Genomic DNA, 46,470 nt, shown 5'->3' with positions numbered 1-46,470 from the left:
GACTCCTGTTGCATTGGTTGCTCTATTATGTGCTTTTTAGCTGATTGTGCGTGTTGTTCCGGCTCTTGAACGGGTTCAGGGGCAGTTTTCGCTGGTGCTGGGACTGCTTTTACTGGCGCATTCTGGTAGGGGCCATGTTTAGCCCAGGTTTGAGAAGGAATAAAAAAAGCCTTACACGGGCAGGTTGAGCGACTATAAAGCGTACTTGCTGCCAGACAGCCATGAATAATTTCTCCAGGATGGCCTCCACTGACGCTGTATACACCAGGATGTTTACCGCATGACACTTTGTTGCCCTGAACCGCTTGCGGATTAAGGTTACTGCCAAATTTTTGCCCTTTTGGATGTCCTTCAAGAACACTCCCCCCGCAGGAAGTTCTGTCCCCCTTTATAATCCAGTAACCTAATGTCATAAGTCCCTCTACTTGTTATGGAAATAATCACATTGGTGATTTTACAAACAATAACCACATGCGCAACAAGTAGTAGGTTTAAGAGAAACAGCATTTCGTAACATTCGGTAAACAGAACACCGTAAGACAATTTTAGCGGGATCTGGTTTTGCGTCAGGGAGGGTAAAATGTGAATTCGGGAAGTTGTCAGGGTCAGAACTGCAGTCTTGAGGATATGGACCAGTTTTTATGCTCTTCGGTTAAGGGTGGAGAAAAGACTGGAAGGGTGAGTTTACAGCACAAAGTTCCTCTCATAATTTATTCATCACATGGCGTATTTTATCATAAAACCCCTAAAATGAGAGCGCTTATCATTTGTAGGTTTATAATATCGACATAAGTGTACATCTGACTGTACAACACTGAGGGTTACACGTAGGTGAAAACGATGTATAATGACATTGTCTATAAAGACTAAGTTATTGAAAATAAAATATATTTTATTTTCCCACAGACGCCTGTGAAGGCGACATTAGAGGTTGCTCAATGAGCGAAAAGTTACAGAAAGTTCTGGCGAGAGCCGGTCACGGTTCACGTCGTGAAATAGAAGGATTGATTCAGCAGGGACGGGTCAGTGTCGATGGCAAAATTGCCACCCTGGGCGATCGTGTTGACGTTGTTGCAGGCATGAAAATTCGTATGGATGGCCACGTAGTTTCGATCAAAGAAACTGAAGAGGACGTCTGTCGCGTACTGGCATACTATAAACCTGAAGGTGAACTGTGTACCCGCAGCGACCCTGAAGGGCGTCCTACCGTTTTTGACCGTCTGCCCAAGCTGCATGGTTCGCGCTGGGTGGCCGTAGGTCGACTGGACGTTAATACATCAGGCCTATTGTTATTCACAACGGATGGCGAACTGGCCAACCGTCTGATGCATCCAAGTCGTGAAGTTGAGCGTGAATATGCCGTGCGCGTATTTGGTAAGATTGACGACGAAAAAATCAAGCAACTGAGTAAAGGCGTTCAACTGGAAGACGGCCCAGCCGCGTTCCGCACCATCACCTATCAGGGTGGGGAAGGGATGAACCAATGGTACAACGTGACGCTGACCGAAGGACGCAACCGTGAAGTTCGTCGTTTGTGGGAAGCCATCGGCATCCAGGTCAGTCGTCTGATTCGTGTACGTTATGGTGACATCAACTTACCGAAAGGTCTGCCCCGCGGTGGCTGGACTGAGCTTGAGCTGACGGATATCAATTACCTGCGCGAACTGGTTGAGTTGAAACCAGAAACGGTCACCAAAGTTCCGGTTGAACGTGAGCGCCGTCGTGTTAAAGCCAATCAGATTCGCCGTGCGGTCAAACGTCATACGCAGGTTGCTTCTACCCGTCGCAGTGCACCGGGTAAGCGTGGCTAATCAGTAAAAATCGACAGTTATCAAATGAAACCGCGGCTCAGGCTGCGGTTTTTCGTTTTAACGAGGGGGTGTTGTGGTGAAAAGCGGCAAAATCCTAGGGCGCTGTCGCTGGGATGCAACCCACAAGTCGTACTGAGCCTGCATAGTTAGCCACATCTCGGCACCGGTACCCAATGCTTCATCAAGGCGGAGCGCCATATCAGCAGAAATTCCGGCCTTACCATTAAGAATGCGCGAAAGTGTGACCCGTGTGATGCCCAATGCGTCAGAGGCATGAGTAATTGACATCTCACCCAGAAATTCACGTAAGACCTCTCCGGGGTGAGCCGGATTATGCATTCTACTCATAAATCACCTCAGTGATAGTTTTGATAATCCACAAGAAATGCATCCTTTCCAATAAAGAAAAATGTCAGTCTCCAATGACCATTTACTGAGACTGACCAATGCTCTGCGAGATCACCTTTTAAAGGATGAAGTCGCCAGGAACAGACATTCATCCCTTCTGGGCCGGAGGCAGAATCAAGAGCAGTTAATTGCAACCGCAGTTTAGCAACGTGCTTATTCTGTATTCCTGATGTCGAGCCATAGTAGAAGAAATTCGCTAACCCTTTATGACGGAAACTTTTAATCATCGCTCATTACCGTATAGTGTATCGTTGCACTATACGTTCCGAAAGTGATTTCTCAAGTTTTTTTGTTTTTGGTGATAGAGATTTGCGGCGCGTGCTGCACATTACCAATCAATACCCTTCTGCGCCTTGATCCCGGCATCAAACGCGTGTTTGACCGGGCGCAGTTCGCTCACGGTATCCGCCAACTCAAGCAGATCGCGGTGACAGCCGCGCCCGGTGATGATTACCGTTTGGTGCGCCGGGCGGGCGTTCAAGGCTTCTATAACATCTTCAAGCGCCAGATAGCCGTAGCTCACCATGTAGGTCAACTCGTCCAGTACCACTAGATCAAGCGCGTCATCAGCCAACATCCGCTTTCCATGTTGCCAAACTTCCTGACAGGCGGCGGTATCGGTATCGCGGTTCTGCGTATCCCAGGTAAAGCCCGTGGCCATCACCTGAAATTCAACGCCGTGCTGCTGGAGCAGGTTTTTCTCACCATTGGGCCAATCGCCTTTGATGAATTGAATCACTGCGGCATTCATGCCATGGCCGACGGCGCGGGTTACGGTACCGAAAGCCGCAGTGGTTTTGCCTTTGCCATTCCCGGTAAAAACGATCACTATGCCGCGTGTTTCCTGGGCCGCCGCAATACGTGCATCGACTTTTTCTTTTATACGCTGCTGCCTCTGCTGGTGGCGTTCTTCGCTCATGGCTTCCTCTTTTGCTGTCTTTTTATTCTGCCGGACCCGGTTTGCGACCCGGTTGGGCATCGAAACTCATGCCTGTTTTACGGCGGCTGTCATCGCCCATTAAATAGAGGTAAAGCGGCATGATATCAGCCGGTGTTTTCAGTTTTTGTGCGTCTTCCTCCGGGAAGGCAGATGCGCGCATTTGGGTGCGTGTCCCCCCCGGGTTGATGCAATTCACCCGCAAATTCGTCTGTTTATACTCATCAGCCAGCACTTGCATCATGCCTTCTGTAGCGAACTTTGAAACCGAATACGCTCCCCAACCAGCACGTCCCTGACGGCCCACGCTGGAACTGGTAAAAATAAGCGATGCATGGGGGGATTTCAGAAGCAAAGGCAACAGGGCCTGCGTGAGAATGAATGTCCCGTTGACGTTCACCTGCATGACCTGATTCCAGACGCTAATCTTCTGCTCGGCCATGGGGGCGATATCCCCCAACAACCCCGCATTATGCAAAACCCCATCCAGTTGCGGCACATCCTGGGCAAGATGGTTCGCCAGATGTTCGCACTGTGCCGGTGTCGCAGTGAGCAGATCCAACGTCAGGATCTGCGCCGGGAGATATCCGGCTTTGGCGATCTCCTGCTGGACGGCGAGGAGTTTACTTTCTGTACGCCCCAACAGAATCAGACGCGCACCAAAGCGGGCATAAGTCAGCGCGGCCTCGCGACCGATTCCGTCACCCGCACCGGTGACCAGAATTATGCGTTGATCAAGTAAGTCATGTTTGGGATGGTAATGCATATCGATACCTCTCGCTCGGTCAGGGGTGTGTCAGGAATAGGCGCATAACACACCGGGAAAGGAACGCAATGGGAGCAGCGGCTCAACCTGAATGGCGTTCCTGTTGCGAATTTTGTCATATCTTTTCGATGGATAATCTGTGTTATATGCCTTAAATGGATCGCGTTTTCAATGATTAACCACCTTTAAGCGCATTCTTTTGTAACAAAAAAGAAACGGCAGGTACGGGCTTTTGCGGTAAATACCCGCATATTGTCAATATGGTGCAGATTTTCGCATTCTTGCAAGACGTGGGTGAGCGGATTGTCTAAAATGAGCGGTAATTTTCTAACAAACTGTAATTTAAGGCGGAATATGTGGAGTTAATGTCTCTTTATGGCCTGTTTCTGGCCAAAGTAGTGACCGTCGTGGTGGCTATCGCGGCGCTGGTGATACTTGCCGTCAGTCTCGGACAGCGTAAAGCAAAGCGCAAAGGTGAATTACAGCTGATCAATTTGAGTGAGGATTACCGCGAAATGCAGCGTGAAATGCGCCTGGCGCGCATGGATCAGGCTGAGCAGAAAATTCGCACCAAAGAGCTGAAAAAACAGCATAAAGTCGAAGCCAAGCAGAAAAAACAGCGTGCCAAAACTGGTGCAAGCAGTACCAAACCGTACCTGTACGTGCTTGATTTCAAAGGCAGCATGGATGCCCATGAAGTGACTTCTTTACGTGAAGAGATTTCCGCGGTGCTGGCTGTTGCCACCCCGCAGGACGAAGTGCTGTTGCGTCTGGAGAGTCCTGGTGGCGTCGTGCATGGTTACGGATTGGCCGCTTCACAATTGACGCGTTTGCGTCAGGGCGGCGTTCGACTGACCGTGGCCGTTGACAAAGTGGCTGCCAGCGGCGGTTACATGATGGCTTGCGTGGCAGATCGCATCATTGCCGCACCGTTCGCGATCATAGGTTCGATCGGCGTTGTGGCGCAGATCCCCAACTTCCATCGTCTGTTGAAGAAAAATGACATTGATATGGAACTGCACACGGCAGGGGAATATAAACGTACCCTGACACTGTTTGGTGAAAACACCGAACAGGGGCGGGAAAAATTCCGCGAAGATCTCAATGACACACACGTTCTGTTCAAGGATTTCGTCAAACAACAGCGCCCATCGCTGGATATCGACAGCGTGGCAACAGGTGAGCACTGGTTTGGTACCCAGGCGCGTGACAATGGCTTGATCGATGGTATTGGCACCAGTGATGATTTGTTGATCGCCGAAATGGAAAACCACGAGGTGATTGCTGTGCGTTACACCCGACGCAAACGCTTCATGGATCGCTTTACGGGCAGTGCAGCAGAGAGCGTGGATCGTCTCTTGCTGCGCTGGTGGCAACGTAGTGAAAAGCCGTTGTTATAGAAAGGCGAAGAGGGGCTGCGGCCCCTTTTTTACGCGTATTAATTTTCGAGATGGTATTTCTCGGAAAGCACGTGTGCAAGATGTTTAAACATATTAAATACGGCGGTTGTTTTTGCGGTCGGTAAACCGTCTGGATCCAGGAAAAATTCTCCGCGGAACACCAGAACTTCGCCTTTTTGATCAACCTCGGTGGCGATCATTCCGTGCAAATAATCTTCATGCTGGCGGATGATGTTATTAGCTTCCATGAGTAATGCTTCACGGGTGATTGGGGATGTATTTCCGCGCAAAATAGTAACTCCTAAAACAATAGCCATTACAAAATGTATTAGCCTTATTGTAATGCCCGTGGTGACTAAACCGCAAACAGGTTGTGGAAAGCGTTGATAGAGGGTTTCAGTGAGCGATTTTGGTAAGAAAGGTCACAATGGCGAAAAGACGGAATCCGTGCTAATTAAGTTGCGTGGCATTTTTTATCAGGTAGAGTGTGGGATTTTGCGGCTTCGGGTGGAATGTTTTCTTTACGCCTGCTGCGAGACAAATGTTGTTAAGCCTCTGTTATGTGAGCAGGTGCGTCGCCAAAACCGAGGTGTATCATGGTTTTGCATTTCCATTGAGCGGTTATTCGCTGAATTGAAAAAAATCTGTTGATCTCCTGACTCAGTGCCGCAATATAAAAAAGAGATTCACGATGCTGCGGCATAGCGAGATAAAAAACTTCTTTTTCGAAAGAATTAATTTAGGTAAAGGTAATTATGGGCAAAGCTCTCGTAATAGTTGAGTCCCCGGCAAAAGCCAAAACTATTAATAAATATTTAGGAAGTGACTACGTGGTTAAGTCCAGCGTCGGTCATATCCGTGATTTGCCGACCAGTGGCTCGGCAAGTAAAAAAAGCGCTGAATCCACCGAAGAAAAACCAAAGAAAAAAGTAAAAAAGGATGAGAAGGCGGCGCTGGTTAATCGCATGGGTGTCGATCCTTATCATGGCTGGCAGGCGCAATATGAAATTCTGCCGGGTAAAGAAAAAGTTGTCGCTGAGTTAAAAGCGTTGGCGCAAAACGCCGACCATATTTATCTCGCAACTGACCTTGACCGCGAAGGGGAAGCCATTGCCTGGCACCTGCGGGAAGTGATTGGTGGTGATGACAAGCGGTTCAGTCGGGTGGTGTTTAACGAAATCACCAAGAATGCCATTCAGCAGGCGTTCAAACAGCCGGGTGAACTGAATATTGATCGTGTAAATGCCCAGCAGGCCAGGCGTTTCATGGATCGCGTGGTGGGCTATATGGTCTCGCCACTGCTGTGGAAAAAGATTGCCCGAGGCCTGTCAGCCGGTCGTGTGCAATCTGTTGCCGTGCGACTGGTGGTTGAGCGTGAACGTGAAATCAAAGCGTTCGTGCCGGAAGAGTACTGGGAATTACATGCCGATCTGCTGGCGAAAGGCGATACGGCGTTGCAGATGCAAGTCACCCATGCGCTGGGCAAGCCGTTTAAACCGGTTAACCGTGAGCAGACCCACGCGGCACTCGCATTGTTGGAAAAGGCCCGTTACACGGTTGAAGATCGTGAAGACAAACCGACCAGCAGCAAACCTGGTGCGCCGTTCATCACCTCAACGTTGCAGCAGGCCGCCAGTACCCGTCTGGGCTTTGGCGTGAAGAAAACCATGATGATGGCGCAGCGCTTGTATGAAGCGGGCCACATTACGTACATGCGTACTGACTCCACCAACCTGAGCCAGGATGCGCTGACGGCGATTCGTGATTATATCTCCGGTAATTTTGGCAAGAAATACCTGCCGAAAGACCCGCTTCACTACAGCAGCAAAGAGAACTCCCAGGAAGCGCACGAAGCGATTCGCCCTTCCGATGTCAACGTTCTGGCTGAACAGTTGAAAGACATGGAAGCCGATGCGCAAAAGCTGTACCAACTGATCTGGCGTCAGGTTGTTGCCTGTCAGATGACCCCTGCGCAATACGATTCCACCACGCTGACCGTGAAGGCCGGTGATTACCAGTTGCGCGCCAAAGGCCGCACGCTGCGTTTTGACGGCTGGACGAAAGTCATGCCAGCGCTGCGTAAGGGTGACGAAGACCGCACCTTGCCGCTGGTAGAAGTCGGAACAGAACTCGATTTACAGAAGCTGTTGCCGAGCCAGCATTTCACCAAACCGCCTGCGCGTTTCAGCGATGCGTCGCTGGTGAAAGAGCTTGAGAAACGTGGCATTGGTCGTCCGTCCACTTATGCATCCATTATTTCGACTATCCAGGATCGCGGCTACGTTCGGGTTGAAAACCGCCGTTTCTACGCCGAGAAAATGGGTGAAATCGTTACCGATCGCCTGGAAGAAAATTTCCGCGAATTGATGAATTACGATTTCACTGCGCGGATGGAAGATGGCCTCGATCAGGTTGCCAACAACAAAGCTGAATGGAAGAAAGTGCTCGACGGTTTCTTCACCGAGTTCAGCCAGCAGCTTGAATTGGCTGAAAAGGATCCGGAAGAGGGTGGAATGCGCCCGAACCAGATGATTCAGACCAGCATCGACTGCCCGACCTGTGGCCGTAAAATGGGTATCCGCACTGCCAGCACCGGGGTTTTCCTCGGCTGTTCTGGTTATGCACTGCCACCGAAAGAGCGCTGCAAAACCACGATCAACCTGGTGCCGGAAAACGAAGTACTCAACGTGCTGGAAGGCGATGATGCCGAAACCAACGCCTTGCGTGCCCGCCATCGCTGCCAGAAGTGTGGCACCGCGATGGACAGCTACCTGATCGACAATCAGCGCAAATTGCACGTCTGCGGTAATAACCCCGCTTGCGATGGCTATGAGATCGAACAGGGTGAATTCCGCATCAAAGGCTATGACGGCCCGATCGTTGAATGCGAAAAATGTGGCTCCGAGATGCACCTGAAAATGGGGCGTTTTGGTAAATACATGGGTTGTACCAACGACGAATGTAAAAACACCCGAAAGATCTTGCGCAACGGCGAAGTTGCTCCGCCGAAAGAAGATCCGGTTCCGTTGCCAGAACTGCCGTGTGAAAAGTCTGACGCGTATTTTGTGTTGCGCGATGGCGCAGCCGGTGTGTTCCTGGCAGCCAATACTTTCCCTAAATCGCGTGAAACCCGCGCGCCGTTGGTGGAAGAGTTGGCCCGGTTCAAAGATCGCCTGCCAGAAAAATTGCGTTATTTAGCCGATGCGCCAGTCGTTGATGCCGATGGCAATAAAACGATGGTGCGTTTCAGCCGCAAGACCAAGCAGCAATACGTCTCGTCTGAGAAAGACGGTAAAGCGACCGGCTGGTCCGCGTTTTATGTGGACGGTAAGTGGGTGGTAGGTAAGAAGTAAACGTTACGCTGCCTGTACTACCGTAACGTAAAAAACCAGCGTTTGGACTGACCAGGAAAAATTGGTCAGTTTGACGCTGGTTTTTTTATACCCTAAAGATCTATTATGTTGATGGCTTTGCCTTCCTATTCGTCGGATGGTTATATAGAAACTGCAAAAAAAAAAACGCCACAAGATCCCAATCGCACGTCTATACATGAGCTTGGGAAATGATATAGTGGTTATATAAAAATATTTTTTATGATTAAAGGGCATTACCGCCTTATTGACCGGGGTAAACCGGTAAGGCGATAGCGGTTTTTTGACGATCATAAAAAGACGACACAGCAACTATCACGACATCAATATGCCTGGCTGCCTGAACGGCAGTGTTCAAACTAGGATGGTCTAAGCTATGAAATTGCAGCAGCTTCGTTATATCGTGGAAGTTGTTAATCACAATCTGAACGTCTCTTCCACTGCGGAAGGACTCTATACTTCGCAACCCGGCATCAGTAAGCAGGTGCGGATGCTCGAAGATGAACTGGGGATTCAGATTTTTGCCCGTAGCGGCAAGCACCTGACCCAGGTCACTCCTGCGGGTTTAGAGATCATTCGGATTGCACGCGAAGTATTGTCAAAAGTCGATGCGATTAAGGCTGTTGCCGGTGAACATACTTATCCAGACAAAGGCTCGCTGTATGTGGCTACCACCCATACCCAGGCGCGTTATGCGTTGCCCAACGTGATTAAAGGCTTTATCGAACGCTATCCGCGCGTCTCCCTGCATATGCATCAGGGCTCGCCAACGCAGATTGCAGAAGCCGTATCGAAAGGGTCGGCTGACTTCGCGATTGCGACGGAAGCGCTGCATTTGTACGATGATTTGATCATGTTGCCATGCTACCACTGGAATCGTGCTGTTGTGGTTCAGCCCGATCACCCTCTCGCAGGCAAAGATCATGTGGCGATTGAAGAGCTGGCCTCTTACCCCATCGTAACCTATACCTTTGGTTTTACTGGCCGTTCTGAACTGGATACCGCGTTTAACCGGGCAGGACTTACCCCGCGAATCGTCTTTACCGCGACCGATGCGGACGTGATTAAGACCTATGTACGCCTCGGTTTGGGGGTGGGTGTTATCGCCAGCATGGCGGTTGATCCGATTCAGGATCCGGATCTGGTGACGGTAGATGCAGGTGATATTTTCACTTACAGCACGACTAAAATCGGCTTTCGCCGCAGCACCTTCCTCCGTAGCTACATGTACGATTTTATCCAGCGCTTTGCCCCGCATCTGACGCGTGATGTCGTCGACAACGCCGTTGCCCTGCGCTCAAACGATGATATCGAAGCGATGTTCAAGGACATTAAACTGCCGGTGAAATGATCCTGCCAGACTAAACGCACCGCGACGCACCGCGCGATTTTTTCTGGTTGCCCACTGTACCTTCACGTAGTTTCTGGCGTGATGGTACAGTATCCATATTCTGCTTCAGCGCTATTCCCTTCTTTATCCTCGGTTTTCGGCTATCGTTATTATCAAATCGAGTTGTTATCAAAACGTTACAGCCTGTTTGTGTTATCTTTAATAGAATACGTACTATCTGGCAGGTTTTACCGCCTGACCCGCATCTCATGTCTTTTCGTATAATAAGAAATGGAGGAGTTATGTCGTCCGATCTTCGAGAAAAGAGTAAGGAGCAGCTGGAAGCACTGAACAAGACGTATCACTACTACAGCTTGCCGCATGCCGCTCAAACGCTGGGCAATATCGACCGACTGCCCAAATCATTGAAAGTGTTGCTGGAGAACCTTCTGCGTAATGTGGATGGCGATACTGTGACAGAGGATGACCTACAGGCCATTGTCGACTGGCAAAAAACCGGTCACGCCGATCGTGAAATTGCTTACCGTCCGGCCCGGGTGTTGATGCAGGATTTTACCGGTGTCCCCGCGGTGGTCGATTTGGCGGCTATGCGTGAAGCTGTGCAACGATTGGGCGGCAATGTCGCTCAGGTGAATCCGCTATCCCCGGTTGATCTGGTCATTGACCACTCGGTAACGGTGGATGAGTACGGTGACAGCAGAGCCTTTACCGAAAACGTCCGGCTGGAAATGGAGCGTAATCACGAGCGCTATACATTCTTGCGTTGGGGGCAGAAAGCCTTCAATCGTTTCCGCGTTGTCCCACCTGGAACCGGGATCTGCCATCAGGTCAATCTGGAGTATTTGGGGCAGACCGTCTGGCATGAAGATCAGGATGGCAAAAGAATCGCCTATCCAGATACGTTGGTTGGTACAGATTCACATACCACGATGATCAATGGCCTGGGCATTCTGGGCTGGGGCGTGGGTGGCATTGAAGCCGAGGCTGCCATGCTCGGCCAGCCAGTCTCCATGCTGATTCCAGACGTGGTGGGCTTTAAGCTGACGGGCAAATTGAGCGAAGGTATTACAGCAACGGATCTGGTATTGACCGTCACGCAGATGCTGCGTAAGCACGGTGTGGTCGGTAAGTTTGTTGAATTCTATGGTGATGGTCTGGCGGATCTGCCGTTGGCCGATCGCGCGACCATCGCCAATATGTCACCTGAATTTGGCGCGACCTGCGGCTTCTTCCCGGTGGATGAAGTGACGCTAAGCTATTTGATGCTCACGGGGCGCAGCAAAGAACAAATCGCACTGGTCGAAGCCTATAGCCAGGCGCAGGGATTGTGGCGTCATGCAGGCGACGAGCCTATTTTCACCAGTGCGCTTGAACTGGATATGGGGTCGGTGGAGTCAAGTCTGGCCGGGCCGAAACGTCCGCAGGATCGCGTGGCGTTGGCGAATGTCCCGCAAGCTTTCAATGCTGCCAACGATCTTGAATTGGGCACGCAGAAAGGGCGCACAGAATCTGAAAAATTCACGCTTAATGGAACGGAACATGAACTGCTCAATGGCGCAGTGGTTATCGCTGCGATAACGTCCTGTACCAATACTTCAAACCCAAGCGTACTGATGGCCGCGGGTCTTCTGGCGAAGAAGGCTTCTGAAAGAGGATTGTATAGCAAACCTTGGGTTAAAACGTCGCTGGCACCCGGTTCGAAAGTGGTGACCGACTATCTTAATGCTGCCGGGCTGACATCTTATCTTGAAAAACTCGGGTTCAATCTGGTGGGATATGGTTGTACGACCTGTATTGGCAACTCCGGCCCGCTGCCTGATCCGATCGAAAAAGCCATTAAAGAGGGCGACTTAACGGTGGGTGCGGTGCTATCGGGTAACCGTAACTTTGAAGGACGCATTCATCCGCTGATTAAAACCAACTGGCTGGCCTCACCGCCGCTGGTGGTTGCCTATGCCCTGGCCGGAAACATGAAGCTGGACCTGAAAAATGATCCGCTAGGAACGGATACCGAAGGCAAGCCTGTCTATCTGAAAGATATCTGGCCGAGCGCCAATGAGATTGCCAAAGCGGTCGAAGAGGTGAAGACTGAAATGTTCCACAAGGAGTATGCCGAAGTCTTCAATGGCGATGAGGAGTGGCAGTCCATCAACGTGGAAAGTACGCCTACCTACGACTGGCAATCTGACTCTACCTATATTCGTCTGCCGCCGTTCTTCAGCGACATGCAGGTCGAACCGGTACCGCCCAGGGACATCAAAAATGCCCGCATATTGGCGATTCTGGCGGACTCCGTCACCACCGACCATATCTCCCCCGCAGGCAGTATCAAGCTCGACAGTCCGGCAGGCCGCTACCTGTTGAATCACGGAGTTGAGCAAAAAGAGTTCAACTCATATGGTTCGCGACGGGGTAATTACGAAGTTATGGCGCGCGGTACCTTTGCGAATATCCGTATCCGTAATGAAATGGTGCCGGGTGTGGAGGGCGGTATAACGCGGCATCTCCCTTCGCAGGAGACGTTGGCGATCTACGACGCGGCCATGCGCTATCAGCAGGAAAACGTCCCGCTGGCTGTCGTCGCGGGTAAAGAGTATGGTTCCGGTTCAAGCCGTGACTGGGCTGCGAAAGGTCCTCGCCTGCTGGGTATCCGTGTGGTGATTGCTGAATCCTTCGAACGTATTCACCGTTCGAATCTGATTGGTATGGGCATTCTCCCGTTGGAGTTCCCAGAGGGTGTGACACGCAAAACGCTGCAACTGACCGGCGAAGAAACCATTAGCGTGAGTGGTTTGCAAACCTTGAAGCCGGGGCAGGCAGTGCCCGTGGATTTCACTTATCCTGATGGTCACTCGCAGACGGTTCAGGCGCGCTGTCGTATAGATACCGGGAATGAACTGACCTATTTCCAAAACGACGGTATCTTGAATTACGTCATTCGCAAGATGCTATAAAGACAAAAACCCTCCATCATGGCAAAAATGATGGAGGGTGATCACTCAAATTATTCAGGTAACGCTCTCATTAATAGACGTTACTTGAGTTTTGCCAGCATTTCCTTGGTGACCAATACGGTTCCACCTGCCGAAACATAGAACCTTGCCTTATCTTCGTTGGCGTTCTCCCCGATAATCATGCCTTCCGGAATGACACTACCGCGGTCAACAACGCAGCGGCGCAGGCGACACGATCGACCAACATTGACGTCTGGCAACAGCACGCAAGAATCGACAGAGCAGAATGAATTGATCCTGACTCGTGAGAACAGGACTGAGTTCAACACGACTGAACCGGAAATAATGCACCCTCCGGACACCAGCGTGTTCATGGTCATGCCTGGACTGCCTGAATGATCCTGAACGAATTTGGCCGGAGGCAAAGGTTCTGCATAAGTCCGAATTGGCCAGTTACGGTCATACATATCGAGTTCAGGTGTTACAGCCGCCTGATCCAGGTTGGCTTGCCAATAGGAGTCGAGCGTACCGACATCACGCCAATAATCAGGTGCACCCGAGGCGCTGGTCACGCAGGAGATAGAGAAAGGATGCGCCCAGACCAGCCCTTGAGCCGTGATCTCAGGAAGAATATCTTTACCAAAATCGTGACTGCTGGCCTCGTCGGTGTTGTCCTTGTTCAGCAGATCGAACAGGAACTCGGCGTTGAATACGTAGATACCCATACTCACCAGACTGCGATCGGGATTGTTCGGCATTGCCGGTGGATTTTCCGGTTTTTCCCAAAACGCTTTCACCTGCATATTTTCCGCGACTTCCATCACACCAAACGCGGTAGCCTCTTCGCGCGGCACATCAATACAGGCCACGGTGCAAGGAGAACCACTCTCAACGTGATCAAGTAACATCCGGGAGTAATCCATCTTGTAGATGTGGTCACCGGCCAGGATCACCACGTACTCCGCCTTGTAGCGTTTGATGATGTCCAGATTCTGGTAGACGGCATCTGCGGTACCGCTATACCAGTGTTCGTTCCCCTGACGCTGCTGAGCGGGCAGCAGGTCAATAAATTCGTTCATCTCCTCACTAAGGAATGACCAACCGTGCTGAAGATGCAATAACAGCGTATGTGACTGATATTGCGTAATAACGCCTATGCGGCGAATGCCTGAATTCAGGCAGTTGGATAATGCAAAATCGATGATCCGGTATTTCCCACCAAAGTGAACGGCGGGTTTGGCTCGAACTGAGGTCAGATCCTGGAGACGTGTCCCTCGTCCCCCTGCGAGAACCAAAGCAACGGCTTTGTTCGGCAATTCTTTGGCCAGCATAGCAGTGTGCTTCGTATTTACATTCTGCATGACATCTTCCTTATACATTTGCTGTAAACTCAACCTTATCTGGAGCCTTTCATCGTCATCAATACACCAAGGGCTACGGTATTCATCCCGTGAAGCTCATTGTTATCATGGGCGAAATATGCGCTTTACATTGAGAGGTCAGTCAAATTTTGCACCTTATGTTGGCCGTTATGCCCCGTTACACGGGACCTTGCATCCAAAATGAGATCTCAAAATCAGGCTGGCGGGATGGCTGAGATTCCTATGCCGGTTCTCTCTGTACAGAAGGTGCGTTTCCCACGTTTTTTTCGTGACATATGCTCTGTGAGGTATATTATTAATGCGCAGTTTTATTGTACTGCTCACTATATACCCGTCATTGTTTTCAAGTTATATAATTGTTACTGGAATAACGAAATATCCCATATAAATAAAGTATCAATAAAGAGCCCTTAGAAAATATATAAAATAAGATATCAAAAATGATATTTTAAATTAAATAACGATTTTTAAATTATTTTTAAACGCTTCATTTTTGTGATCCGAGCAAGGTTCTTAATTTCCTTTCTTGATATAGAATGCCCGCACAGTAAAAGGGTAGGCAGGATGAAAACAGCAATTTATTTTTATTAATGACTATTTAACTTTTATGCAATATTTAGCACATGGCTAGAATTTACCTTAAAAGAAAAATTTAGCGTAAAACCAGTATTAACCACATCACTAGGCATTAATTATATACCCTGAATAATTCGAGGGCGCAGTCAACGTATCTGCGGATTGAAGTATGACGGGTATAAAATCGTTCCCCAAGGAGAACATTATAATGAACACACTATCTGAGACGACTTCAGTTCTTGAATCGTCCCCCGTCTCTACCTGGCGTAAAAGCGACACCATGTGGATGCTCGGGCTGTACGGCACGGCGATTGGCGCCGGCGTGCTGTTCCTGCCCATCAACGCAGGCATTGGTGGATTGATTCCGCTTATTATCATGGCGCTCATCGCATTTCCGATGACATTTTACGCACACCGCGGTTTATGCCGTTTTGTATTATCCGGCAAGAACGGTGGTGAAGATATTACCGAAGTTGTTGAAGAGCATTTTGGTGTTGGCGCGGGTAAGTTGATTACGCTTCTCTATTTTTTTGCCATTTATCCTATTCTATTGGTTTACGGCGTGGCGATAACAAATACCGTTGATAGTTTTATTACTCATCAACTTCATTTGTCTTCACCACCTCGTGCAGTATTGTCTTTGGTTTTAATTCTCGGACTGATGACTGTTGTACGTTTCGGTGAAACCATGATCGTCAAGGCGATGAGTATCCTGGTATTTCCGTTCGTCGCTACATTGATGTTACTGGCGCTGTACTTAATTCCAAACTGGAGCGGTGCAATATTCGACACCTCTGCCATTGCGGCAAGTACTTCTGGCAGTAGTTTATTAGTTACCCTGTGGTTGGCGATTCCAGTGATGGTGTTTTCTTTCAACCATTCGCCGATTATTTCTTCCTTCGCTGTGGCGAAACGGAAGGAGTACGGTGACGACGCTGAGAAAAAATGTTCGCGCATTCTGTCTTACAGCCACATCATGATGGTGCTGACGGTCATGTTTTTTGTGTTCAGCTGTGCGTTGAGTCTCTCAACCGCCGATCTGCTGGAAGCAAAAGCACAGAACATTTCGATTCTTTCTTACTTGGCCAACCACTTTAACAACCCGATTATCGGTTACATCGCCCCACTGATTGCTGCCGTTGCCATTTCCAAATCGTTCCTCGGCCACTATTTGGGAGCACGTGAAGGCTTGAATGGCATGATGATTAAATCACTGCGTAGCCGCGGAAAAACGGCGTCAGTGGATAAATTGAACCGCATCACCGCCATCTTCATGCTGCTGACTACCTGGCTGGTTGCGACATTGAACCCAAGTATTCTGGGCATGATCGAAACACTGGGTGGCCCGGTCATCGCCATGCTGCTGTTCCTGATGCCGATGTATGCCATTCAGAAAGTTCCGGCAATGAAAAAGTACAGCGGCAAAATCAGTAACGTCTTTGTCGTGATAATGGGACTGATCGCCATGTCCGCCATTGTCTACAGTTTGCTCGGTTAATCCTCTCCGGGGCAGGATTCTGCCCCGGCTCTTTCCCCGACAGTTTTCCCTTGCTGCTCTTCAACTGCTGCTTCACTCGTAAAGAAAGGACATGATTATGGTTAGCATCTTTGACATATACAAAATCGGTATAGGTCCTTCGAGCTCCCACACAGTTGGCCCAATGAAAGCCGGCAAAATGTTTACTGATGATTTGATCGCCAAGGATCTGCTGGCGTCCACGTCCCGCATCGTCGTGGATGTCTATGGTTCCTTGTCATTGACCGGGAAAGGGCACCACACGGACATCGCAATTATCATGGGTCTGGCGGGGAATCAGCCAGATACCGTCAACGTAGATACGATCCCGTCATTCATCAATCTGGTTCGTCAGCATCGCCGTCTTCCAATGCCGGGTGGGCATGAAGTCAGCTTTGATGTTGACACAGCCATCAATTTTCGTGATGAAAACTTACCGTTGCATGAGAACGGCATGACGATCAGCGCCTTTGCGCAAGACACGCTGATCTACAGCAAAACCTATTATTCGACCGGCGGTGGCTTTGTCGTTGACCGTGAGAGTTTCGGCAAAACCAGCACGTCTGAAAAGTCCGTGCCGTTCCCATTTTTTTCCGCACAAAACCTGCTGCGTCATTGCCATGACAACTGTTTGTCCTTGTCGGCGGTCGTCATGAAGAATGAGATCGCTTTGCATGGCCGGGAAGAGATCGAGCGTTACTTCGCCGCCGTCTGGGCGACCATGAAAAACGCGATGCAGCGTGGCATGAATACGGAAGGCGTGCTGCCGGGGCCAATCCGCGTACCGCGTCGGGCCTCGAGTTTGCATCGTCTGCTGTTTACCAACGATCGTTTCTCCAGCGATCCGATGAATGCAATGGACTGGGTAAATATGTTCGCCATGGCCGTTGCGGAAGAGAACGCTGCGGGTGGCCGGGTAGTCACCGCACCCACCAACGGAGCCTGCGGGATTGTCCCGGCGGTCCTGGCCTATTACGATCACTTCATCCAGCCCGTCACACCAGAAGCGTATCTGCGCTATTTCCTGGCGTCAGGCGTTGTCGGGGCACTGTACAAAATGAATGCCTCTATCTCGGGTGCTGAAGTGGGATGTCAGGGCGAAGTAGGCGTTGCATGCTCAATGGCGGCGGCAGGGCTGGCTGAGCTTCTTGGCGGAAGTCCGGAACAAGTGTGCATCGCCGCAGAAATCGGCATGGAGCATAACCTCGGGCTGACTTGCGATCCAGTAGCCGGGCAGGTGCAGGTACCTTGTATTGAGCGCAACGCCATCGCTGCGGTGAAGGCGATAAATGCGTCAAGAATGGCGATCCGCCGCACTACGGCACCGCGCGTATCGTTGGATAAAGTGATCGAAACCATGTACGAAACCGGCAAGGACATGAACGCGAAATACCGTGAGACATCGCGGGGTGGTCTGGCGATAACGGTAGTGATGTGCGAGTAGTTGACAGACACACGTTGCAAGGCAAATAGCAGTCTGATTGTTTCACTTAAGCCACTGTTCTATCGGGACAGTGGCTTTTCCCTTTACGGGCTGCCGAGTTATTTCCCGTCAGACCATGACCAGATAATATTATTTTCGGCGGCAGCGATATACCAGTCTACCGCGGCATGGGAAACGGCTTTTTCCTCAACCGGTTTTTCCAGCTCTTCTACCAGAGTTGCGGCGGATTTCTTGCGGATCCGCAGAGGGACATGTTGCGGATCGCCACTGATCTGGGCATTGAAGGTTCTAACCTCGGTATCAAACAGGATCCCTTCAAGCTGATGCAGGCGATTGAGCCCGCGCAGAATACAAATTAGTGTGCTCAGGGTCACAGACTCACCCATTTCTGCCCGCTTAATCGTTGCGATACCAAGACCTGCCCGTTCAGCCAGATCGATTTGAGACAAACGTTGTTCAATGCGCGCATCTTTAATTCTGCGGCACAGGCCGGAGATGATTTCGCTGTCGGACATCGTACTGAAATTCATAACATGAAACCCTAGTCGCCTATCAATAAACACGCATTATTGTATCATTACTGCTGAAAGTAACTGATGGCTGAATGATGAAAACTTGACTAGAAGTGGTGTTTTTCTAAACAAAAAAGGAAAGCACTGAGAAAGCAGGATATACCCAAAGTAATCGATGGCGCAGCTAACACCCCTGCAACGTCAAGTACGGAGGGGATATTGAAGAAACGGGCTCCATTGGCTGGGTGCTAACGGAGCGGGAAATAACCACTGGAAATTACTTTGGATCCAGTAAGTGGCCCATTTTAGCCGCTTTGGTGTTCAGATAGTGTTCGTTCTTCGGGTTGCGCCCGGCGAGCAGCGGGACGCGTTCAACGATATTGATGCCTGCTTCCGTCAGGATTTCCACTTTGTTCGGGTTATTGGTCAACAGACGCACGGCACTGACGCCGAGCAACTTGAACATATCCGCACAGAGGGTGAAATCACGCTCATCAGCGGCAAAACCCAACTGATGATTCGCTTCAACGGTGTCCGCCCCTTTATCCTGTAATGCATAGGCGCGAATTTTATTCAGCAAACCGATATTGCGTCCTTCCTGACGATGATAGAGCAGGATACCGCGGCCTTCTTCGGCTATATGATTCAATGCCGCTTCCAACTGAAAACCGCAATCGCAGCGCAGGCTGAAGAGTGCGTCGCCCGTCAGGCATTCAGAATGCACGCGGGAAAGAACGGGGGTATCACCGGTAATATCCCCAAAGACCAGCGCAAGATGATCGTGGCCGGTTGCCAGTTCTTCAAAACCTACCATCAGGAAATCACCCCATGGCGTTGGCAGTTTGGCCTCTGCCACCCGTTTTAGCTGCATACAACTCTCCAAAAAACTTTCTGCTTTTATTATTCACTGTTGGGCATCGTACTTTCTGATGCGCAGCTTGACCAGCAATAAACCGTTTTCAAGACGATTATAGACGCCTATTTTGCCATAGTTTGCAGTAGCCTGTGGCACGGTAAATCAACAATCGCACACAATACCTATACCTTCGGCTTTATGCGTTGATTTTTGTCGGCCCCAATGCCGGGGAGCATTTCTGATACAAAGGAAATTGCATAATTGTTACACTGACTTTTTAACCCAAAGGATCGGTAGATGTTGGAAATAGCAAAACGAACGACATGCGGGGCATTGATTTTGCTGATAATGCCGCTTGCCGTATGGGTTTCTGGCTGGCAATGGCAACCGGGAAACGACGGACATTTGCTGAAGGTTCTGTTCTGGATGACCGAAACCGTCACCTCCCCGTGGGGCATTCTGACCAGCGTGATTTTCAGCGCCTGGTTTTTATGGTGTCTGCGATTTCGTTTGAAACCTGCGATCGGTCTGGTACTGATGCTGAGTGCCGCGCTGCTGATCGGTCAGGGGGTCAAGTCCTACATTAAAGGGCAGGTTCAGGAACCGCGGCCTTTCGTGCTTTGGCTGGAGAAAACCTATCCTATTGACGATTCACAGTTCTACCAGCTTTCTAGAAAACAGCGTGGGGAAATGGTGGGGCGTCAATTGCAGAACGATCGGCAGATTCCGCTCTGGTTACGCCAGCATTGGCAATTTGAGACAGGTTTTGCCTTTCCGTCAGGCCACACCCTGTTTGCCGCCAGTTGGGCCCTGCTTGGCGTGGGATTGTTGTGGCCGCGTCGACATTTCAAGACGGTGATGGTTTTGATGGTTTGGGCAACGGCAGTCATGGGCAGTCGTTTGGTGCTCGGCATGCACTGGCCACGCGATTTGGTCGTGGCGACGCTCATCAGTTGGCTCTTGATCACCTTGGCCTGTTGGCTGGTACAACGCTGGATTGGCCCGCTGACCATACCTCCTGAGGAAAATAAGGAGATCATCGAACGGGAAAGGCAGTAGACTTTTTCGGTTCCCCCCTCAAAAGGCATCAAAGGGTGCCTTTTTTACGCCCATAGGTTCTTACTCTTTCTCTTTGCTGCCGCATAAAACGTCCAATTTGTGACTGCTATCACTATCCCACGGCGGCAACTTTTTATGCAAAGCTGAATAAATAACCAGCGCGCCGGCATTTATTCAGCCTGGCTTGTATCTCCGGGGAACAACCCCATATCATATTGGTGGTGAGGACAGTGCGACGGATCAAAGTGGCAGGCGGCAATAAACGCGCATAATAACGCCAGACATGCGGTTTATCTTGGGGCAGGGTTTCCCAGTAGCGGCCGGAAATGCTAACTTATTAAGGATTACCACAATAAACGTCACTGTCGCAGACTGTACTTTTTGACATCACTTACCCGGTTAACCCGGCATTACAGGAATGAATGTGAAATATCTGCTCATTTTTTTGCTCTTGCTGGTAGTTGTCGTGATTTCTATCACGTTAGGCGCCCAAAACGATCAAGTAGTGACTTTCAACTATTTATTGGCGCAAGGCGATTACCGCGTGTCTACGCTGTTGGCGGCCCTGTTTGGAACTGGGTTTGTGCTCGGCTGGATCATTTGCGGTCTGTTCTATTTACGCGTACGGCTCTCTTTAGGCCGTGCCCAGCGTAAAATCAAACGACTGGAACAGCAGATCGCTCCGGTTGAGGCCACCGGAGCGGTGGTGACTCAGCCTTCTATCAGCAAGGAATAACACTCTATGTTAGAGCTGCTGTTTCTGTTGTTGCCCGTGGCTGCAGCCTACGGCTGGTACATGGGGCGCAGAAGTGCTCAGCAGGACAAACAACAGGAAGCCAACCGCCTGTCACGTGAATATGTGACGGGGGTAAACTTCCTGCTTTCAAATCAACAAGACAAAGCGGTTGATCTGTTCCTCGACATGTTGAAAGAGGACAGCAATACCTTTGAAGCCCACCTGACGCTTGGCAATCTGTTCCGCTCGCGCGGAGAAGTCGATCGCGCACTGCGAATTCATCAGGCGCTGATGGAAAGTGCCTCGCTCACCTTTGAGCAACGCCTGCTGGCCGTACAGCAGCTTGGCCGCGATTACATGGCCGCCGGGCTTTATGACCGCGCAGAGGATATGTTCACCCAGTTGCTGAAGGAAGAAGACTTCCAACTGTCGGCGCTGCAACAACTGCTGGTCATTCATCAGGCGACCAGTGACTGGCAGAATGCGATTGATGTTGCAGAGCGCCTGGTCAAGCTGGGAAAAGAAGACAAACGCGTCGAGATCGCCCATTTCTATTGTGAACTGGCGCTGCAGGCGATGGGTAGTGACGATCTCGATAAGGCGATGACCTTTCTGAAAAAAGGCGCATCGGCAGACAAACTTTGTGCGCGCGTCTCGATCATGCAAGGGCGGATTTTCATGGCGCAGGATGACTACGCCAAGGCATCTGACGTGTTACAGCGCGTTCTGGATCAGGACAAAGAGCTGATCAGTGAGGCATTGCCGCAACTTGAAGAGTGTTTCCGTCACCTGCAACAACCGGTTGAGTGGGCAGAATTCCTCAAACGTTGCGTTGCACACAATACGGGGGCGGTGGCAGAACTCTATCTGGCAGATATCCTTGAGAAGACGGAAGGGATCGACGTTGCGCAGGTCTATATTAACCGCCAGTTACAGCGTCATCCGAACATGCGGGTTTTCTATCGCCTGATGGATTTCCACCTGGCCGAGGCGGAAGATGGCCGAGCTAAAGAGAGCCTGTTGCTGCTGCGCGATATGGTGGGGGAGCAGATCCGCACCAAGCCGCGCTATCGCTGCCATAAATGCGGTTTTACCGCCCATTCGCTTTACTGGCATTGCCCATCCTGCCGCTCCTGGGCGTCAATCAAACCCATTCGCGGCCTCGACGGGCAGTAATTCCCAGACGACGCCCGTCCTCAGGGATTCTAATTTCTTCACCAAACCTCTATTAGTCACGTGTGTGGCTAGGATTTCATGCCTGTCGCCTGTAGAATGCGGGCGTTAGAATTTTTCACTGCCCCCAATCTCCTTTCCACTTGCAGAAGGCTGAAGACATGAAGTCAGAAAAAAAGATGAATAACAATGACTTGAAATCGTCACCTATTGTCGTTGCGCTGGATTACGCGGACAAAACAGCGGCGTTGGATTTTGCCGATCGTGTCGATCCTCAGGATTGCCGCTTGAAAGTGGGCAAGGAAATGTTCACCTTGTTTGGCCCGCAACTGGTGCGCGATCTCCACAGCCGCGGGTTTGATGTGTTCCTTGATCTTAAATTCCACGACATTCCCAATACGACCGCGCGTGCCGTGGCTGCTGCGGCAGATCTGGGCGTCTGGATGGTGAACGTCCACGCCAGCGGCGGCGTGCGTATGATGACTGCGGCGAAAGAAGCGCTGCTGCCTTTTGCTGCTGATGCACCCCTGCTGATTGCTGTAACCGTCCTGACCAGCATGGAAGGCAGTGATCTGCGTGATATTGGCATTGATATGCCACCCGGCGATCACGCGGAGCGTCTGGCGAGGTTGACCCGCAGTTGCGGTCTGGATGGTGTGGTCTGTTCCGCACGGGAAGCGGCACGCATGAAAGCCAGCTGTGGTCAGGACTTCAAGTTGGTGACCCCCGGTATTCGCCCGGTGGGCAGCGCGGTCGGCGATCAACGCCGGGTCATGACGCCGCAGGAAGCACAGGCGGCGGGGGTGGATTTCATGGTCATTGGCCGTCCGATCACGCGCGCAGGCGACCCCGCAGCCATGCTGCGCGAAATCCGTGCGTCTTTGGCCTGAGGGAAAGATGATGAGTCGCAACGATAATCCTCTGGTTTACTCCACAGACAGTGGTCGGATTGAGCAACCGGTCGAAAAGGCCGAGCGCGCCAAAGGTGATGGCATCGTGCGTATCCAACGGCAGACCAGCGGGCGCAAAGGCAAGGGCGTGTGCCTGATTACCGGCATTGATCTTGACGATGCGGCACTCGATAAACTGGCGGCAGAACTGAAGAAAAAGTGCGGTTGTGGCGGTGCAGTGAAAGAGGGCGTGATTGAAATCCAGGGTGATAAACGCGAATTGCTGAAGCAATTGCTTGAAGCCAAAGGGATGAAGGTTAAGCTCGCCGGAGGATGAATTCATGAAGTCTTGCCCTGCCTGCATATTGCGGCAGGGCAAGATAGTAGTATTGCAGACTGAATATTGTTGTAATAGGGAATGTTGAGGCAATAAAAATTAGCAAAAGGGAAATGTTGCTGATTTAAATAGACGTCACGAAGCAAATTTCCCGGTTTTTTTATTTTTACATTGATTATATCATTGAAAATAATAGACCGGAAAACTGGCTGTAGCTAATAACGGCTAATAGGCCAGACCGTTTAAATCCAAAATAATATTCCTTCCCTGATTGGAATTACTTTACATTTATTTACCTACCTGATGACCAATAATCCCACCAACGGCCGCGCCACCAACGGTACCCAATGCACTTCCGTCAGTTAATACAGCACCACCCAAGGCACCTGCACCTGCACCAATGGCCGTGTTGCGGTCGCGTTTTGACATGCTGGAACAAGCACTGACTGACAAAGCCAGCGTAATCGCCAGAGCGGCAGTTGCAATACGTTTATTGAATATCATCATAATATCTCTCCTTAGCTTCGGCTCGGCGGTATTGTCTTATAAAGAATCTCTCCATCAAAACTGGCGTTCAACGGCATAAAAAAGTAACGCCTGCTGGATCAATCTTAAGTATAGGCAATAATCGCCATTTCAGCCTGCTTTAGCGTCCTCAAAAGTAAAACAAATTTAAGTTTCCCACTCTTGCTGACGCTATTTGGTTGTGTTCAGCAGTCTGGCCTGTCTTCATTCGCAGCAGCATATAGCCCATGGCGCATGAATACAGTCAGATGCATTAAGTTTATTTCAGTAGGAAGTATTCACTAGGTAAATAATCTTAATTTGCTGCCGGCCTATCGGTGAAAGCACAAAAAGTCCATTCTCTCCTTCATTGACTTTCTTTTGCTTAAGATCATTGCATCCGGTGCACGCTTTGCCTTTTCCAGCAGGATAGCACGCACTCTTTAGCGATTTACCCCATACCTGCAACTCACGCAGACTCCCAAAATATACCCAAATACTTTGGGTATGGGAAAATCAATGGGGGTACTTACAATGCTAAAAGAGCTCAAACAACAGGTGCTGGAGGCCAATCTGGCACTGCCGGAACATAATCTGGTGACCTTTACCTGGGGCAACGTCAGCGCAGTAGACCGCCAGCAGGGGCTGATGGTGATTAAACCTTCCGGCGTTGAGTATAAGGCCATGACACTGGACGATATGGTGGTCGTGGAGTTGGAGAGTGGCAAAGTGGTCGAAGGCAGCAAAAAGCCCTCTTCGGATACCGATACGCACCGCGTTCTCTACCTGAATTTTGCGGCGGCGGGCGGGATCGTCCATACGCATTCGCGGCATGCCACGATTTGGGCTCAGGCAGGGAAAGATATTCCGGCGTGGGGAACAACGCACGCAGACTATTTTTACGGGGCGATTCCCTGCACCCGACTGATGACCGACGCTGAAATCAGCGGGCGCTATGAGTGGGAAACCGGGGAGGTTATTGTGAAAACCTTCCAGGAGCGGCAGATCGATCCCAAAGATGTCCCGGCGGTGCTGGTGCATTCACACGGTCCATTTTCCTGGGGTAAAGATGCCGACAATGCGGTTCACAATGCGGTAGTGCTGGAGGAAGTGGCCTATATGGGACTGTTTTCACGCCAATTGACGCCAGATCTGCCAGATATGCAGCAGATCCTGCTCGACAAACACTATCTGCGCAAGCATGGAAAAAATGCCTATTACGGGCAATAAGACGCGGATCGCTGCGCATAATGACAACCGCCATTGTGCGCAGCAAAAAGTATGGCAGGTTACCCTTCAGCCACCGTATTGACGGTGATCCCTTGCTGTACCAGCGAGTCGGCGAAATCCTGCGTGAGCCCATCATCAGTGATGACCCGGCTAAAGGCGTTTACCGTTCCAAGCGGATTGGAATTGATTTTGCCGAACTTGGACGAGTCGGTAATGATGATGTTTTCCATCCCTTTGGCGAGCACGGCGTTAACCACATCTGCCCGCATCATATCGCGCCCGGTGAAGCCATTTTCTGGCAGGTAACCGTCGATCCCAATGAATGCCTTGCTGAAATTGACTTGCTGGATGCACATCCGCGTCAGCGGGCCAACCATCGTTTCGCTCTTCTTCTGATACATCCCGCCCAGGAGAATCACCTCGCACTCGCTCTCTTTCAACAGATGGGCAATATAGCTACTGACGGTGATCAGGGTAACTTTCTTGTGTTCGGCGAGATAACGGGCCAACAGGGCATTGCTGCTGCCGCTTTCAATAAAAATAGTCTCTCCATCTTCAACCAGGGAAGCGGCAAACTGTGCCAGCTTCTGCTTCAGGGCAAAGTTGGACATCATACGTGTATCGAGGTCGTCGCTTTCGATGGCCAGAGCAAAGCCATGAGCGCGCTTTAGATAGCTGCGCTGTTCCAGCAGCGTGAGATCCTGACGGATGGTGACCTCGGACACGCCGCAAAGCTGGGAAAGTTCGCTGACGCTGACCCGGCGCTTCAGGTTCACGTGCTGCATGATGTTCTGGTGTCTTGCGTTCATGGTTACCCGAATGGAGGGCAGCCCGCAGGCTGCCACTCACTGTCAAAAGTTACAAAGTATGTTCTGTTCGGGCAATGATATCATCCTGGGCGTCCGGCGATAAGGCCGTAAAGAAAGCGGAATAGCCGGCAACCCTCACCACCAGGTCGCGATAGCGATCCGGATGCTGTTTGGCGTCCAGCAATGTTTCACGCGAGACGATGTTGTACTGCACGTGCCAGCCAAGATGTACCTCAAAGAATGTGCGCAGCATGATCAGTAACTTCTGCCGATCGCGAGGATTCTCCAGCGTCGAAGGATTCAATTTCTGGTTAAGCAGTACGCCCCCGAGGATGGCGCGCGTCGGCAATTTGCCCAGCGAGTTGAACACGGCGGTTGGTCCGAGTTGGTCGGTACCGGATGCCGGACTGGCACCTTCCGCCAATGGCGTGCCACTTTTTCGTCCGTCCGGCGTGGCGCAGGTGGCTGCGCCGAAGGGAACGTTGGCAGAAATGGAAGAGGTGCCGGCGTAGTAGGTTCCCCCGATGGGGCCGCGACCAAACCGGGTGTTATGGTATTGCGTCAGCTCTTCAATGTACGTTTGATAAGCCCGGACCAGCAGATGATCCACATCGTCATGATCGTTGCCGTATTTAGGTGCGCCGTTGATCAGCCGTTGACGCAGTTGCTCGCCATCAAGTCCGTCGAAATCGTTTTCCAGAGCCGCTGCAAGTTGTTGTTGAGCAATGAGTCCCTGTTCGAAAACCAGTTTGCGCACTGCCGCCAGACTGTTCCCGAGGTTGGCGATACCGACTTGCAGACCCGATACCCAGTCATATTTTGCGCCCCCCTGCTTAATGCTTTTCCCACGTTCGATACAGTCATCCACCAAGGCCGAGCAGAGAATATCGTGGGCATTTTCTTCCAGTACGGTATCGACGACGCACTCAATCTCAATCGATTTTTGCGTGTAGTAGCGAATCTGGCGATCCCAGTCATCCAGCACCTGATCGAAATTATCGAAGTTACCCTGCGACAGCGCATGTTCTTGCGGCAGGAAGATTTTGCCGCTGGTGGCATCGCGCCCTTGTTCAAGCGCGGCCAGCATCACCCGGGCAAAGTTGATGAAACTCATTCCGGTACAACGGTAACCCCATTTCCCGCCTACTGCGGTTTCGATACATCCGATCGCGGCGTAGTCGTAGGCGTCTTCACGCTCAACGCCCAGTTTGATGAACTCGGGAATAACGATTTCATCATTATTGAAAGCAGGCATCCCAAAACCGCAGCGAACCACCTGCACGCAGGCATCAAGGAAATCATCACTCATGCCTTGATGGTAGCGCACGCTGAGATTCGGTTGCGTGGAACGCAAACGTCCGCAAGACTCGAGAACCGCATAGGAGAGAGGATTGACGGCATCAAATGCCTCGCCATTAATCAGCTTCTGGCCGCCGATGGTGACGTTTTGATACAACGGGCTGCCAGCGGACGCTTTCGAATGGGTGCCGGAGCGGATTTTGTTCACTTCAAGCAGTTTCAGCCAGCAACCGTGCAGCATTTCAATGGCTTTTTCGCGATCGAGAGTTTGCTCCAGTTCTACATCGCGGCGATACCACGGATAGAGATATTGGTCGAGACGCCCGAAAGAGACCGAGTGACCGTTGGACTCGATTTGCAGTACCAACTGAATGAAATAGCACAGTTGCAACGCCTGCCAGAAGTTTTGCGGTGGCTGATGGGCAATATGGTCGCAGTTCGCGGCAATGGACAACAATTCTTCGCGGCGCCATGCGCGTGTTTCATCTTCAGCTATCTTCCGTGCCAATGTGCCAAAGCGGTTGATGTGGATGCTCAATGCATCCAGGGTGATATCAATGGCTTTAAGGAATTGCTCTTTGTGCAGATCATCCCAATCGGTCAAGGCCAGCCGGTTGCGACGCTCGCTCACTTTCTCGCGCAGGCCATCGATGCCTTTCTCCAGCAATAACGGAAAGTTCACCGCCAGATGCGCATCGCCGGAGGTCATATTTCCTTCTGCCTTGATAATGCCGGAATCGAGCAGTGACTGTTGTTCAGTCGTAAACATTCCGTAGCAGCGATCCTGAACCGTCTGGCCACGCCACCACGGGCAGATCGCGTGCAATACCGTTTTATCCTCTTCAGACACCGAAAACCCGGCGCCGGGACGGTCGCCCAGATGATCGATCTCCTTTTCAATCCAACTGACGGTGTATTCCGGGAAGATCGGCGCGGCTCGCACCTGGCTGGCCTGATTACCGACAATCAGCTCATCATGCCTGATCCAGATGGTGCGCTGTTCCAGATGATGGGCAAGCGCCAGTGCACGGCGAACAGGTAACGGTTTGTCCTGATGTTGCTGATAAATTTCGGTGTAGTGTTGTGCGCGTTCGGTACAAATCGGCGGTTTAACAATGGTAATCAGCGCATTTTTATGGGCCTGGATGCGCTCACTCAGCGTTTCAAGATTGAGCAGGGTCATGGCGTTATCCTCTTAAAAGGGCAGTGAGACCGCGATCGGCGGCGTATTGTTGTGCGTACGCCAGCAAATCCGGATTATCCAACGGTTGCCGGGCGGCAAGGTAGGGCATGCCCAGCAGGGAATATTTGTTGATGCCCAGCGTGTGGTAAGGCAAAAAGTGGATTTCACGACAGCCGGTTTCATCGGCAGCAAAATTGACAATTGCGCGAATCGAGTCATGGTCGGCATTAAAATCAGGGATCAGCGGTACGCGGATGATGATCTCCTTGTCCGCGCGCGCCAGGCGGCGGAAGTTATCCATGACCCGTTTTGCCGAGCCCTCAGTCCATTCGGCAAAGCGCTTGCCATCAACGTGCTTGAGATCGGCCAGAAGCAAATCCAGCGAGTCGAGCGAGGGGGAAATATAGGACCAGGGAACATGAAGGCAGGTTTCCACCGCTGTATGAATGCCATGCTGGCGGCAGCGTTCAAGTAACTGGGCGTAGAGTTCCGGTTGCATAAAAGGCTCACCGCCTGAAATCGTCACACCGCCGCCGCTGCGCTGGTAAAAAGGCAGGTCACGCAAAACGTTCTGCATAATCTGGTCAACATCGGCGACTTCACCGCAAATACTCAAGGCTCCGCTGGGGCAACACTCGCCGAGCGTGGCATAATCCACTTCAGTCAGGTGCTGGCGCTCAAGCGTAACGGTATCGTTTTGCATCTTGATAGCATGGGGATAGTTATCACAACATAGGCGACAGCCGGAAATACACAGCCGCGCATCGAACAGTATCTGTGGCTGACGTGAGCGGCTTTCCGGATTCTGGCACCACCGGCAACCCAGCGAGCAGCCTTTCAGGAACACCACAGTGCGGATCCCCGGACCATCATGTGTCGAGTAGCGTTGCAGATTAAAAATCATAGGTCACCTCAATGCTTCTTTCGTAAATTAAATAACTTTCGAATGAAAGTATTATTGATATCGGTCAAACAATTCTCGGCTTTTTTCGCTAGTATTGATGAATATTTGAACCAGCCCACATGAAGTGAGGAGAAGGATATGGAGCTTTATCTTGATACGGCAGATGTTGGGGCGGTAAAACGTCTGGCGCGCATCCTGCCATTGCACGGCGTAACGACCAATCCGAGTATCGTTGCCAGGCAGGGCAAACCGATTTGGGAAGTGTTGCCTGCTTTACGTGACGCGCTGGGAGGCACCGGGAAATTGTTTGCTCAAGTGATGGCGGCAGACGCAGAGCGCATTGTGGCGGAAGCCCTGCTACTGACTCAGCGGGTCCCCGGACTCATCGTCAAAGTCCCTGTAACATCCGAAGGGCTGGCAGCCATTAAAAAGCTGAAGACCATGGGCATTCCGACGCTGGGAACGGCGGTGTATGGTGCAGGGCAGGGATTGCTCGGTGCATTGGCTGGCGCTGAATATGTTGCGCCCTACGTCAACCGACTGGATGCGCAGGGTGGTGACGGCATCGAGATGGTTCAGCAGTTACAGAAATTACTGACGCTACATGCGCCACAAAGCAAAATACTGGCGGCGAGTTTCCGTACACCGCGTCAGGCGATTGAATGCTTGCTGGCCGGTTGTCAGGCGATCACGTTACCCGTGGATGTCGCAGAGCAATTGCTGACTACCCCTGCGGTGCAGGCTGCCGTAACCCAGTTTGAGAATGACTGGCAAAACGCGTTTGGCACCCACATCCTGAGTTAGCATAACGGGCCACGAATACCTGGCCCTCAATTTTCTCAATAATTTCGTTCATCTCCTTTACAGAAAGGCCTCGCTTAAATGAGGCCTTTTTCTAAAATTTTATTTTCAGTTGCTCAGAATAATCTTGGTCAATAATGTAATTATCTTATTACTTTTTCTAAGTCTATTTACTTCAAGTGCTGAAACTTATATTTTTTTATTCGCCGTTTCCGCTGCAATGGCAAATCATTTATTTGATGAGCACAAAAAGCTAATACACACCGTGATTTTTCTATAACTTTTAAGACTCTAATGTAACGCCTGAAAATTAATATTATAAAATGTGACTAAAATCCCACATAAGTTAAGTTTATTAAAAACTTGTCGCATTTATTTTTGAAAATACTCATCTTATTAAAGAAGTATCTTAAGTCCTGTAACAGTATGATTTACTGCACCAACTCACTATATGTTAACATTTTGTTTTCTTTTTTAGAGGGAACTATGAAAAAGATTATTGCACTGGCAACATTGGCATCCTGTATTTCTTTCGGTATGGCAGCCGCTTATGCGGATGCTGGCAAACAAACCATTTCAGTAGGTTATGCACATAGTAGCGTAGATTGGGATGGGATAGATGTCGATGGCGATCCAAGTGGTCTCAACCTGAAGTATCGCTATGAGTTCGATGATCAATTCGGCATCATCGGCTCTTTCACGTATACCCAAAAAGATTACCATGCTTATACGTCTAACATGCGATATGCCGGAAAACTTGATTTGGATTACTATTCCTTAACGGTTGGACCATCATTCAGGGCTAATGATTATTTCAGTGCCTATTTGCTGGTTGGTATGGCTCGCGGGAAATATGATCTCAAAAGTGATTATTATATGAATGAGTCAGAAACTCAAAGCGCATTTGCCTATGGTGGTGGGATTCAAATCAACCCGCTGCCGAATTGGGTGATCGATGCGTCGTATGAGTATTCCAAACTCGATAATGTCAAAGTCGGTACCTGGGTGCTGGGTGTCGGTTATAGCTTCTGATTGAGCTGACAATTTATTGCTACCCTGCACAAGCGGCTATGTGCAGGGTATTTTTCATGCCGGTACGGGTTATTTAAATTCCGCCAGCGTTATCAATTGAGCACCCGCTTTCTGCATCTGCATTAACGCCTGTTGGCTATCCTCAGCGTGCAAATTTACCCCGCGACACCCTTCTACAATCACGCGGGTGTTGTACCCCAGTTTAAGTGCATCCAGTACGCTGAATTTGACACAATAATCCGTGGCTAATCCCATGACCGTCAAATTCTGGATAGACTTCGCCTGCAACCACGCATGCAATTCGGTTTGCGAACGATGGCCGTTATCAAAAAAAGCGCTGTAACTGTCAATGTCGGGGTTTTGCCCCTTGCGGAATATCTGGTCGATCAATTGCTTATTTAAGGCTGAATGGAAATCAGCCCCGGATTGCTGCTGCACACAGTGAACCGGCCACCACACCTGGGGCAAACCTTCCAGTTCACCCAGCGTTCCTGGTTGCGTGCCGGAATTGACGGCAAAACTGCGATGATTCAGCGGATGCCAATCCTGACTGGCAACCACGGCAACCCCATTTCGATGGGCGATTGCCATGGCCTCGTTGGCAATCTCGATCACGGCATCACCGTTTTCCACCGCCAAGGCACCGCCGGGGCAGAAGTCCTTCTGTAGATCAATCAACAACAACGCTGAATTCATTTTCCACCTTACCGAGTCTGTTAAACGATATCCGTCAGTTCACCACGCAGGTTTTGCTGCATTTGCAGGCGAATCTGTTCAGGGGAGAGGGGTTGGCTCAAGAGATAATGCAGTTTGGTGAGCGCCGCTTCAACCGTCATATCAAATCCACTGATCACCCCGGCATGCGCCAAGGCATTGCCGGTGGCATAGCCACCCATATTCACCCGGCCAGAAATACACTGAGTGAGGTTAACGACCACGATGCCGCGCTCCGATGCTTGTTGCAACTCATCCAATAGCTCTGCCTTCTGCGGTGCATTACCAACGCCATACGATCGCAAAATCAGCGCCTTAACCGGTTGCAGCAAAAAGTTGCGCACCACCGCGCCGGAAATACCCGGATAGATAGTCACTACACCGATAGGTTGCGGGGTAATGTTATGTACGTGCAGCGGTAGATCGTTAATCGGGATGGAGGGTGTCGACAGGCGACGGATATGGATCCCGGCTTCTAGCAAGGGTGGCAGATTGGGTGAAGCAAAAGCGTCGAAACCATCAGCGTGGGCTTTCGTTGTGCGGTTGCCGCGATAAAGCTTGTTATTGAAAAACAACGTGACTTCGTTAACGGGGTGATTGGCTGCCAGAAACAGCGCGTTCAACAGATTGGTTTGCCCGTCAGAACGCAATTCCTCCAGAGGAATTTGTGACCCTGTCACGATAACCGGCTTATCCAAATTCTCCAGCATGAAGGACAGGGCCGACGCGGTAAACGCCATCGTGTCTGTCCCATGCAAGATCACGAATCCGTCGTAATTATTGTAGTTTCTCAGGATATCGTCGGCGATATGCTGCCAATCTTCCGGGGTCATGTCTGAGGAATCGATAAGCGGCGTATATTCATGAATGGTAAAGTCAGGCATTTCAGGGCGATGGAATTCCGGCATCAATGCCAATTGGCGCTGCAAATGACCGGAAACGGGCACATAGCCTTGCTCGGAGCGTTGCATGCCGATGGTGCCGCCGGTATAGGCGACATAAATAGATTTCTTTTGCATAGGGCTTCTTTACTGCTTGCGATGATGGGCTGAATTATAGGAGGTTGTCAGGGGAAAAAAAGCCCGACAAGCGCCGGGCTGAGAATTTTCTGAAAGAAACTACTTCACGTCGCCACAGCTCAGGCACAACGCATAGCGGTTTTGCGGATCGTTAAGTTCACCAAACAGCCCCGGTTGCTGCTTCATAGCTTTGGCCACTTCGGTCAGCGGAGCCGGGATCCAGGCTTGCATCGCTTGCGGCAGCAACGCCTGAACCGAAACGCTCATTTGCGAAAACAGCATATCGGTAAAGCTTGGATCTTCTATAAACCAGTTCAACTGCCAGGTTTTCACTTTCGCCAATTCAGCGGCTTTCTTGACGGCATCATCAAAATCGCCGAGCTGATCAACCAGCCCGTTGTTTTTGGCATCGCTGCCAAGCCAAACGTGACCCTGGGCGATTTGGTCAATCTGCTGCGGGGTTTTGTTGCGTGATTGCGCGACCAGACTGATAAAGTTTTTATACCCGTTCTCAATATTCAGTTGCATCATCTGCGAGAACTCAGGAGGCAGCGACTTGGTGACAGCCAAATCGGCCAATGGTGAGGTGGCGACACCGTCCGTGTGAACGCCGATGCTCTCCAGCGTATTCTCGAAGGTGTTAATCACCCCAAAAATCCCGATGGAGCCGGTGAGGGTACTTGGACTGGCAATAATGTAGTTGGCTGGCGTGGAAACCCAATAACCGCCGGAGGCAGCCATTCCACCCATGGAAACCACCACCGGTTTACCGGCCTCGCGCGCTGCTGCCAGTTCGGAACGAATCACTTCCGACGCCGTAACGCTGCCTCCAGGGCTGTTGACACGGAAGACGATGGCCTTGATTTCAGGATCGAGACGCGCCTGACGAATCTGCGCTGCCGTCGTATCGCCGCCCACATTACCCTGCTGCTCAGTGCCATCCATGATCGCGCCATTGGCAAAGATCACCGCAATTTGTGGATCCTGATTGTCAGGTTCCGGCGCAGGCTGGTAGTCGTAGATACTGACTGAATTAAAGTCGTTTTTCTGTTTATCCCAGCCGAAGGTCTTAACCAGCTCTTTTTCGATGGTCGCGCGTGAAGCCAGTTCATCGACCAGTTTATTTTTCAGCGCGTATTGCGCGGTGTCGCCATCTGTTGCCTGTAAACCGGCAAGCACACCGGCTGCGCCAGGGAACAGTTGTTCAGGGGTGATCTGGCGGTTTGCGGATACGGCATTGAGATAGTTCTGCCACAACCCACCTATCCAACGGCTGTCGGCCTCGCGTGCGGCGGGTGACATATCGTCACGTATCATGGGTTCCACCGCCGATTTAAAGGTCCCGACGCGGAAAATATGGGTGGTGACTTTCAGTTTATCCAGCAGGGATTTGTAGTAGAGGTTATTGGTCGCGAAACCATGCAGATCCACATTTCCCTGCGGGGACAGATAGATTTTGTTGGCAAAACTCGCCAGATAGTATTGCGTCTGGTTGTAGTTGTCGTCCACGGCATAAATCGTTTTCCCGGAATCACGGAACTCGCGCAGGGCTTTACCAATATATTGCAGCGATGTCTGGTCGGTACCGGTAAAGTCCACCAGTGACAGCACCATACCATTGATATTTTTATCATCTTTGGCTTTGCGGATGGTTTCCACGACGTCAAAGAGTGAATTTTCCTGCAGGCGATTACTTGTTGAACCCAGTAACTCACGGCCCAATTGGCGAAATTTATTATTAACCGACGGCTTATCTACCACCACACCGCTGAGATCGACCAGCAACGCGCCTTTAGTCACCTCGACCGGTTTGGACTGAAATTGCAGGTAGATGCCAACACCCACCAAAATAATCAAAATCAGGAATAAATTAAGGATAAATTCTCGGACAAAATTAAGCAGTCGCCAGATTCCCTTAAAGACACCGGCTATAATTCGCCACAATGTGCGCATGATCGCTCCATAAAACAGAAAAAGTACCGCTATCCTAAAGACCTGCTGAATAAATGTCAGCTTTAAATCGTCTCATACTATTGCATCATAACCCTACGGTACGAGGGTAGTCACCACGCGATAACCCATGTTACTGTGACAAAATGGTTACCGTGACGAAAATGCAAATCGTTATCAGGAGAAAATTATGGACGCATTAGATCTGCTACTGAACCGCCGCTCGGCCTCACGACTTGCGGCTCCCGCACCGTCTGGCGAGAGTCTGCAAAATATCATCAATGCTGGTTTGCGCGCGCCGGATCACGGTGCACTTCAACCCTGGCGCTTTGTGATTATAGAAAACGATGGCCTTGACCGCTTCAGTAAGTTGCTGAAAGCTGCCGCCGAAGCGGAAGGGCTGGAACCAGCAGCTATCGAGAAAGCCACTCAGGCTCCTTTCCGTGCGCCGCAAATCATCACCGTGATTGCGAAGTGCCAGGATAACCCGAAAGTACCAAAATGGGAGCAGGTGGTATCGGCGGGCTGCGCCGTCCATGCCATGCAGATGGCGGCGCTGGCGCAAGGCTTCAACGGGATCTGGCGTACCGGTGCCTGGACGGAAGATATGCTGGTTCGTGACGCATTTTCTTGCGACGAAGACGATGAGATTGTGGGCTTCCTTTATTTGGGTACTCCGCAGTTGAAATCAGCGACCAAAGTGACCCCACCTGACAATGCAGCATTCGTCAGTCACTTCTGATTGAGCGATTGCCGCCCTGATTGCTGATTAAAAAAACAGCATCACGCCAGTAAAAAGTCCGATAATTCACTTTTCCGCTGGCTTTGTGAGCGACCTGACTTCCAGGTCGCTTAACTCTCTTACCATCCAGCCGTGCAACCGCTACCATAGATGTCATTACGATGACCGATGTGTTTTTTAGCAGGGAGAACGGACATGACATCGCCAGTATTTCAACTGACCCACGACCGTTACGGTGAATGATGCGACTTTTTATTGCCGAAAAACCGAGTCTGGCGCGGGCAATCGCGGATGTCCTGCCTAAACCTCACCGACGCGGTGATGGCTTTATCGCCTGCGGTGACGAACAGGTGGTGACCTGGTGTATAGGGCACCTGCTCGAACAGGCGCAGCCCGATGCCTACGATGGCCGTTATGCGCGCTGGTCCCTGGCCGATCTGCCCATCATTCCCGAGAAATGGCAATTGACGCCGCGTCCGTCCGTCAGTAAACAGCTCAACGTGATTAAAGGATTGTTACTTCAGGCCGATGAGGTGATTCATGCGGGTGACCCCGACAGAGAAGGGCAACTGCTGGTGGATGAAGTGCTGGATTATCTGGATTTGGCCGCGGAGAAGCGCCAGAACGTCCGCCGTTGTTTGATCAACGATCTCAACCCGCAGGCGGTAGAGCGAGCGGTACAACGCTTGCGTGATAATCGCGACTTTATTCCGCTGTGTGTTTCGGCGTTGGCACGCGCCCGTGCCGACTGGCTGTATGGCATCAACATGACCCGCGCCTATACCCTGCTTGGCAGGAACGCCGGTTACGACGGGGTTTTGTCGGTTGGTCGGGTGCAGACGCCCGTGCTCGGTTTGGTGGTGCGCCGCGACGAAGAGATCGAAAACTTCATTTCCAAGGATTTCTTTGAAGTCAAAGCGCACATTGTGACGCCAGCCGAAGAGCGGTTTGTTGCCATCTGGCAACCGAGCGATTCCTGTGAACCTTATCAGGATGAAGAGGGGCGGTTATTGCACCGTCCTCTGGCAGAACATGTGGTAACGCGTATTGAGGGTCAGCCAGCGGTTGTTACGTCCTACAACGACAAACGTGAATCCGAGATCGCGCCGCTGCCGTTTTCCCTTTCGACGTTACAGATAGAGGCCGCCAAGCGGTTTGGCATGAGTGCGCAAAAAGTGCTCGATGTGTGCCAGCGTTTATATGAAACGCACAAATTGATTACGTATCCGCGTTCGGATTGCCGATATCTCCCTGAGGAACATTTTGCCGGACGTCATGCGGTGCTGAATGCCATTGCGGCTCACCAGCCCGATCTGTCACCGCAACCGGCTGTGGATACCGAACGACGCAATCGTTGCTGGGACGATAAAAAGGTCGACGCCCACCACGCGATTATCCCGACGGCACGGAGCAGCAAAACATCGATGACCGAAGATGAAACCAAAGTTTACGGTCTGGTTGCGCGGCAATATCTGATGCAGTTTTGCGCAGATGCCATGTATCGAAAATGTGTTATCGAGTTGGATATTGCCAACGGCAAGTTTGTGGCAAAAGCGCGTTTTCTGGCAGAGGCGGGCTGGCGGACGTTGTTGGGTGCCAAGGAGCGTGATGACGAAAACGAAGGGACGCCGTTGCCTGTCGTCGCTAAAAAGGATGTGCTGTTGTGTGAACGGGGTGAAGTGGTTGCCAGGCAGACGCAGCCTCCGAGACCTTTTACTGACGCGACGCTATTGTCAGCCATGACGGGCATTGCGCGATTTGTTCAGGATAAAGAGTTAAAAAAAATCTTGCGCGCAACGGACGGATTGGGAACGGAAGCGACGCGGGCAGGGATCATTGAACTGTTATTCAAACGGGCATTTCTGTTTAAAAAAGGGCGTAACATTCACTCCAGCGATACCGGGAAAGCCTTGATTCATTCTCTCCCGGATATTGCCGCCAGACCGGATATGACAGCCGATTGGGAGTCGACTCTGACTAAAATCAGCGAGAAGAGCTGCCGTTACCAGGATTTTATGCAACCGCTGGTAATAACGCTTCAGACGCTGATTGGTCAGGCCAAGCAAAGTCGTGCCTCATCAGCTTTTCGTGGTTTACCGTCGGCGCCAGCGGCAGGGAAGAAACGTAAAAAACCGGCTAAAGAAAAGGAATCAAAATGATAAAGAAGCTGAATTGCCCGCGTTGCGGGTGCCTTCGGTTGATATCAGATTGATGTTTCTGACTTTCAAAATATAGCTTTGCTGGTTGAACACTCAAGTTATGTTGTTGTTCTTTAAGTATTAAGTTTGGCGTTCAAGCAGGGGACAAAAGCGTGTCCCCTCGGTTGTCATTCCGGCGGACGGGTCGGCTTTAGGCTACAGGCCCCTGTAGCCGGACGCCTTTCGCCGCCATCCATGGCGGCTCATCCCTGCCTCCATTCCGCCCTCAGCAATTCATGATGCTCGGGGGAAGGTCAACGTCAAAATGAACTTTGTATCTCAATGTCTGTGAAGGTCAAAATATAGTTTTGCTGGTTGAACGCTCAAGTTATGTTGTTGTTCTTTAAGTATTATGTTTGGCGTTCAAGCAGAGGACAAAAGCGTGTCCCCTGCACCCGCGCTTTCCGCAGCACAAATTGCCCACTGCGTGGGTCCCCTCGGTTGTCATTCCGGCGGACGGGTCGGCTTTAGGCTACAGGTCCCTGTAGCCGGACGCCTTTCGCCGCCGTCCTGGCGGCTCATCCCTGCCTCCATTCCGCCCTCAGCAATTTATGATGCTCTGGGAAGGTCAACTTCAAAATGAACTTTGTATTTCAATGTCTGTGAAGGTCAAAAGATGGCTTTGCTGGTTGAACGCTCTGGCTATGTTGTTGTTCTTTAAGTATTATGTTTGGCGTTCAAGCAGGGGACAAAAGCGTGTCCCCTGCACCCGCGCTTTCCGCAGCATAAATTGCCCGCGTTGCGGGTCCCTTCGGTTGTCATTCCGGCGGACGGGTCGGCTTTAGGCTACAGTCCCTGTAGCCGGACGCCTTTCGCCGCCATCCTTGGCGGCTCATCCCTGCCTCCATTCCGCCCTCAGCAATTCATGATGCTCGGGGGAAAGTCAAAGACAAAAGAAATAATCAAAAGATAAAGAAAACATCAGGATTTCCTCAAGAAATTATCAACTCATAGTTGTCTTATTTTTTGACGTTGTTGTTTCTGTTGACCTTCCCAGAGCGTCATGACTCGCTGAGCGAAGAACGCAGGCAGGGGCGAACCGCCAGGATGGCGGTGAGAGGCGTCCGCCCACATGGATGTGGGCTAAAGCCGACCCGTCCGCCGGAGTGATGAGGGAAGGAACCGGCGCAGCCGGCGAGTCGTGTAGCGGAAAAGCCCGGGTTCATAGGGGGTGGCTAGACCCCCTATGGCGGTTGAGGCGAAAAGGCACAAGTAGAAAAACAGACTTATATCAACCGAAACCTGCTCCGAATCTGCTTTTAAAGAACAAAACCATAGCGTAGGCATCTAACCAGCAAAGCTATATTTTGACGCTTGCGTCTATGCTGCCTGCCGGACAGCCTCCGGCAATCTCCCCAATCTGAGCCCCACCAATAACGCCCCCACCAACATGAGACTCAAAAATATCACAATCCCCGTCCAGCCAAAGCTGTGCCAAAATACGCCCCCAAGCGTTCCCGCGAAACTGGAACCCGCATAGTAACAAAACAGATAAAGTGACGATGCCTGACCTTTTGCCCGCCTGGCACGCAGGCCAATCCAGGTACTGGCTACGGAATGGGCTGCGAAGAAACCCCCGGTGAACAGAACCATACCCAGTAAAATTGCCGCTACAGACGGTAATTGAGTAATCACAATCCCGAACAGCATGATGCCGATTGATCCCAACAATACCGGGCCTCGGCCATAGCGCGTAGTCATCACCCCGGCTTTAGGTGACGTGTAGGTTCCCATAAGGTAGACAACAGAAAGAATACCGACAACGGCCTGGCTTAAATGGTAGGGATCGGCAAGAAGGCGATAGCCAATATAGTTGAAAAGAGTAATGAAACTCCCCATCAACAGAAATCCTTCGGCGAACAGCAGCGGCAAACCTTTATCGCGCCAGTGCAGGCGGAAGTTGATCAGCAGATTATGTGGGCGTAAAGAGGTTGGGCGAAAATGCTTTGAGGCAGGCAGGATACGCCAGAACATAAAAGCGGCGGCAAGCGCAAAAATACCAATAACTGCAATGGCTACGCGCCAGGAGAAGAAATCCGATAATACACCCGTGATCAGACGGCCACTCATGCCGCCGATCGAATTACCACTGATGTATAAACCCATCGAAAAGGCCACAACGCTGGGATGAATCTCTTCGCTGAGATACGTCATGGCGACCGCCGCTACGCCACTCAGCGAAAGACCGATCAGCGCTCGCATCAGCAGAATGCCATTCCAACTGGTCATGACGCTGCAAATCAACGTACAACAGGCGGCCAATAACAGCGCAACCACCATGACGGGTTTGCGCCCGACAGCGTCGGATATCGGACCCGTGAACATCAAACCCACTGCCAGTAATCCCGTGGATACCGAAAGTGAAAGACTGCTGCTGGCTGGGGAAATACCGAAATCCTGTGATAGCACCGGCAGTATGGGCTGTACGCAATAAAGCAGGGCAAAAGTCGCCAGACCGGCGGAAAAAAGAGCCAGCGTGACGCGGATGAACTGCGGAGAACCGCGTTTAATAAAGGGGGATTTATTACGGGTTGTCAGGCGCGATGATGACTCAACAAGAGGCTCGTCATTGGCTGCATCGCCCGGCACCGTATGAGGGGCAGGGCGTGAGGAGGTCTTCACGGGAAATCCTTACTAGTATTCATCACAATGAAAATGACAAAAGAATTAATGCAATAACAAAATAATAGGTAGATCACAGTATGTTGTCTAATATATTAATAATCTGATTTGATACTTTAAAAATATGATGAACATTGAATTACGCCACTTACGCTATTTCATTGCTGTTGCGGAGGAGTTGCATTTTGGCCGTGCGGCCGAAAGGTTACGTATCTCACAGCCACCGCTAAGCCAGCAAATTCAGGCGCTGGAGCTACAAATCGGTGCACGGCTATTGCTGCGCAATAATCGCAATGTCAGCCTGACCCCGGCAGGCGAGATGTTTCTGCGCAATGCGTATCAGGTGTTGTCGCAGGTAGAGGATGCAGCGGCTCAGGCTGCACGGATCCATCGCGGCGAGATAGGGCAGTTGACCCTTGGATTCACTTCCTCGTCGCCTTTTATTGGCGCTGTTTCACGCAGCCTCAAACATTTCCGCCAACTTCATCCCTATGTGCATCTGCAAATGGCGGAAATCAATAGCCGCCAACAAATCGAACCTCTACTGGATGGCAAATTGGATCTGGGAATTATGCGCAATACGCGTCTGCCAGACGGTCTCGATTATCGGCTTTTACTGGATGAACCCCTCGTGGCAGTGTTACCCGAAGATCATCCTTTGGCGAAACACGCTGAGCTGGAGGTACAGGCGCTGGCTGACCAGCCGTTCGTCTTCTTTTCCCGCGAAGTGGGAACCGCGCTCTATGATGAAATTTTATCGCTGCTGGCCGGTGCCGGAATCACGCCATACATCACGCAGGAAGTGGGTGAGGCGATGACGATAGTTGGGCTGGTGTCGACTGGGTTAGGCGTTTCGATACTGCCAGCCTCATTTATGCGCATTAACGTTGACGGGGTAAAATATGTTCCGTTGACTGACCCGGAGTTTATTTCGCAGGTGTGGCTGGTTAACCATCACCACCGGCCTCTCAGCGCGCCTGCGCAGGCGTTGATGACTCTACTTTTGGACTTTCACAAGACGCCTGACGGCGACTGATTTAAGATAATGCTTATGATAAAGGCTCTGAATATGTGCACTAAATCACATAACTAATCAAATAGTTGACGGCCTATTTTAAAAGCCCCACCATAGCCGATAATATTTATTTCGAAGCGCGAAAAATAGCAGGAGCAGGTTCCGTGATTGCCGATGGCCAGCCTGGGCATATTGATCAAATTAAGCAAACCAATGCAGGGGCAGTTTATCGTCTCATCGACCAGAACGGTCCCATTTCCCGCATTGAATTGTCAAAGCGGGCGCAACTCGCTCCGGCCAGTATTACCAAAATTGTACGCGAACTCCTCGAAGCCCACCTGGTTCAGGAAACTGAATTTCAGGAAGTGGGCAGCCGTGGCAGACCTGCAGTCGGGGTGATCCTCGACACTGTCGCCTGGCACTATCTTTCCGCACGTATCAGTCCGGGCAGCATTACACTGGCGTTGCGCGATCTCAGCAGCAAAATGGTCGTTGAAGAGAAATTGCCACTGCCAGCAGAACACTCGCTGCCGTTGCTCGATCGTATTCTGAGTGAAGTGGACCAGTTCTTTATCCGCCATCAAAGCAAACTGGAACGTTTGACGGCCATCGCTATCACCATGCCTGGGATGATTGATGCGACGGCAGGCATCGTTCATCGTATGCCGTTCTATAACGTCAATGAAATGGCGATCGGTCCTGCATTAGGCGAACGTACCGGTTTACCCGTGTTCTTGCAGCATGACATTGGCGCGTGGACGATGGCGGAGGCGCTTTATGGCGCATCGCGGGGCTGTCAAAATGTCATTCAGGTCGTGATTGACCATAACGTGGGCGCCGGGGTGATCACCGGTGGACGGGTTCTTCATGCCGGAAGCCGCAGCGTGGTAGAGATTGGGCATATTCAAGTCGATCCCTATGGCAAGCGCTGTTATTGCGGAAATCATGGCTGCCTGGAAACTGTCGCCAGTATTGAAAATATGCTCGAACTCGTGCAGCAGCGACTCAACGTCTCAATGAGTTCGCAACTGCACGGTGCGCCACTGACGGTTGAGTCTTTGTGTGATGCCGCGATGGCAGGTGATCAACTGGCAAGGGATGTCATTCTCGGCGTGGGTCACAGCGTGGGGCGGATTGTCGCCATTATGGTGAATTTGTTCAATCCGGAGAAAATCCTTATCGGGTCGCCACTGAACCGGGCAGCAAATATCCTGCACCCGGCAATTCTGTCGTGCATTCAGCAACAATCATTACCGTCTTACAGTGAAAATATCCAGGTCGAATCGACGCGCTTTTATAATCAGGGCACTATGCCCGGTGCCGCGTTGGTCAAGGATGCGTTATACAATGGATCGCTGTTGGTGAAGTTATTGCAGGGTTAACAAACGCGCCTGACGTACCTGCAAGAATCCGTACTGATACCCCGGTGGAGTTAATTGCCACCGGGGTTGCGATAATTGTGTAAAATAAAACTGCCAGTCAACAAAAACATTGAGCTATCTCAAGCTCCCGCCTTGCTCCATCGCCTAGACTTTAACGGTAATTACTCTATCCCGCATTTTCTAAGTGGCGATAATTCCTTGTTAAACGGAGAAATTCCGGAGCATTTACTTCATGTTAACGCATTTTTTTGTCACCGGTACTGACACAGCTGTGGGTAAAACCATCGTGTCCCGTGCTTTATTGCAGGCGCTGGCCGAGCAGGGGCGCATCGCCGTGGGATACAAGCCGGTTGCGACCGAAAGCATTGAAACGCCTGAGGGATTACGTAATAAAGATGCGCTGCTTCTGCAAGGAGCATCATCAATATTATTGCCTTACGAGGACGTTAATCCAGTTCCTTTGGTGGAAGATGAAATTTATGCCAGTAAGGGAACCGAAATTAACTACAGTATGCTATCTCAAGGATTGAGCAATTTACGTAGCAAAGCCGATTGTGTCGTCGTTGAAGGCTGCGGTGGTTGGAGCGTATTGATGAACGACTTGCGTTCATATTCTGCTTGGGTAGTTCAGGAGCAAATGCCGGTGATATTAGTTGTCGGCATTCAGGAAGGCTGTATCAACCACGCGTTGTTGACGGCACAGGCTGTGATCAATGATGGTCTGCCATTGTTGGGGTGGGTCGCCAACCGTATCAATCCTTGTCTGGCACATTATGCAGAAACCATTGATGCGCTGAGCCAGAAAATTGCCGCGCCCTTACTCGGGGAGATTCCTTATCTGCCTCGGGCAGAAACCCGTGAAATGGCCCGCTATCTGGATCTTTCCGCAATTTTGCAGAAATAAGTTCTGAGCATGGATAACCGGTGAACGATTGTCGGTTATCCATCCAGCCATCACAGACTCCTCTGCATCCGACGGGGAGTTCTGGAATACCGCCATTATCCGGCGTAACTCACCGCTATACTTTCTGTCTTAATCTTCAATCGACATCCCAACCTTATCAATTTTATTCTCCAATAGGTGAATAAGTCACCCGCATCGGCTATGTTGCCTCATGCGTCAGAGTTTGGCTCAACCAGACGCTGAAACCGGATGAACTTGATATACTCGTTGCCACTTAGCCATGACAGCCAATTCAGTGACTGTGATCATCCAGTTACGCCAACAAATCGAGTAGAACAACCATGGATAACGTCATTTATTACGTGACGCACAATAACAGGATCATGTTTTGACCGCACAAACCCCGCAACACCGTACCGTTATTCTTATCGCCTGTATGTTGGCGATGTTCATGGCTGCGGTAGAAGTCACGATTGTGGCGACAGCGATGCCAACGATTATCGGCGATCTTGGCGGATTTTCGCTCCTTGGGTGGGTATTTGCCGCCTATTTGCTGACGCAGGCGATCAGTGTCCCTATCTATGGCCGTTTGGCGGATTTGTACGGTTGTCACCGGGTATTTTTTGTTGGAACCACGCTGTTTCTCATCGGCTCTATTCTGTGTGGCTTTGCTCCGTCCATGCTCTGGATGATTGCTTTTCGCGCGTTACAGGGATTGGGGGCCGGTGCAATAACGCCAATAGCCTCAACGATTATCGCCAATGTCTATGGGCCTACCGAGCGGGCCAGAGTGCAGGGGTATTTGTCCAGCGTATGGGGGATTTCAGCGATTGTCGGGCCATTGCTGGGGGCATTCATCGTTCAACATTTTACCTGGTCGCTGGTGTTTTGGGTGAATGTGCCCATTGGGTTGCTGGCGATGGCGTTGATTGCCCGTTATTTGCCAGTCAATGACCGGGTAAAGAACCACTCGCTGGATATGACAGGAATAGCCTTGCTGGCCATTGGCGTGTCGGCGCTTCTGCTGGCATTGCTTCAGGCTGAAATACTCGGATGGTGGGTTGTCCCTTTATTGGTGTTGGCGCTGGTCTGCACTTGTCTCTTCGTCCGCCAGGAGAAACGCACGGTGGAACCGCTGTTCCCTTTGGTGTTATGGCAAAGCAAAGTGATCGTTGCGGGTAATGTTGGTGGGCTGGTGATTGGTGCTGTCTTGATGGGCATCAGCGCCTTCTTGCCAACCTATGTGCAAGGGGTAATGGGGGGAACACCGCTGCAAGCGGGTACCACGCTGGCCATGGTATCGCTGGGCTGGCCGCTTGCCAGCATGCTGAGCGGGCGTTTGATGCTCGCAACATCCTACCGTTTCACTGCGCTGGTTGGCGCGGTATTGCTGATTATCGGTAGCATTGTCCTGTTGACCATGAATACGCAAGACGGTTTGTGGTGGGGATGGCTGGCGGCTTTTACCGTTGGCGCGGGAATGGGGTTAAGCAACATGACTTTTCTGGTTTCAGTGCAGAATGCGGCGGACGTCAGCATTCGCGGCATTGCCACGGCATCGACCATGTTTTCACGCCTGCTGGGGTCAGCATTGGGTACAGCCATTCTTGGCGCGACACTGAATATCAATCTTGAGTTGCGGTTGCCGGGTATCAGCGATCCAGTGCAGAAACTGATGGAAGTTTCCGCGCGCAAGGCGATGCCTGCAGATGAGTTGACCTGGTTGATTGATCAGGTTGCTTCCTCATTGCATTGGGTGTTTATCGTTTCTGCGATCATTTCACTGTTTGCTGTACTGGCCGCATGCTTGATTCCTGCCAGCCAGCGGCCTGAACACGCTGAAACTGAAAAGAGCTGTTAAGAGGCATACGCTATGGTTTTGATATTTAAAAATAATTTCGGAGTATGTTTCGGTTGATATCGGATTGATGTTTGTTAACGTCAAAATATAGCTTTGTTGGTTAGATGCCTAGGCTATTATTTTGATATTTAAAGATAATATCGGAGTAAATTTCGGTTGATATAAGTGTATTTTTCTACTTGAGCCAAGTAGCCTCAACCGCCATAGGGGACCTAGCCGTCCCCTATGAACCCGGGCTTTTCCGCTACACAACTCGCCGGCTGCGCCGGTCCCTTCCCTCATCACTCCGGCGGACGGGTCGGCTTTAGCCACCAGTCCCTGGCGGCGGACGCCTCTCACCGCCATCCATGGCGGTTCGCCCCTGCCTGCGTTCTTCGCTCAGCGAGTCATGACGCTCTGGGAAGGTCAACGGAAACAACAACGTCAAAAAATAAGACAACTATGAGTTGATAATTTCTTGAGGAAATCTTGATGTTTTCTTTATCTTTTAATTTTTTCTTTTGTCTTTTGTCCTTTGTCTTTGACCTTCCCCCGAGCATCATAAATTGCTGAGGGCGGAATGAAGGCAGGGATGAGCCGCCAGGACGGCGGCGAAAGGCGTCTGGCTACAGGGACTGTAGCCTAAAGCCGGCCCGTCCGCCGGAATGACAACCGAGGGGACCCGCAACGCGGGCAATTTATGCTGCGGAAAGCGCGGGTGCAGGGGACACGCTTTTGTCCCCTGCTTATATCTTGATTATCACTTTAACAGAGCGATAATCCCCTGACTGATCATCGGGGGTGCTGTTGTGAGTTTGTGGTCCCTGCTCGAACTTCGAGTTC

At 50.9% G+C, this 46,470-nt stretch carries 38 protein-coding genes; 21 read left to right on the top strand and 17 right to left on the bottom strand.

The genetic code is table 11. From position 1 onward, the window contains the following. The coding region (locus tag DRI82_RS23935; protein WP_245956895.1) for a PAAR domain-containing protein at nucleotides 1-413 on the bottom strand (413 nt) is incomplete at its 3' end. Nucleotides 414-938: 525 nt separating this feature from the next. Between DRI82_RS23935 and rluB the strand changes: the two genes are divergently transcribed. After that, nucleotides 939-1,811 carry a 23S rRNA pseudouridine(2605) synthase RluB gene (gene rluB, locus DRI82_RS21220; protein WP_114195899.1) on the top strand — a complete coding sequence of 291 codons (873 nt, stop codon included), beginning with the start codon at nucleotides 939-941 and terminating at the stop codon, nucleotides 1,809-1,811. Nucleotides 1,812-1,868: 57 nt separating this feature from the next. Here rluB and DRI82_RS21215 read toward each other — a convergent pair whose 3' ends face one another. From DRI82_RS21215 to DRI82_RS21200, 4 genes are all read right to left on the bottom strand, one after another. Then, nucleotides 1,869-2,159: a HigA family addiction module antitoxin gene (locus tag DRI82_RS21215; protein ID WP_114195898.1), complete on the bottom strand. Its 291-nt coding sequence runs from the start codon at nucleotides 2,157-2,159 to the stop codon at nucleotides 1,869-1,871. Nucleotides 2,160-2,167: 8 nt separating this feature from the next. Further along, nucleotides 2,168-2,446, bottom strand: coding sequence for a type II toxin-antitoxin system RelE/ParE family toxin (locus tag DRI82_RS21210; protein ID WP_114195897.1), 279 nt, complete (start codon nucleotides 2,444-2,446; stop codon nucleotides 2,168-2,170). 101 nt (nucleotides 2,447-2,547) lie between these two features. Further along, nucleotides 2,548-3,138 (bottom strand): cob(I)yrinic acid a,c-diamide adenosyltransferase, encoded by a 591-nt coding sequence (cobO, locus tag DRI82_RS21205; protein WP_114195896.1) that lies wholly within the window; start codon nucleotides 3,136-3,138, stop codon nucleotides 2,548-2,550. Between the two features lie 22 nt (nucleotides 3,139-3,160). Then, entirely contained in the window at nucleotides 3,161-3,922 is a 762-nt protein-coding gene (locus tag DRI82_RS21200; protein ID WP_114195895.1) for a YciK family oxidoreductase, read from the bottom strand. Between the two features lie 356 nt (nucleotides 3,923-4,278). On the opposite strand from DRI82_RS21200, the gene sohB reads away from it, so the two are divergent. Further along, nucleotides 4,279-5,322 (top strand): protease SohB, encoded by a 1,044-nt coding sequence (sohB, locus tag DRI82_RS21195; protein ID WP_114195894.1) that lies wholly within the window; start codon nucleotides 4,279-4,281, stop codon nucleotides 5,320-5,322. Between the two features lie 38 nt (nucleotides 5,323-5,360). On the opposite strand, the gene DRI82_RS21190 is transcribed toward sohB, so the two are convergent. Further along, complete coding sequence (locus DRI82_RS21190) at nucleotides 5,361-5,639, bottom strand: YciN family protein (protein ID WP_425452685.1); 279 nt, start codon at nucleotides 5,637-5,639, stop codon at nucleotides 5,361-5,363. A gap of 438 nt (nucleotides 5,640-6,077) precedes the next feature. Between DRI82_RS21190 and topA the strand changes: the two genes are divergently transcribed. The 3 genes from topA to acnA all read left to right on the top strand — a co-directional run bounded on the left by topA (nucleotide 6,078) and on the right by acnA (nucleotide 12,998). Continuing rightward, the gene (gene topA / locus DRI82_RS21180) at nucleotides 6,078-8,675 is read left to right on the top strand and encodes a type I DNA topoisomerase (RefSeq protein ID WP_114195892.1); all 2,598 of its coding nucleotides are present in this window, start codon (nucleotides 6,078-6,080) and stop codon (nucleotides 8,673-8,675) included. Nucleotides 8,676-9,069: 394 nt separating this feature from the next. After that, entirely contained in the window at nucleotides 9,070-10,044 is a 975-nt protein-coding gene (cysB, locus tag DRI82_RS21175; RefSeq protein ID WP_114195891.1) for an HTH-type transcriptional regulator CysB, read from the top strand. A gap of 281 nt (nucleotides 10,045-10,325) precedes the next feature. Beyond that, entirely contained in the window at nucleotides 10,326-12,998 is a 2,673-nt protein-coding gene (gene acnA, locus DRI82_RS21170; protein WP_114195890.1) for an aconitate hydratase AcnA, read from the top strand. Between the two features lie 80 nt (nucleotides 12,999-13,078). Here the strand turns inward: acnA and glgC are convergent, their stop codons facing one another. Further along, a complete protein-coding gene (glgC, locus tag DRI82_RS21165) occupies nucleotides 13,079-14,359 on the bottom strand; it encodes a glucose-1-phosphate adenylyltransferase (RefSeq protein WP_114195889.1) in 1,281 nt (426 codons plus the stop codon). Nucleotides 14,360-15,164: 805 nt separating this feature from the next. On the opposite strand from glgC, the gene DRI82_RS21160 reads away from it, so the two are divergent. Next, nucleotides 15,165-16,454, top strand: a complete 1,290-nt coding sequence (locus tag DRI82_RS21160; RefSeq protein WP_114195888.1) for an HAAAP family serine/threonine permease — start codon at nucleotides 15,165-15,167, stop codon at nucleotides 16,452-16,454. A gap of 97 nt (nucleotides 16,455-16,551) precedes the next feature. Further along, a complete protein-coding gene (locus tag DRI82_RS21155) occupies nucleotides 16,552-17,916 on the top strand; it encodes an L-serine ammonia-lyase (RefSeq protein ID WP_114195903.1) in 1,365 nt (454 codons plus the stop codon). Nucleotides 17,917-18,014: 98 nt separating this feature from the next. Here DRI82_RS21155 and DRI82_RS21150 read toward each other — a convergent pair whose 3' ends face one another. Together DRI82_RS21150 and ribA are read right to left on the bottom strand one after the other, a co-directional pair. Beyond that, on the bottom strand, nucleotides 18,015-18,446 hold the full coding sequence (locus DRI82_RS21150; RefSeq protein WP_114195887.1) for a helix-turn-helix domain-containing protein: 432 nt from the start codon (nucleotides 18,444-18,446) through the stop codon (nucleotides 18,015-18,017). Nucleotides 18,447-18,705: 259 nt separating this feature from the next. Next, nucleotides 18,706-19,299: a GTP cyclohydrolase II gene (ribA, locus tag DRI82_RS21145; protein WP_114195886.1), complete on the bottom strand. Its 594-nt coding sequence runs from the start codon at nucleotides 19,297-19,299 to the stop codon at nucleotides 18,706-18,708. A gap of 282 nt (nucleotides 19,300-19,581) precedes the next feature. On the opposite strand from ribA, the gene pgpB reads away from it, so the two are divergent. The 5 genes from pgpB to yciH all read left to right on the top strand — a co-directional run bounded on the left by pgpB (nucleotide 19,582) and on the right by yciH (nucleotide 23,479). Next, nucleotides 19,582-20,343, top strand: coding sequence for a phosphatidylglycerophosphatase B (gene pgpB, locus DRI82_RS21140; protein ID WP_114195885.1), 762 nt, complete (start codon nucleotides 19,582-19,584; stop codon nucleotides 20,341-20,343). 424 nt (nucleotides 20,344-20,767) lie between these two features. Then, nucleotides 20,768-21,079, top strand: a complete 312-nt coding sequence (locus tag DRI82_RS21135) for a LapA family protein (RefSeq protein ID WP_114195884.1) — start codon at nucleotides 20,768-20,770, stop codon at nucleotides 21,077-21,079. Between the two features lie 6 nt (nucleotides 21,080-21,085). After that, nucleotides 21,086-22,255, top strand: coding sequence for a lipopolysaccharide assembly protein LapB (gene lapB, locus DRI82_RS21130; RefSeq protein ID WP_114195883.1), 1,170 nt, complete (start codon nucleotides 21,086-21,088; stop codon nucleotides 22,253-22,255). A gap of 158 nt (nucleotides 22,256-22,413) precedes the next feature. After that, nucleotides 22,414-23,142 carry an orotidine-5'-phosphate decarboxylase gene (gene pyrF / locus DRI82_RS21125; RefSeq protein ID WP_114195882.1) on the top strand — a complete coding sequence of 243 codons (729 nt, stop codon included), beginning with the start codon at nucleotides 22,414-22,416 and terminating at the stop codon, nucleotides 23,140-23,142. Between the two features lie 10 nt (nucleotides 23,143-23,152). After that, nucleotides 23,153-23,479: a stress response translation initiation inhibitor YciH gene (gene yciH / locus DRI82_RS21120; RefSeq protein ID WP_114195881.1), complete on the top strand. Its 327-nt coding sequence runs from the start codon at nucleotides 23,153-23,155 to the stop codon at nucleotides 23,477-23,479. Nucleotides 23,480-23,767: 288 nt separating this feature from the next. On the opposite strand, the gene osmB is transcribed toward yciH, so the two are convergent. Beyond that, a complete protein-coding gene (gene osmB / locus DRI82_RS21115) occupies nucleotides 23,768-23,986 on the bottom strand; it encodes an osmotically-inducible lipoprotein OsmB (protein ID WP_114195880.1) in 219 nt (72 codons plus the stop codon). 531 nt (nucleotides 23,987-24,517) lie between these two features. Here osmB and araD point away from each other — a divergent pair. Continuing rightward, complete coding sequence (gene araD / locus DRI82_RS21110) at nucleotides 24,518-25,213, top strand: L-ribulose-5-phosphate 4-epimerase (protein WP_114195879.1); 696 nt, start codon at nucleotides 24,518-24,520, stop codon at nucleotides 25,211-25,213. 59 nt (nucleotides 25,214-25,272) lie between these two features. Here araD and DRI82_RS21105 read toward each other — a convergent pair whose 3' ends face one another. From DRI82_RS21105 to DRI82_RS21095, 3 genes are read right to left on the bottom strand one after another with little or no spacing between them, the layout of a single operon-like run. Beyond that, nucleotides 25,273-26,022, bottom strand: coding sequence for a DeoR/GlpR family DNA-binding transcription regulator (locus DRI82_RS21105; RefSeq protein ID WP_114195878.1), 750 nt, complete (start codon nucleotides 26,020-26,022; stop codon nucleotides 25,273-25,275). Between the two features lie 49 nt (nucleotides 26,023-26,071). Beyond that, nucleotides 26,072-28,504, bottom strand: a complete 2,433-nt coding sequence (locus DRI82_RS21100) for a formate C-acetyltransferase/glycerol dehydratase family glycyl radical enzyme (RefSeq protein ID WP_114195877.1) — start codon at nucleotides 28,502-28,504, stop codon at nucleotides 26,072-26,074. A gap of 4 nt (nucleotides 28,505-28,508) precedes the next feature. Beyond that, entirely contained in the window at nucleotides 28,509-29,408 is a 900-nt protein-coding gene (locus DRI82_RS21095) for a glycyl-radical enzyme activating protein (protein WP_114195876.1), read from the bottom strand. A gap of 138 nt (nucleotides 29,409-29,546) precedes the next feature. On the opposite strand from DRI82_RS21095, the gene fsa reads away from it, so the two are divergent. Both fsa and DRI82_RS21085 read left to right on the top strand, forming a co-directional pair. Further along, nucleotides 29,547-30,212: a fructose-6-phosphate aldolase gene (fsa, locus tag DRI82_RS21090; RefSeq protein WP_114195875.1), complete on the top strand. Its 666-nt coding sequence runs from the start codon at nucleotides 29,547-29,549 to the stop codon at nucleotides 30,210-30,212. A gap of 483 nt (nucleotides 30,213-30,695) precedes the next feature. Beyond that, the gene (locus tag DRI82_RS21085; protein ID WP_114195874.1) at nucleotides 30,696-31,241 is read left to right on the top strand and encodes an Ail/Lom family outer membrane beta-barrel protein; all 546 of its coding nucleotides are present in this window, start codon (nucleotides 30,696-30,698) and stop codon (nucleotides 31,239-31,241) included. 69 nt (nucleotides 31,242-31,310) lie between these two features. Here DRI82_RS21085 and pncA read toward each other — a convergent pair whose 3' ends face one another. From pncA to sppA, 3 genes are all read right to left on the bottom strand, one after another. Next, complete coding sequence (pncA, locus tag DRI82_RS21080; RefSeq protein WP_114195873.1) at nucleotides 31,311-31,937, bottom strand: bifunctional nicotinamidase/pyrazinamidase; 627 nt, start codon at nucleotides 31,935-31,937, stop codon at nucleotides 31,311-31,313. A 20-nt stretch (nucleotides 31,938-31,957) separates the two neighbouring features. Next, complete coding sequence (gene ansA, locus DRI82_RS21075) at nucleotides 31,958-32,974, bottom strand: asparaginase (protein ID WP_114195872.1); 1,017 nt, start codon at nucleotides 32,972-32,974, stop codon at nucleotides 31,958-31,960. 99 nt (nucleotides 32,975-33,073) lie between these two features. After that, the gene (sppA, locus tag DRI82_RS21070) at nucleotides 33,074-34,927 is read right to left on the bottom strand and encodes a signal peptide peptidase SppA (RefSeq protein WP_114195871.1); all 1,854 of its coding nucleotides are present in this window, start codon (nucleotides 34,925-34,927) and stop codon (nucleotides 33,074-33,076) included. A gap of 187 nt (nucleotides 34,928-35,114) precedes the next feature. Here sppA and DRI82_RS21065 point away from each other — a divergent pair, with 187 nt between their 5' ends. After that, nucleotides 35,115-35,666, top strand: a complete 552-nt coding sequence (locus tag DRI82_RS21065; RefSeq protein WP_114195870.1) for an NAD(P)H nitroreductase — start codon at nucleotides 35,115-35,117, stop codon at nucleotides 35,664-35,666. Between the two features lie 242 nt (nucleotides 35,667-35,908). Beyond that, a complete protein-coding gene (locus tag DRI82_RS21060; RefSeq protein ID WP_170138743.1) occupies nucleotides 35,909-37,825 on the top strand; it encodes a DNA topoisomerase III in 1,917 nt (638 codons plus the stop codon). Nucleotides 37,826-39,184: 1,359 nt separating this feature from the next. On the opposite strand, the gene DRI82_RS21055 is transcribed toward DRI82_RS21060, so the two are convergent. Continuing rightward, entirely contained in the window at nucleotides 39,185-40,453 is a 1,269-nt protein-coding gene (locus DRI82_RS21055; protein WP_170138742.1) for an MFS transporter, read from the bottom strand. Between the two features lie 160 nt (nucleotides 40,454-40,613). On the opposite strand from DRI82_RS21055, the gene DRI82_RS21050 reads away from it, so the two are divergent. The 4 genes from DRI82_RS21050 (at nucleotide 40,614) to DRI82_RS21035 (ending at nucleotide 45,648) form a co-directional block, all read left to right on the top strand. After that, nucleotides 40,614-41,522, top strand: coding sequence for a LysR substrate-binding domain-containing protein (locus DRI82_RS21050; RefSeq protein WP_114195902.1), 909 nt, complete (start codon nucleotides 40,614-40,616; stop codon nucleotides 41,520-41,522). 143 nt (nucleotides 41,523-41,665) lie between these two features. Continuing rightward, complete coding sequence (gene mlc, locus DRI82_RS21045) at nucleotides 41,666-42,883, top strand: sugar metabolism global transcriptional regulator Mlc (protein WP_114195867.1); 1,218 nt, start codon at nucleotides 41,666-41,668, stop codon at nucleotides 42,881-42,883. 232 nt (nucleotides 42,884-43,115) lie between these two features. After that, nucleotides 43,116-43,787 carry a dethiobiotin synthase gene (gene bioD, locus DRI82_RS21040; RefSeq protein ID WP_114195866.1) on the top strand — a complete coding sequence of 224 codons (672 nt, stop codon included), beginning with the start codon at nucleotides 43,116-43,118 and terminating at the stop codon, nucleotides 43,785-43,787. Nucleotides 43,788-44,175: 388 nt separating this feature from the next. Next, a complete protein-coding gene (locus tag DRI82_RS21035; protein ID WP_281269797.1) occupies nucleotides 44,176-45,648 on the top strand; it encodes an MDR family MFS transporter in 1,473 nt (490 codons plus the stop codon). Nucleotides 45,649-46,470 lie beyond the last annotated feature (822 nt).

This window comes from Edaphovirga cremea (genome assembly GCF_003332275.1).
Classification (GTDB): domain Bacteria; phylum Pseudomonadota; class Gammaproteobacteria; order Enterobacterales; family Enterobacteriaceae; genus Edaphovirga; species Edaphovirga cremea.
Note: the sequence above shows the minus strand (reverse complement) of the source record. Positions and strands in the feature narration are given on the sequence as shown.

Coding starts and splice junctions, on each gene's coding strand:
- rluB (WP_114195899.1), top strand. CDS start 939: ATGAGCGAAAAGTTACAGAAAGTTCTGGCGAGAGCCGGTCACGGTTCA.
- DRI82_RS21215 (WP_114195898.1), bottom strand. CDS start 2,159: ATGAGTAGAATGCATAATCCGGCTCACCCCGGAGAGGTCTTACGTGAA.
- DRI82_RS21210 (WP_114195897.1), bottom strand. CDS start 2,446: ATGATTAAAAGTTTCCGTCATAAAGGGTTAGCGAATTTCTTCTACTAT.
- cobO (WP_114195896.1), bottom strand. CDS start 3,138: ATGAGCGAAGAACGCCACCAGCAGAGGCAGCAGCGTATAAAAGAAAAA.
- DRI82_RS21200 (WP_114195895.1), bottom strand. CDS start 3,922: ATGCATTACCATCCCAAACATGACTTACTTGATCAACGCATAATTCTG.
- DRI82_RS21190 (WP_425452685.1), bottom strand. CDS start 5,639: ATGGCTATTGTTTTAGGAGTTACTATTTTGCGCGGAAATACATCCCCA.
- topA (WP_114195892.1), top strand. CDS start 6,078: ATGGGCAAAGCTCTCGTAATAGTTGAGTCCCCGGCAAAAGCCAAAACT.
- cysB (WP_114195891.1), top strand. CDS start 9,070: ATGAAATTGCAGCAGCTTCGTTATATCGTGGAAGTTGTTAATCACAAT.
- acnA (WP_114195890.1), top strand. CDS start 10,326: ATGTCGTCCGATCTTCGAGAAAAGAGTAAGGAGCAGCTGGAAGCACTG.
- glgC (WP_114195889.1), bottom strand. CDS start 14,359: ATGCAGAATGTAAATACGAAGCACACTGCTATGCTGGCCAAAGAATTG.
- DRI82_RS21160 (WP_114195888.1), top strand. CDS start 15,165: ATGAACACACTATCTGAGACGACTTCAGTTCTTGAATCGTCCCCCGTC.
- DRI82_RS21155 (WP_114195903.1), top strand. CDS start 16,552: ATGGTTAGCATCTTTGACATATACAAAATCGGTATAGGTCCTTCGAGC.
- DRI82_RS21150 (WP_114195887.1), bottom strand. CDS start 18,446: ATGAATTTCAGTACGATGTCCGACAGCGAAATCATCTCCGGCCTGTGC.
- ribA (WP_114195886.1), bottom strand. CDS start 19,299: ATGCAGCTAAAACGGGTGGCAGAGGCCAAACTGCCAACGCCATGGGGT.
- pgpB (WP_114195885.1), top strand. CDS start 19,582: ATGTTGGAAATAGCAAAACGAACGACATGCGGGGCATTGATTTTGCTG.
- lapB (WP_114195883.1), top strand. CDS start 21,086: ATGTTAGAGCTGCTGTTTCTGTTGTTGCCCGTGGCTGCAGCCTACGGC.
- pyrF (WP_114195882.1), top strand. CDS start 22,414: ATGAAGTCAGAAAAAAAGATGAATAACAATGACTTGAAATCGTCACCT.
- yciH (WP_114195881.1), top strand. CDS start 23,153: ATGAGTCGCAACGATAATCCTCTGGTTTACTCCACAGACAGTGGTCGG.
- osmB (WP_114195880.1), bottom strand. CDS start 23,986: ATGATGATATTCAATAAACGTATTGCAACTGCCGCTCTGGCGATTACG.
- araD (WP_114195879.1), top strand. CDS start 24,518: ATGCTAAAAGAGCTCAAACAACAGGTGCTGGAGGCCAATCTGGCACTG.
- DRI82_RS21105 (WP_114195878.1), bottom strand. CDS start 26,022: ATGAACGCAAGACACCAGAACATCATGCAGCACGTGAACCTGAAGCGC.
- DRI82_RS21100 (WP_114195877.1), bottom strand. CDS start 28,504: ATGACCCTGCTCAATCTTGAAACGCTGAGTGAGCGCATCCAGGCCCAT.
- DRI82_RS21095 (WP_114195876.1), bottom strand. CDS start 29,408: ATGATTTTTAATCTGCAACGCTACTCGACACATGATGGTCCGGGGATC.
- fsa (WP_114195875.1), top strand. CDS start 29,547: ATGGAGCTTTATCTTGATACGGCAGATGTTGGGGCGGTAAAACGTCTG.
- DRI82_RS21085 (WP_114195874.1), top strand. CDS start 30,696: ATGAAAAAGATTATTGCACTGGCAACATTGGCATCCTGTATTTCTTTC.
- pncA (WP_114195873.1), bottom strand. CDS start 31,937: ATGAATTCAGCGTTGTTGTTGATTGATCTACAGAAGGACTTCTGCCCC.
- ansA (WP_114195872.1), bottom strand. CDS start 32,974: ATGCAAAAGAAATCTATTTATGTCGCCTATACCGGCGGCACCATCGGC.
- sppA (WP_114195871.1), bottom strand. CDS start 34,927: ATGCGCACATTGTGGCGAATTATAGCCGGTGTCTTTAAGGGAATCTGG.
- DRI82_RS21065 (WP_114195870.1), top strand. CDS start 35,115: ATGGACGCATTAGATCTGCTACTGAACCGCCGCTCGGCCTCACGACTT.
- DRI82_RS21060 (WP_170138743.1), top strand. CDS start 35,909: ATGCGACTTTTTATTGCCGAAAAACCGAGTCTGGCGCGGGCAATCGCG.
- DRI82_RS21050 (WP_114195902.1), top strand. CDS start 40,614: ATGAACATTGAATTACGCCACTTACGCTATTTCATTGCTGTTGCGGAG.
- bioD (WP_114195866.1), top strand. CDS start 43,116: ATGTTAACGCATTTTTTTGTCACCGGTACTGACACAGCTGTGGGTAAA.